Origin of the sequence: Salinivibrio sp. PR919 (assembly GCF_001995355.1) — a bacterium.
GTDB classification, from domain to species: domain Bacteria; phylum Pseudomonadota; class Gammaproteobacteria; order Enterobacterales; family Vibrionaceae; genus Salinivibrio; species Salinivibrio proteolyticus.
Window position 1 is genome coordinate 1 of sequence record NZ_MUFL01000017.1, and the last position, 51,790, is coordinate 51,790.

Genomic DNA, 51,790 nt, shown 5'->3' on the forward strand with positions numbered 1-51,790 from the left:
ATCATATTATGTCTGAGCAAAAGTACATCGTCGCCCTTGATCAAGGCACCACTAGCTCCCGCGCTGTAGTGATGGATCATGATGCGAACATTGTCGGTGTCTCTCAGCGCGAGTTTACCCAAATTTACCCGCAAGCAGGTTGGGTTGAGCACGACCCAATGGAGATCTACGCGACGCAAAGTTCAACGCTGATTGAAGTTTTAGGTAAGACCGGGATCCGCAGTGATGAAATCGCCGGTATCGGTATTACTAACCAGCGTGAGACCACGGTGGTATGGAATAAGGAAACGGGCAAGCCTATCTACAACGCCATCGTTTGGCAGTGTCGTCGTACCGCTGAGATCTGCGAAGAGTTGCGTGGTCGTGGGCTTGAGTCCTATATCCGTGATAATACGGGGTTGGTGCTTGACCCTTACTTCTCTGGTACCAAGGTGAAGTGGATCTTGGACAACGTTGAAGGAGCCCGTGAAGACGCTGAAGCCGGTAAGTTGCTGTTTGGTACCGTTGATACCTGGCTGGTCTGGAAGATGACGCAAGGCCGTGTTCATGTTACCGACTATACCAACGCCTCTCGAACCATGTTGTTTAACATCAACGACATGTGTTGGGACCAAAAAATGTTGGATGAGCTGGGTATTCCCGCATCAATGATGCCAGAAGTACGCCGCTCTTCCGAAGTGTACGGTCAAACCAACATCGGGGGTAAAGGCGGTACGCGGATCCCGATTGCAGGCATTGCAGGTGACCAACAAGCGGCCTTGTTTGGTCAGATGTGCGTTGAGGCTGGCCAAGCGAAAAACACCTACGGGACGGGCTGTTTCTTGCTGATGAATACTGGTCAAGAAAAAGTCACTTCCAATCACGGCTTGCTGACGACGGTTGCATGTGGTCCACAAGGCGAACCTGCTTATGCGTTAGAAGGGGCGGTGTTTATGGGCGGTGCCTCGATTCAGTGGCTCCGTGATGAGCTAAAAGTGTTAGAAGACGCTCATGACTCTGAATACTTCGCGACCAAAGTCGATACGTCAAACGGTGTCTATGTTGTGCCTGCGTTCACCGGTCTTGGCGCGCCATACTGGGACGCATATGCCCGAGGGACTATCGTTGGCTTAACTCGTGGTGTTAACTCTAACCATATTATCCGAGCTACCTTGGAAAGTATTGCTTATCAAACACGCGATGTGTTGGATGCGATGCAAGCAGATTCGGGGATCAAGCTTGCAGCACTGCGCGTTGATGGCGGTGCGGTGGCGAATGACTTTCTGATGCAATTCCAAGCCGATGTCTTGGATACCGAAGTGCATCGCCCTGAAGTGACTGAAGTCACCGCACTGGGTGCCGCTTATCTTGCCGGTATGGCTGTAGGCTTCTGGGACGGCTTGGACGAGCTAAAAGACAAAGCGAAACTGAATCGAAGCTTTGAGCCTCATCAAGACGAAGAAAAACGTAACCGTCGCTATCGTGGCTGGAAACGCGCGGTGAAATGTGCGCAAGCTTGGGCGTCGCTGCACAACGAAGACGAAGATTAATCCTCGTCACCTCTCCTCAAGGGCGCGCATTCGCGCCCTTTTTTTATCATTTCATTCGCTATTCTCATGCATGCCTTAACGTCTACAAAAACAGACTGATATAGACAACCTTCCCGTCAAAATGCGTTCGACGCTACGTAATAGGCCGGTATTTAGTTTACATATCATTCAGGCTGTTAACTATTATTCTACATTAGTCACAGACGATAGGTTTTTTTCGAACATTTTTAGTGACCGAAAACGAAAGTTGATATACAGTTAAACCCATAAATAAATGTTCGTTCGCTCAAAAAGGAACAAGGTCGACTAACAATGACTACGCCAACTACTCATAACGAAACTTTACTCGATATTCTGGTCGTCGGAGGAGGCATCAATGGTGCGGGTATCGCAGCCGATGCAGCAGGCCGTGGTCTGAACGTCGGCCTGTACGACGCAAAAGATTTTGCGTCAGCGACGTCTTCTGCAAGCTCTAAGCTAATCCACGGTGGTTTGCGCTATCTAGAGCACTACGAGTTTCGCCTTGTGTCTGAAGCCTTGGCCGAACGTGAAGTCTTGATCAACAAAGCGCCGCACATTGCTTTCCCAATGCGCTTTCGTTTGCCGCACCGCTCCTATTTACGTCCCGCGTGGATGATTCGTTGTGGTCTGTTTCTCTATGACCATCTTGGTAAACGCTCTACGTTGCCCAGCAGCCATAAAGTGAATCTGGCCAAAACTGGGTATATGAAAGACGAAATGAAGATTGGTTTCGAATACTCGGATGCATGGGTGGATGATGCGCGCCTGACATTGCTAAATGCACAATACACCCGCGAGAAAGGCGGCGAAGTCCGTAACTATTGCCAAGTGGTCGCGGCAGAGCGTGAGAATACGATTTGGCGTGTCACCTTAGAAGATACCCACACGGGAGAGCGATTCGAGCGTAAAGCGAAAGCCTTGGTGAATGCGACAGGCCCGTGGGTTAAGCAGTTTTATGATGATAGCCTGCACGAGAAATCACCGCGTGGTATTCGTATGATCAAAGGATCACACATTGTGGTGCCACGCATTCATCAAGACCCACAGGCGTACATCTTGCAGAACAACGATGGTCGCATTGTGTTTGTGATCCCTTATCTGGATAAATTCTCGCTGATTGGTACCACGGATGTGGAGCACAAAGCCGATCCGCGTGCGGCGAAAATTGATGATGCCGAAGTGGATTACTTGGTCGATGTGGTTAACCAGCACTTTACCAAACAGTTATCTCGAGACGATGTCGTTTGGAGCTATAGCGGTGTGCGTCCATTGTGTGATGATGAGTCTGATTCACCGCAGGCGATCACGCGAGATTACACCATTGAATTGGAGCAACAGGGCAATCAAGCGCCGCTCGTGTCGATTTTCGGTGGTAAACTCACCACTTATCGGAAGTTGGCAGAGTCAGCCATGCGCAAACTGGCGCCTTTCTTTGACAAGATGGGTCAGCCTTGGACCGCAAATGGTGCGCTACCGGGCGGCGACTTTAGCTGCACACGCGAACAGTTGGCAGCATCGTTTATGCAGCGTTATCCTTGGTTAGCGCAAGTGACGGCACAACGTTTTGCAGATACTTATGGCACACGTACACACCAAATGCTCGCTGGGTGTCAAAGCGAAGCGGACATGGGTCGTCGATTTGCAGACGGTGTGTATCAGGCTGAGCTCAACTATCTGATTAAGTATGAGTTTGTTCAGCATGCCGAAGATGCATTATGGCGTCGTACCAAACTTGGCTTGTATCTCTCCGAAGAACAACAAGCCGCGATTGCGGATTATATTGAGCAACAGCGAGGCAGTGTGCGTACCGTGCCGCTCAGTGCAGCGAGCTAACACGGCTGGATTGCAACAAGACTCGAACTAAGATGAAAAAGGTGCCATGGCGGCACCTTTTTTAGTTTACGCACCTGTCGGCTGGCCTATTTGTTTAATTAATGGGTGCGTGAGCGTCTTGCCGATAATGTGCTGCCGAGTGATGCGGTGATCACCATACCAATGGCGAGCCACTGACGAAGCGCAAGCTGTTCGTCGAGCACCAACAAGCCCGCCATCGCTGCCACGGCAGGCTCTAAGCTCATCATGACACTAAAGGTTTGCTTTGGCATATTACGAAGGGCAATCATCTCTAACGAATAAGGGATGGCGCTAGAGATCAACGCGACAGCAATCCCTAAAGGCAATAAATGCCATTGCAAAATGGCGCCATCGGTCGCGATATAACCGGCTGGCACCAGATACAAAGCGGCAATACTCATACCCAATGCCACCGTACCACCACCGGGTGCAAGGTTGCCTGCTTTTTGGCCAAAAAGGATGTAGCCTGCCCAGCAGCCACCCGCAGCAAGCGCGTAGGCGACGCCAATCGGATCAAGTGCATCCACACCAGAAAGATCGGGTAAGAGGGTGATGACCCCGCCCACCGCTAAGATAACCCACAGACTATCTCGCGCCCGTCGAATGGACAGCAACGCCACGAGCAACGGGCCGGTAAATTCAAGTGCTACCGCAATGCCAAGCGGGATCCGTTCGATGGCTAGATAGAGCAGTAACATCATGCCGCCAAGACAACTGCCGTAGACGATGATGGCTCGCCAATGTCGGCCTCGCGGCCATTGGCGCCAAGGCCGAAAGACGAGGCAGAGTAGCAATGCCGAAAAGCCGACACGTAATGCTGATGTGCCCACAGGACCCACTAGAGGAAATAGCTGTTTGGCAAACGAAGCGCCAAATTGAATGGCACACATTGCGCCAAATACGCTTAAAATCGCTATGAACAGTGCGGGAGCCTGCATGATTGTTCCTCCTTGCCCTCAACAAGGCTCACCTTAACATAGCGACATAAAAAAGCCGCCCCCGAGGAGCGGCGTTTATTGCTTTCATGGCAGATTAGAATTTCTGCTTGGCAGAGTCATAGGCGCTTTTCAGCGAACCGAGAGCTTGCTCTGCCCCTTGTTTTATTTCATCCCATGCTTCATCGCTCGCATCTTGCAATTCATCGATGCGCGTTTTCGCTTGTGCTTTGCGGGCGCGTAAATGCTCTATGGTTTCGCGATATTCCGCTTTTGCATGCGCGGAGGCAACATCAGCTTTTGCTTCAAGTTTATCAATTTCTTGGTTCCAGCTGTGTAAGCGTTCATGGAACTTATCAATCATCTCTTGGCGGCGCATAACACCTCCTCGGTTAAGTCAGTGGCATTTGATGACGCTTAACGTCATTGCTTATGCATTTCCGGTAATTTCAAGATTATCAACGACACGTTCCACGTCTTGTGCGTTTTCCGCCATTAATATGGCTAAATCGCGGGCCGCATCGCTTCTCACCTCGCCAGAGAGTGTGGCAACGCCATCATCAACAGACACTTCGATGTTGGTGCCGCTGATGTCTGGGTCGAGTAGCAAACTTGTCTTCAGTGACGCCGCAATTTTGGTATCGACCACGGTCTGGCCGAGATCGGCGGCTTGGCTTGCTTGTTGCGAGACAGTGAGTTCGTTTTTAACCCCGGACACGCCGTCTATTTTTTCGACCAATCCACTGGCCAAGCTTTTATCCAGTTCAGTATCCACTTGACCTGTGAGTATCACCACACCTTGCTCTACATCTGTGTCGATATCGAAATTATTGAGGTTTGTGTTTACCAACAGCATGGTTTCAGCTTTACCGTCAATCCAAGCGTCTTTGGCTTGATCTTGCCATTGATTGTTGCTGATTGCATGCGCGCTGGTGGCACCCAGTGCAAGTGCAAACCCCATTGCGACAAATAAAGGATGAAATCGACCTTGCAGAGTCGTCTTCATTGAACCCTCCTTATTTGATGAATTTGAGCAACCTCGTGGTGTTGCTGAAAGAATCTATTGCGAAGGCCATGCCAACATTTCAATTACCTGAAAAATAAATAGTTTTTGTTTTTGCTTGCTGAGATTCAAGTCAATGGATCTGTAATTTTTACAGATAAACCTGTAAAAATGACTTTCATTGTTGAGAGAGCCGTCCGCCTATGGCACGGTAACCAAACACCCATCAAGGAGGCTCGGTGATGTCTCGGATTTCTGTCGCTCTTTTGTTAAGCGAGCAAGATATAAACTGGATGAGCGACATATTGCGTCAGGCAGATGCCGACACCACACGAGTTACGGACGTTAAGCAGGGAGTTCGGGCGTGGCAAGCCGCGCCTGCGGATCTGGTGGTGTGTGATCTTGATGAATTGGGAGACGATGCGGAGCTTATCTGGCAACGGATGGAACAATCGCCTGACACCGAGTGGCTTTTACTCAGCCGCGGGGACCCGCATCCCGACTGGAATGCCAAGGCGCAACAATGTGTCGCGACGGTTTTTCGGCGGCCCGTGGATCCCGAGTTGATTCAGGCGTTCATCGATGACACGCTGATGCAGCAAGGACAATCTTGTCGAGCGACTAAACCGATATTGACGAGTCAAGCGAACCAGTTCGGATACTTGCTCGGCAGTTCATCGCCCATGCGGCATTTGTATCGAGTCTTAAAACGGCTGGGTCCAACCGGTGCTAACGTATTGATTGTTGGCGAGAGTGGGGTGGGTAAAGAGCATGTTGCGAAAACCTTACATCGATTAGGTTGTGACCCTAACGCCCCCTTTATGGCGATTAACTGCGGGGCACTAAGCCCTGAGTTGATAGAGAGCGAGTTGTTTGGTCATGTGAAAGGCGCATTTACAGGGGCACACCAAGATCACGCGGGTATTTTTCATCAAGCGGAAGGCGGCACCGTCTTTCTTGATGAAATCACCGAAATGCCACAAGCGCTACAGGTAAAGTTGCTACGTGTGTTGGAGTCCGGAGAATATCGCCCAGTGGGCTCGACACACAATCAACGCGCCAATGTTCGTCTTGTCGCGGCGACTAACCGCGACCCACAACAAGCAATCGCATCCTCACGATTGCGTGAAGATATCTACTATCGCTTAGCTCAGTTTGTGGTCAATGTGCCACCCCTTCGGGAGAGAGAGGGAGACATTGAAGCACTGACGACCCATTTTTTGGCCGAACTCAATCATCAATTCCACACCCAGAAGGGGATCGACCCTCAAGCGATAAAACGCTTAAATGCCCACCGTTGGCCCGGCAATGTTCGCGAACTCAAGCATGCGATTGAGCATGGCTATTTGCTTTGTGCTGAGACGATTTTGCCCGATGACTTACCGCAAGCGGTGATCACGCCTACCAACTCATCGACGGCGATCATGTTACCCGAATCGCTGACGTTAGACGCGCTAGAGCGTATAGCGATTACCCAAACCTTGGCACGTTGTGATGGCAATAAAACGCGCACGGCTGAAGTGCTTGGCATTAGTCCGAAAACGCTATACAACAAACTGAATCAGTATCACTCAGTCTCTTCGTCCTCAACAGCGGGAGAAAGGATCGATAGCGATCGCGGCTGAATACGAATGTCGAGCTTGCGGTCGCGATAAATTTCCCCATCGATGACATAGTCGGTGGTATGCGGAAAGCGCACGGCGACATGGGTCGCCTGTTGGTGATGTGTGAAGCGACYGACGGGTGTATCGAGTAAGCTGGTAAGGGCGAGCTCAGCGAGCGAGAGAACCGCACCAGTCTTGGTTGCCGATGGGGTCAACCAAGTGACGTCGAGCTTGCCWTCCGCGTGATTCGGTTGACCACGGCCTTGGGCAAGTAAGGTTGTCATTGGGGCGGCATTGGCAATGACCATGCTGGTGGTTTCAATGGTTTGAGACGGCTGCTTATCGATACGAATCGATAAGGTCATTTTGGCATTTTGGTTTGCCGCACCCAGTAACCCTTGCAAATAGGCCCATTGCCCACTTTGGTTTTTTTGTTCACGCGCCGCATAGCGGATCATTTGTTGCTCAAAGCCAACACCTACAACCAATAACGCGACACGGCCATTGCAACGTGCGGTGTCGATGCGATTAGGGATGCCATCGAGAATCACCTCACAAGCGGCATCAATGCTGAGGAATTTCGATTTGATCCCCCAAAGTGCATGACAAAGCGCATTGGCGGTGCCAAGGGGCAGTACCCCGAGCGGCGTGTCGGTGTTGACCAGCGCACGCGCTACCGCATTGACTGTGCCATCCCCGCCTGCGGCAATCACGACATCGGCATGGTGTGCCACGGCGCGACACGCAAGTTGATAGGTACGTCGATTGTGGCGAGTATGATGGACCACCACGCGATAGCCTTCGCCTAAATAGTCTTGAATATACCGTTTGTGCTTTTGCCACTTACCACCACCCGCTGCTGGGTTGGCGATAATCCAAGCAATGGGTCGATCAAGTCTTAATGCACCGTCTTGCTGGAAGCGTGATAGTGCCCGAAATTGGCGCCGATTAAGCTGAGCTTTGGGACGTATTGAGCGGATGCTGTTTAGTACGCTGTTGAGGTTTTTGTCCGGCTCTAGGGCCCATAAATATGCCGCAGCCACCATCACAGAGCGACCACGGCCTAACGCACAGTGCACCACCACGGTCTCGCCACGCATGCGTTGCTGATGGATCCACTGCAACGCTCGCATCAATTGGCTACGGGAAGGATACGCATGATCGAGGACAGGCACCGAGAGGTAACTGATTTCACGGGTCTCGCTAAAACTGTTTAAGCTCTCGAATTCAGCGGTCACGTCCAAAATGCCGCCAATGCCTTGAGTTTGAATGTAGTTCAGATCGTGACGCGTCAGCCGCGCGCCAACATAAAGCCCGGATGCAATTTTTTGAATAGCAGGCTCGGTATCACGATGACGTGCCCAGCGATTATAAAGGTGCGTGCAAACGAAAAATGGCGCAAATAGTCCATGGATGAGGGTTGGGAGTTGGCCAGTGTATCGCTTGCGAAAAAGGCGCGGTTGATTACGCCAGTATGCAAAACTGACGGCAATAAAGGCGATGCCACTCCAAAGCAGCAGCACATCGAGAGCAAGCCAAGGTGTCCAAACCGTCACTAAAACGAGCGCAGCGCCGATGAGCGCGTAGAGTGGGCCAACGATCACATGTTCTCCTTGCAGGCCATCCGTGTGCGTATCGGTATGATTCGCTTAGGTATCGCCAATGACGACTATAGCTTAGCAGGAGAGGAGATAGAAACGAAAACGGCACGCTACCATTGCGTGCCGTGTAAAGTCTCGTATCAGTTATGGACTGATTAAACGTCTTTCTTCTGTGCTTGTTTCTTTTGCTTTCTCATCGCACGCCGCGCTTCGATGATATGTTTTGCTTCGCCGCCCACATGTTGCTCTCCACGCTCGCGAGCCAGTTGCACTTGGCGTTCGCGCTCACGAAAACGCGCTTTCTGCTCCTCGGTGTGTTTGTCATAGCATTTCGGACAGGATACGCCTTGCTCATAGTGTTCGCTTTCCATATCGGCTTTGGTGATCGGTAGGCGGCATGCATTACACATGGCGTACGATCCTTTCTCGAGCGAATGATTTACCGCCACGCGGCCATCAAACACATAGCACTCGCCATTCCAAAGACTCTTACTCTCAGGCACTTCTTCGAGGTATTTTAGGATCCCACCTTCTAAGTGATAGACCTCGTCAAAGCCTTTTTCCTTCAAAAAGGCCGTTGATTTTTCGCACCGAATGCCACCGGTACAGAACATGGCGACTTTTTTATGCTTGCTTGGATCGAGGTGCTTTTCTACATAATCGGGAAAATCACGGAAGCTTTCGGTGTGAGGGTTAACCGCGCGCTCAAAGGTCCCGATTTCAATTTCGTAGTCGTTCCGTGTATCAATGACCAGCACCTCAGGATCGCTAATCAGATCGTTCCATTCCGTCGGCTTCACGTAGGTACCGACTGTATGGCGAGGATCAATCCCCTCAACACCCATGGTGACGATTTCTTTTTTCAGCTTTACCTTGGTGCGATTGAAAGGTTGGCTGTCTTCAAAAGACTCTTTGTAGTCAATGTCCGCAAGGCGAGCATCGTTTTTAAACCAAGCAAACAGGGCATCAATGCCTTCGCGGCGGGCGGCGACGGTGCCGTTAATCCCTTCTTTAGCGAGCAGTAGCGTGCCGCGCACTTGGTTTTTTTCCATCACCTCTTGCAGCGGGGTACGAAGATCTTGGTAGTCATCAAGGGTGACGAACTTATAAAGCGCACAAATAACGTAGGCGGACATGTTGTTTCCTCTTGCTGGCTGGAGCGTAAATCCAGTGCATGGATTGTGGGTTCAAAAGACGCGCGAAGTATAGCGAATGGCACTGGGGCTAAACACCGGCGAAAAGTAAGGTTAAACGTTTTGTGCCCGTGTTGCTTTGGTTAGGTGCGGGTCGGTTTATTTATTTGTGTTCAAATCAAAGTGCTACGGTAATTATTCACCTCAGTGCATTGCTAATGAGATATAAGTCACGTATTGGCCGGGTTTTTGTCGCGAAATTACGGATTTCGCCGTAGTTTGGATGGGTTTTTAGTCACGCCAGTAAGAATTTATTGCTTTATGGTCTAATTATTTTGCTGGTTGGCGTGCATCGACTAGGCCGGAGTCTAGAGAGCAAAGTAATTAGCCAAGCATCAAGAAAGGATGCGAGACATGATTGAAGAATGGATTAATGCCTTTGTAGGCTTTATTTGGGGAAAACCGATGCTGATCTTACTGGTCGGTGGCGGATTGTTTTTCACCCTATACGGAAAGCTCACACCTTTTCGTTATATGGCGCATAGCGTCAAGCTATTAACCGGTAAAGTGGATGATGGCAGCGGTCATGGTGATTTATCTCATCGCAAAGCCTTAGCGGCAGCACTGTCCGGTACGCTAGGTCTTGGCAATATCGCGGGTGTCGCGTTGGCGCTGAGTGCGGGGGGACCGGGGGCGGTTTTTTGGATGTGGCTTACCGCGTTACTGGGGGTATCGACTAAGTTCTACACCTGCACACTGGGAGTCATGTACCGCCACAAAGACGCCAAGGGAAATGTACACGGTGGCCCCATGTATACGGTTCAGCATGGGTTGGGCCCGAAGTTTAAATGGTTGGCGGTGATGTTTGCCATTGCAGGTTTGATGGGATTTGTGCCGTCATTTCAGATCAACCAACTCGGCGCTGTGGTGCAAACTCAACTGTTTCCGGGGGTCGCTTGGTTAGAGAGCAGTGCCTTCTCGTGGGGAATGGGCATTGTTCTCGCCGTGTTCGTCGGCATGGTGATTTGGGGTGGCCTTAAGCGTGTCGCTGACGTCGCTGGGGCTTTGGTGCCTTTGATGGCGGGAAGCTATATGGTCATGGCGATAGCCGCGTTGGCGCTCAATGCGGAACGTGTACCCGGTGTGTTCCAGTCTATATTTACCAGTGCGTTTTCACCGGATGCGATGTTTGGTGGAGTACTAAGTGTGATCATCATCGGTGTGAGTCGTGGTGCCTTTTCTAATGAGGCAGGGATTGGCACTGAAGTCATGGCACACAGTGCGGCGAAAACCAATGAGCCTGTGCGTGAAGGTTTGGTGGCGAGCTTGGGTCCTATCATCGATACCTTAATTGTTTGTAGCTGTACCGCCTTAGTCATTCTCGTCACTGGTGTGCTCGATCAAGCTGAGGGCATGCAAGGCGTGAGTTTGACCATGGCGGCTTTCAAAGCGGCGTTTGGTGCACCAGGCGCGTGGTTGCTAGCGGCACAAGTGCTGATCCTCTCTTTTACCACCGTCTTTACCTTCTGGTATTACGGCTATAAGTGCTTTGTGTATTTGTTCGGTGAAAAAGCCGGCCAGTACTACAAGTATCTGTATCTCTCACTGGTCGTGCTGGGGGCAGTGGTGTCGCTAGATGTGGTGTTCTTGTTCTTGATCGGAGCGTACGGATTGATGGCGGTGCCGACCATGGTCTCTGGCCTACTGTTGGCGCCGAAGGTAAACCAAGCCGCAAAGGCCTATTTCAATGGCCGACGTTATCAGTCGCATAGCGGATCACAAGCCACTAACCTTTGAATTAATTGAATAATCAAAAGGCTGCCTTGACGGCAGCCTTTTTTTGTTGCGGTGAGAGCCACGGGCGTGGTAGGCGAGTACTCGCGTTATCAATCGTCGAGTGGGGCACCAAAGATATACTTATCTGCCAGTCCGACCATGCGACCAATTTCTGGCTTGGTAATGGTGTCATTGGCACCAAGCTGTAAGGCTTTAGCGCGGTTGTCTTCACTCATGATGGAGGAGAACATCACGATAGGCATGGTTTTGTAGGTGTCTTGTTCACGCAAGCGCTTGACCAAGTGCATACCATCCATGCGTGGCATTTCGACATCTGAGATAATGGCATCCACAAATTCAGTGATCGCCACACCTTCTTCTTTCGCAATTTTCTCAAACTCCATCAGCTTCTCAAAGGCTTCGCCACCGTCTTTCGCAGACAAAATATTGTAGCCCGCTGAACGTAGCGTATTTTCGATCAGGCTGCGGATAAAGGCAGAATCATCAACCACCAATACGGTTTTTGCTTCTCGCTTTTTCGCACTGGTTTCGGAAATATTGACGCTGCGGTCTTGGGTCACGTCATATTTTTCCATGCTCAACTCGGGGTTGATGTCGGCGATGATTTTTTCAAAGTCAAGAATCATGATGAGGTTGTTGTTTTTGCGAACCACCGCAACCACACAGTCTTGTTCTCCAGCTTCTAGGAATTGACTGGGTGACTCCACCGCTTCCCACGAGATACGGTGAATGCGACTAATACTGTCGATCAAAAACCCATTCGTCATGTTGTTAAAGTCGGTGACAATCACAAACTTGTTGTCTTTTTCTGGGCGGGTTGGCACCCCTAGCCAGCCTGCGAGATCAATCAAGGGAGTGAGTTTTTCACGAGAAGAAAACACGCCAATCATGTGAGGCTGTGCATTGGGATAATCGGTTGTTTCAGGCACTTGAATAACTTCACGGACTTTGGCGACGTTAATCCCGTAGTAACAGGTTTTTGTACTGCCGTCCGGAAGTTGTTTCATAAGGTGAAACTCGATGATCTCGAGCTCGTTAGTGCCACTTTCCGTCAGTATTGCGTTTTTTGATGGCTCGTCGTTCATGCCTACCACATTTCCTATCGATAACAGCGAAGATTGCTGACAAACACAGCGATAAATCCAGTATAAGCCTGTGATCAATAAAGCGACAATATTTGCCAAATAATCGAACGGCGTTCTGTGGTCTATCACGCTAAATTCGGCTTGGAAATCAGCGCTAAGTTACAGCTTAGTAACAAAAAAAGCCTGCACTGAGGCAGGCTTTAGTGGTTGGGTCCATGTAATTGGAATTAAGGTAACGCGACTTCAAGATGATAGTTACCGATCATTTTTCCTTGGTCATTCAAGAAGCGCGTGTAGGAGAAGGGTTCAAGATCAATGGTCGTTGGTAGACCACGTACCACTTCGTTCATCACCTTTCCGGTGATGGCAGAGGTCAACATACCGGTACGGAAATGCCCACATGCATTGAGGTAACCGTCAATACCCGGCACTGCACCAAGAATTGGCAGTTCATCAGGTGAGCCCGGACGCAAGCCTGCCCAGCAGCGCTTGATATTCATCTTTTTCAGCTCGGGGATAGACTTCATGGCGCCTTGTGCCAGCTGCTTGATGTACTTGATGTCTGTGGTGGTATCAARACCACGCTCTTCGGTGGTTGAGCCAATCAAGACTTCGCCGTTATCTTTTTGAGCGATGTAACAATCACTGGTGGTTAAACAACCATTTAAAAGCTTCGGTAGCTTCTCGGAGACGATCACTTGGCCTTTGACTGGGAAGACAGGCATTGGCATGCCCGTCGCCCACAAGCTAAGTTTTTCCGCCCATGCGCCACCCGCGTTAATCATGGTGCCACAACCTAGCTTGCCGTTTTCTGTTTCAACCGCGACAACGCGGTTACCTTGTCTCACCACACCCGTAACTTTGGTATTGAGATATAGCTCGACACCGTTTTGCCGTGCTGCTTCCAAATAGGCCTCGTTGAGGCGATAGGGGTTGATTTGGTGATCCCCCTCAAACTCCATCGCACCAATGGCAGCGCGCGACACGTTAGGCTCTTGTGCGTGAAGGTCTTCTTGAGACACCCAGCGGACATGCTCTTGGCGATCAGGTATGGCTGCCGCAATGTGCTCGGCATAGAGTTTGTCGTATTTATCAAACATGACAAACTTCAGACCGGTACGCTCAAACTTAAAGTCCACACCGTGATGCGTCATCAGGTCATCATACAATGCCGGATAGAGCTGGTTAGACAGCATCGCCATATCGAAGAAGGGTTTGGGCATAATGTGCGGTTTGATCTCTGGTGATCCACCTTCGCCGCTTTCTTGCATCTGCTTAGAAAGGGTTTTAAACAGGATAACGCCGCAACCAAGGCCGGTTGACTCGCCCATCGCCCATAGGCCACCGGCTGACGCACGTGAGGCGTTTCCGGGGTATTTATAATCGACAACCGCGATGGATAAGTCGCGCTCGCGGCTTAAATGGTAAGCCACCGATGCGCCGATCACGCCGCCGCCACAAATTACGATGTCGTACTGTTTCATGCGTCATCCTCCAACGCAGCAAAAGGAATAGGGTCGAGTGGGAATCGAGGGCGAATCAAAGGCTGAGGCGACGTCGTGCTCTCATTGAGTCGGTCGTAGCAGTAGTGCGCACAGGTTTTTCCTTGGCAGTCACCCATGGTAACGCGGGTACGCATTTTCAACGTAATCACATCCTTGACGCCTTGATTGATGGCGTTATCAATGTCCGCCTTTTTCACTTGCTCGCAGCGACAGATCACTGTGTCTTTTTCCGGCAAACTGAGCAGGCCTGGGCGACGGTAGCCTGCCGTATCAAAGCCTTTACGGAAACGGTAGCTCTTTTCGAGCTGATGACGTAGAGCCTTAAACTCATTGTCAAGATTAGGCATTGAAATATTGCGTGCCTTCAGTGCGGAGTACGCCGCAATCTTTCCTTCCAACATGGCGGCTTCTGCGCCGGCAAATTTCACGGTATCACCGGCGCAGTAAACATTGTCGACACTGGCTCGTTGCCACTCGTCCACCACGGGGATCGCCCCGCTCATGTGATCGTACTGCATATCTAGTCCCATTAGTTGCGCAAGCTGAGAGCGTGCCGCAAAGCCGTAACCCACACCAAGCAAATCAGCATTTATGGTTTCAGCACGGCTAACATCTGGGTGCCAGTCTTTACTGTAGGGGGCTACCGTGACGTGCTCGACTTGGGGGTCACCCGAGGCTTTGACTACGCCCCAACCGTAATGCATCGGGATATGGTGGCGTTTGAGATACATCATCATCGAGAGGCCATCTAGCGCGAGCTGTGGACGGTTGAGGAGGGCGAGTGTTTCACGTGCCAAGTCTTTGAATGGCGCCGCTTCATAGATACCCGCGATATCACAACCGGCTTTGTGAAGCTGACAAGCAACCAAGACGAGCAAAGGCCCTGTGCCGGTGATCACGCAGCGGTGACCGGGACGCACCAAGCCGCTTTTTATTTGAAGTTGGATACCCCCGAGAAGCATCACCCCAGGCATATCCCAGCCGGGAAAGGGAATGCTGCGCTCTTGGCAACCGGTGGCGAGGATCAACTGCTCATAGTCAATCGTTGATAGCGTGTCTTCATGAGCAGTGAGGAGGTGTTGATCCGCCATTGGCCCCAGTACCCGTGTCAAACTACGTAGGTCAATCAAATCCTGATGCTGGCGATATTGTTCGCGCAGGGATTGTGAAGTGGCCTTCCATTTGTCATCCAAGTGAGGCAGCGCGTCAGCATCTCGCCACGGACCACGGTAGACGACGCCACCGGGTTTGGGCGCTTCATCAACAATAATACTGGCAACCTTGTGCTTGGCCAGTGTGACCGCGGCAGACAAGCCGGCAGGTCCAGCACCAACAATAACAACAGGTTTAGACATGGGTTTCTCCTTGCTCGACGGTACTGCGTTCAAGATCCTTGCTCTCAACTACAATGTTGGCTTCAGTGCGGACATCCATATCCGGCTGAACGGCGACTTGGCACGCACGTTGTTTATGGCGGCCGTTGATTTCCAGCGTGCAGCAATGACACACGCCCATGCCGCAATAGGCACTCGCTAATCGGCCATAATCATTTTTAGATAGCGCACGGATATTGCTCGCAAGCAAGGTRCTTAGCACGCTTTCTCCAGCGATGGCAGGAACCGTCTCGCCATTGACACGGATCGAGAAGGTTTTGCCAACTGCATCGGTAATGTCTTGGGATCGTTTCATCGTTTTAATTGGCTCATTGGTATGTTGTCGGGACAGTGATGACTCCCACTCAGGCTGTTTAAGTGAGTGGACCTTATTGTCTTATTTATTAGGCGAGGCGTATGTTWTAGCCGAGTCGTGAAATGCGTGTTACTTTTTGTTGCGTTTTCGTTATCCCTCACAAAAAATAAGGAAAAATAAGATCTATTGTGATCATTATCATGATATCGATCTGTTTTATTGAGTGATGTGAAAGTGAACACTCGTTATGGAGGAGCACGTGCTATTGCGTGAAAGGGTTGGCTGTGTCATCAATGAGTGATGAGGGCAGTAATGTTGATAATCAGGAGACACGAATGACGGAGTCAGGATCTCAATGGTTGGAAGATGTGAGAACGATGCGCGAGACGTTCGACGCGCAGAAAGCGCAGGCCTCTCAAGTACCATTTTTAGATTACCCTCATCGGCGAGATGCGCTACTGCGCTTGCGTCAGGCCATCAAGCAAAAATCGTCTGCGTTACAACAAGCCTTGAGTGATGATTATGGCTATCGAGCGCCCGTTGATACGGAAATAGCCGACATTCTGCCTCTGCTACACCAGATTGATTACACCCGTCGTCGTTTAAAACGATGGATGAAGCCGCAAAAGCGGCGTACCGGGATAACTCTGCTGGGAACGCAATTAGTGGTGCATCAACAACCCAAAGGCGTAGTTGGGATTATCGTGCCTTGGAATTTTCCGATCATGCTGGCCGTGAGTCCGCTGATTTGCGCGGTGGCGGCCGGCAATCGCGTAATGCTTAAGCTTTCGGAGTTCACGCCTAACACCAATCGAGTATTACGCGCGTTAATCGCTGAGGTGTTTAGCCCAACTGAAGTGGCTGTGATTGAAGGGGAAGTTGAAGTATCACGCCGTTTTACCGAGTTAGAGTTCGACCACCTCTTTTTTACCGGCTCAACCCAGGTTGGAAGACAAGTCATGCTGTCTGCAGCCGATAATTTGACACCAGTGACCCTCGAATTGGGAGGCAAGTCACCGGTGATTATTGATGATCAGATTGACATGGATATCGCTGTGTCGCGGCTCATTTATGGTAAGTGTTTAAACGCCGGGCAGATATGTGTTGCTCCCGATTATGTGCTTTGCCCTGAGCATCGCCAAGAGGCCTTTATCCACGCCTATCAACGGGCATTTCGAGCTCTATACCCTGACTTTGAAACCAATCCGGATTACRGCCAGATCATTAATCAAACTCAAGCGACACGGCTACAAGAAACGCTCCAAGATGCCCTTGATAAGGGAGCGCGTCGTTGGTGTGCACTCGACCAGCAAACCATGCCGACCGCAGAAAAAAGACGTTGGCCGACCCAGTTGTTGACCCAAGTCACCGATGATATGCGGGTGATGCAAGAAGAGATTTTTGGTCCGCTTCTGCCTGTGGTTACCTATCAAGATTTCTCTGAGGCGTTGAGTTATATTCAGGCGCGCCCGCGACCGCTCGCTTTGTATTTGATGAGCAATGATGCGAAGAAACGCACGCAAGTCACCACACAGCTTCACGCCGGCGGGATGGGGATTAATGAAACCTTGTTTCATGTTGCTGCCGAAGATGCGCCTTTTGGCGGCATTGGCGATTCCGGCATGGGGCATTACCACGGTATTGAAGGCTTTTACACCTTTAGCCACAGTAAAACCGTCCTCACCCGCGATAAATGGGACACCAGCTTTTTAGTCAAACCGCCGTACAACCGCTGGTACAAACGCTTAATGCGCTGGTGGCTGATGCGGTAATAGCCTATTGGTTTCAAATTTATGCTTGGAGATATTGCGCATACATTATTTGTTAACTACTAATTAAGTTATTACTTACTTAATGTTGGTTAGCTTATGGTACGTTCGAATTCTATTTCAGAACGCCGTCATTTTCTTAAATTACTGGCGGGAGCCGGCGCCCTCACCATGCTTCCTGTCAGCGTACCTTCTCGCGCACAAAGCCAAGCCAAGATTATCATTGTGGGAAATGGCGCGGCAGGTATCGCACTCGCTAATCGATTAGCGCAGCGTCTCCCGGCAAGAAACATCAGTCTAGTAGGCGCAAGAAAACAGCACTTGTATCAACCTGGACAAACGTTGGTCGCTTCCGGCCTTTGGAAAGCGTCACAGCTTATCTCCACGACGGAGGAGTGGCTCTCAACAGGTATTCGCTGGCATCAACAGAATGCTGTATCCCTGATGCCACATGAGAAGCAAGTTGAACTCGAGGATGGTGTCAAGCTCAGCTTCGACATACTAGTTGTCGCTATGGGTACGCAGTTGAACTATCACCTCATAGAGGGGATGGAGGAGTCTCTCGTGGGTCAGCGTGGTATTGGGAGCGTTTATCCCGGCCCGGCAGGTGCACAAGCCACTGATATGGCTTTTAAGCAGTTTATGGATAAGGGAGAGGGCAAAGCCATTTTCACATTGGCGGATACACCTATTAAGTGTGCAGGTGCTCCACTCAAAATGACGTTTACCTCGCTTGCTCGTCTTGAACAAAGCGGTCACCGTCAGGCGTTTGATGTGAGCTTTACCACACCGTTTAAAGAGCGTTTGTTCTCTATTCCTGTTTATAACGACTTTGTGATGAAACGCTTTAGCGAGCAGGGTGTCGAGATTGCTGACGAGAAGAAGTTAATTGGAATTGATGCTGAGCATAAACAAGCACGTTTCTCGCTTTTAGGCACGGGCCAGACGATAGAAGAAGAATATGATTACATTCACGTTGTCCCACCAATGAGTGCTCCTGATGTGGTTAAGCATAGCGACCTTATTTGGGACCAAGGTCCTCATCAAGGCGAGTGGATGGCGGCGGATCAATATACGTTGCAGCACCCAAGGTTTCCTTACGTCTTTGGGGTTGGTGATGTGACCGGTATTCCGCTATCGAAAACGGCCGCGAGTGTGAAAAAGCAAGTACCGGTTGTTGAAGCCAATATTATTAGTTATCTAAACGATAAGCCCTTGGAGGCTGAATTTAATGGTTACACATCCTGCCCACTTATCACGGGGTTTGGTAAAGCAATATTAGCCGAATTTGGTTATGGCGGGACATTGCTGCCTTCGTTTCCTTTTATTAGTCCAACAGAAGAAACCTGGATGGCTTGGGTAATGAAAGAGCAAATGTTGCTACCGGCCTATCAAGCAATGCTTGATGGTAAAATATAACGGAGGTGCACGTCATGACGCTTGATGCCGTAATTACTGTATTCTTATACTCTCTTTCTCCTTACTGGATGTGGTTGCTATTACTGGTGGCTATGCCTGTCCTGGCGGCGATCGTTTTCCGTCGGTTTTCGTTAGATAGCGCTAAGCGTTCCCTCTTTTTTTGTGGTGTCATTGGTGTTGTTGTTGCTCTCAGTGCGCCACCTCTAACCGGTTCATCACTTTCCATGCTTAATGGTGTTGCAGACTGGACATTGCTGCTGTTAATTGCTTTGTGCGCGACAGGATACTGTCTCTTATTGGCTGCAATCGTTGTTGTACCAAGGTGTAAGCCGTTATTTGAGAAATGAGCGATGTCTCGAAGGATATGGCTTGGAGTATCGTTTGTCCGCGCAGCGGCCTAAACTTTTCTGAGAAATTGATCTATATCTTTGGTTGTTACATAACTGTTAAAAGTGGTGCGAAGCAACCAAAGGAGCGACACAATGGCGTTTTCAGTACAACCCGATTCCATGTTGCCAGACATTGGCGATCATGAGCGCGCGATGGTTGAGCAGGAAGTAAAGCTCGCCGTGGCCGATGTTAACGGACAATCGTTAGGCTATTTAGCGATGGTGCCGGATGCGCAGCGTTTCCTGACGCTGACTCAAGACACCAATGAGGCCTTAAGCTTTATCAAGACGCCCTGCAGTGTTAATGCAGGCTACTATCAATGGTCGTTTTTTTATGATGACATTGAGTATGGGCTGGATTGTTTAATTGATCCGGACAGAAACAAATGTCGACTTTACGCCAATGATCACGCCGCCGCTGCACCATCATGGAAGTTGTGCTACGACAAGGAGCTGGGTCCTCTTATGATGGCAGCTCCTATCTCTGCGATTGGTCCCGGTACACGTGTTGCAGTGACGTCTGAAGACGCAAGTGTCCCCAATGTTCTTGTGGGCGCGCTCGAAGGCGGCGTATTAATTCATGAAGAACCAAACTAACCCTCTCTAAATCAAGTTGTTACCTTTTTCTTCGCCAGCGCTTAGCCGCTGGCTTTTTTGTTGGGTAATGCTCACTCTCTGTATACGAGAATGAATCAGATTTCATCTCATTTGTGCATCATGTCAAAAATAATAGATCTAATTTGTCTGACATGTGAGACATAAAGATCTGCATCGAGCGTGCGAATTTTCACTGTAAACAAAAAGTTAAATAAATTGTAAATAATAATATAGTCAATAATGCTGATTGATTACTCAAATAAAGCAAATCCCACTGCAGAAAAAATGCTTTTTGATGCATAGCTTTATAAGCGTGCTTGTTGTTTTTTGTAGGCAATTATGACTTTCTACGTTTAACCATTGTAAGGAATACAATATGTTAAAGCATGTTCTTAGCTGCTGTATCGCATCTGCACTCGTGACTGCTTCACCCTCTGTGCTCGCAAAACAAGAGGACGGTAAACAAGCGATTGCTCAGCAGCAAACGCTAGCTCCATTAGTGGTTGCATCAGACAAGCAGGGTATTGAGGACCAATACATTGTGGTGTTTAAGCAACCAATGACACTCAGTGATGATCCACAAGCGTTAAAAACCTTCACACAGCAAACGGTTTCCAGCATGGTCAACCAACATGCGGTTAAGGTTGAGAAAGTGTTTGATCGCTCGCTGAGTGGTTTCGTGGCCAAATTAACACCAGAGCAATTGCGTGCGCTACGCATGGATTCACAAGTTGATTTTATCGAACAAGATAAAACGATTTCCTTGGACCCGGTAATCACCCCAAACGCGAACCAGAGCAATCCAGTTTGGGGGTTGGATCGCATTGATCAACGTAACTTGCCTTTGGATAATAATTACAGTACCAACTTTGATGGTACAGGTGTGACGGCGTATGTCATTGATACTGGCGTGACAACGTCACATGTTGAGTTCGGCGGTCGTGCTCGCTCTGGCTATGATTTTGTTGATAACGACAATGACGCCTCAGACTGTAACGGTCATGGTACCCATGTGGCCGGTACTATCGGGGGAAGCCAATATGGTGTCGCCAAAAATGTCGACATCGTTGGGGTGAGAGTCCTTAGTTGTAGCGGCTCAGGTTCAACGTCCGGCGTGATTGGCGGGGTTGACTGGGTGGCARCCAATGCCAGTGGACCGTCAGTGGCAAATATGAGCTTGGGTGGCGGTGTATCAACCGCACTGGATAGAGCGGTTGCCAGTGCCGTGCAATCGGGTGTGAGCTTTATGTTGGCAGCAGGGAATTCCAATGCCGATGCATGTAACAGCTCACCGGCCCGTGAGCCAAGCGGTGTCACCGTGGGCTCTACCACCAGCAGCGATAGCCGCTCAAGCTTCTCAAACTGGGGCAGCTGTGTCGATGTGTTCGCACCGGGCTCTCAAATCAAGTCAGCGTGGTATGACGGTGGCTACCGCACCATCAGCGGGACTTCGATGGCGACCCCTCATGTTGCGGGCGTGGCGGCTTTATATTTGCAAGAAAACAGCAACCTATCTCCTGCACAAGTAGCAAGCTTGATTAGCAACCGTGCCAGTGTGGGTAAGATTAGTGACACGCGCGGAACGGTTAACAAATTGCTCTATAGCCAAGCTGACAGTAGCTGTGAGCCAGATTGTGGTCCAACGCCGGATCCTAAAGATAAGCTTAAAAATGGTCAGCCGGTCACGGGCATCTCTGGTGGGCAAGGTGCGCAACGCTTTTTCTACGTGGATGTAGAAGCCGGTCAGCGCCTTAGCGTGAATATCAGCGGAGGGTCGGGTGATGCAGACTTATATGTTCGCTATGGCGCCAAACCTACGCTATCGAGCTGGGACTGTCGTCCATACAACTATGGTAACAGTGAAGTGTGCACCGTGCAGAGCACCCAGAAGGGTCGTTATCATGTCATGCTAAATGGTTATACCGCCTTTAGCGGCGTGAGCGTTACGGCACGATATTAGTCGTCGATGCGCGCGGTTGGCGCGACCATGATGACTTATACCGAATAGACAGCGCGGCGATTGCCGCGCTTTTTTGTGTACGCCTATTGGCTGTATTGGGTTAGACAATCACACAGTAACGAGATAAAGCCTTCACGGTTGATCTTCATCGCCACATCAGCGTTAGCGGCATGACCGGTCACTCGATAGCGATCAACCACAGTCATTCCGGTGGTGAGTTTGCCTTGTGTTTCTATATCCACCCATACGGATTCACAATCGAACAACTCAGGCTTGATAAGCCAAGCAATCGTACAAGGATCGTGGAGGGGCGAGCCGTCGAGTTGCCACTTGGGATCGCGGTGATAACGCATAAAGAATTCCAGCCACCCCGCGACGGTCTGTGCCACGGGGTTATCAATGGCGCGGATAGTGGCAACGTCGGCATCTTTGACCAAGGCTTGATGGGTCACATCCAAGCCAAACATGGTGATAGGGATCCCTGAATGAAACACACGGTGAGCGGCTTCAGGGTCAACATAAATATTAAACTCTGCAGCGGGGGTCCAATTCCCCAATGTGGCCCCTCCACCCATGAGAACGATACGCTTGATGCGATTGGCTAGGTGCGGATAAGTCGCAAGCAGCAGTGCGACATTGGTTAGTGGACCGGTGGCGACGACCGTTATCGGTTGATGGCTAGCTTCTAACACGCGTGCCATCACACTGATGGCATTATCGGGTTGAGCGTCCATCGCGGGTGCAGGGAGTTCAGGGCCATCAAGCCCTGACTCACCGTGGACATTATTCGCCACCACAAGGTCACGCAGCAGAGGCTTATGGGCTCCCCCTGCGACAGGAATGTCGTGGCGATTTAATAAGGTGAGGATCCGTCTAGCGTTGTAAAGCGTCTTATCCAGCGTCTGATTGCCGGCACAGGTGGTAATGGCCTTAATAGTGAGCTGATCGAGTGCACAAGCCATCACCAGCGCGATGGCATCATCGTGTCCCGGATCGCAATCAATGATAATAGGTTCACCCATTGCACACTCCTTTTTATTGTGTGTTCGGTTGCGGCGTTTTGCGGTCTGGCGTTGGCAGTGATTGTGCTGATTGGGGCCAGCCGCTCATTTCATGATTTGATCACGCTACGTGTGATTTCGACTGGTGACTGTGAGCTAGCTCGTTCTATTGAGATTGGCTGGGTGAGGTATGTAACAGATGAAAAAGATATCATCAAAAATGTGATTCTTGGAGTAACAATATGTCAACATGCCATGAACGAAAATGTGGTAGTTACATCATTTTGCAAACAATCCAATCAATCTAAACATTGGTAATAATTTGGTCTTTTAATCCACAATTAAGCCATTAATTCAGAATAATATGTTGGTTATTAAAAATATTGCCAGTTTATGTGACAAGTTTTTAACAAAACAATTAGTACATATATCTATTACATCTATGTGATATATCCGGTCGAACTCGCTACTATGCAACCGCACAAAATATTATAAATAAGAGAGTTTGACGTGAACCAAACTATAGAAGTCTCCGAAAAGAGTGTATCCACTCGTTGGACCCAACATGACACCCACTGGGCGCTCAGCCTATTTGGCACCGCTGTCGGTGCTGGGATCCTGTTCCTTCCCATTAACCTTGGTATGGGTGGGATCTGGCCGTTAATCATCATGGCGGTGCTTGCTTTCCCCATGACCTTTATGGCACACCGTGGGCTTGCACGTTTTGTGCTCTCCTCTCGCCATAAAGACGCAGATTTTACCGATGTGGTCGCCGAGCATTTTGGTGCCAATGCGGGCCGGATGATCTCGGTGTTGTATTTCCTTTCTATCTTCCCCATTTTATTGATATACGGCGTCGGATTAACCAATACGGTAGACAGCTTTTTAGTCAATCAACTGGGATGGGTATCTCCTAATCGTATCTTATTATCCGGTGTGTTAGTGGCGGGCATGATTGCGATCATGCTAGGTGGAGAGCGCCTCATGCTGCGCGCTTTCGCCGCTATGGTGTACCCCTTGGTGGCTATTTTGGCATTTTTGTCGTTCTATCTTGTGCCATCGTGGCAAACGCCTAACTTGACCCTACCGCCGATGAGTGAACTAGGCATGAACCTGTGGCTTGCGGTGCCTGTGGTGATCTTCTCGTTTAGTCATGCTGCGGCGATTTCAAGTTTTGCTAACATTCAGCGTCGCCACTATGGCAATGATGCACAAGGCAAGTCAGAGCAAATTCTTAAGCGCGCGGGCGTGATGTTAGTTGCTTTTGTGCTCTTATTTGTCTTCTCGTGCGTGCTGACACTCACGCCAGCACAAATGGCGGAAGCGAAAGCGCAAAATGTGTCTGTGCTTTCTTACCTTGCTAACGTCACCCATAATCCCTTTATCGGTACGCTGGGCCCGCTTGTCGCATTCATTGCGATCACATCGTCGTTTTTAGGGCATTTCCTTGGCGCGCGTGAAAGCTTGAATGGTTTGGTAACCAAACATAGCAAGTTGACCTACAAGCAAGCGGATAAGCTGGGTGTTGTGGTGATGTTCTTTGCCATCTGGTGGTGTGCGGTGATTAACCCCAGCATACTTGACATGATGGGGGCATTATCAGGCCCTGTGATTGCGATGATCCTCTTTATTATGCCCACTGTCGCGGCTTATAAAGTCAAAGCATTGGCGCAGTATCGCGGTAAAGTCGGCACTTACTTTATCTTTGTGACCGGTATGCTGGCGATTTCTGCGTTGCTCTATAACCTGATGGGTTAAGTCAGTACGCTGTCGCCCGACGAAAAGCGCCTTCGGGCGCTTTTTTATTAGCTTTACTTATGTATTTCTAGTGAATTTCTTATCCGAAGCGATTTACGCGCATCCTTTAGTAGTGACAGATAAACCTAATTAAATCAGCCGTTAGTGTYACATTCATCATGATTTAGCTTGGCTTAATTTGTTAGGTTTTGAATCAGCCCATATTATGTAAATCCCATCTATCTTCTTGCACAATAGGTTGATAATTATCAACTTTCATTTCTGTGTCTGCCTCGATGATAAGCCCAATGTTGATTGAGCATGAGGGCGGTTTATGACACATCCAACCGAAACAGACAGACAAGTGACATGGGGATGTTACTTGGCATTGGTCTTTGCGATTGTTTTTTTCTCGGGGTTGTTGCAATCCAATCAATGGTACGGCGTGTTTGATTTTACCACCTTGAACGGATCCTTCGGGCAGGTGGCTTATCAAGCGACAGCGGCGGCCGATGGGTCGGTGGAGGTAGCAACGACGTCACTTCGCGGTAAAGGCGGGAGTGGTGCACGAGACGGTTTTATTTTTGCGCTGACCCTTATTCCCACGGTGATGTTCGCACTCGGTATGATCAGTGTGCTTGAACACTATGGGGCACTTGATGCGGCGCGCAGACTCTTAACTCCGCTATTGAAACCAGTATTGGGCATTCCCGGCAACTCAGGATTGGCATTAATTGCCTCTATGCAGAGCACAGATGCGGGGGCGGCGATGACACGTCAACTCAAAGATGAGGGGTACTTGACCAAACGGGAAACGGATGTGTTCACCATGTTTCAGTTCACGGCTGGGGCAACCATCGTCAATTTTTTCTCATCGGGTGCCGTGTTGTTTACTCTGACGCTGTCAGATGGCTCGTTGGCCGTGACCTCGTCGATTGGCCTCGCGATTGGTGTGATCTTCTTGTTTAAGTTCATCGGCGCCAATGTATTTCGTGTCTACCTCAATATCACCGAGGGTAAAGGGCCACAGCGAGATAAGTCTCAATCCTATCAAGAGGAGCACGCGTCATGACTCATTCTTCCAGCAGTAAACCCATGATCACCGACATCTTTGTCGAAGGGGCAAAAAAAGGTTGGCACATTGCGACGACGTCGACGGTTCCTAATGTGGTCATGGCGTTTGTGATTATCAAGGCGCTGCAAATTACCGGGTTATTAGGCTTGATGGGCGAGGTGTTTTCGCCTGTGATGGCAGTGTTTGGCTTACCCGGCGAAGCGGCTGCCGTGCTAATGGGGGCATGGATGTCAATGGGAGGCGCGGTTGGTGTGGTGATCACCTTGTTTGACCAAGGCATTCTCACCGGCACCCACATTGCGATTTTGGTCCCCGCTATCTATTTAATGGGCTCACAAGTGCAATACATCGGCCGAGTGATGGGCCCGATTGGTACCGAAGGCCGTTATATCCCCATCATGGTTGGCATTTCGATTCTCAATGCTTTTGGTGCGATGTGGGTAATGAATCTTTTACTTTAGGAGGCATGATGATGTTTTCTTTGCAACGCTACTTGGATGAGTTAGCGCCTCTGGTGAACGTCGACTGTGGCACGTTCCAGCGCGACGGCATTGAGGTGATTGCAGCCTTGATGGCAGAAAAGTATGAACAAATGACAGGCTGGCACATTAAGCGTGTCGATTGTGGTGAGGCAGGGGTTGGATTAGAGATCCGAAACCAGCCCACCGACCCGCATATTGATGTAATGATGATTGGCCATATGGATACTGTGTTTCCAAAAGGCACAGCAGCTGAGCGCCCGATGCATGTGGAAGAGGGCTTTGCCTACGGCCCGGGTGTATCCGATATGAAATCGGGCTTGTTGAATATCGTGTATGCATTGCGCGCATTGCCGCACGCTGAACGTGAGGCACTCAGCATTTGCATTTGTATGAATCCCGATGAGGAAGTGGGCTCGATACATTCTAGTGACTGGCTGGCGTCCGTTGCACGCGATGCACGTTATGTGCTGGTGGCAGAGGCAGCGCGGGCTGACGGTGGTTTAGTGAAAGCGCGTAAAGGCATGGCACGGTATAAAATAGCCATATCAGGCCGTGCGGCGCACGCGGGGAATGAACCAGAGAAAGGACGTAGCGCGATCACAGAGTTGGCTCACTGGCTAGTGACGCTCGATAGTATGAAAGATGTTGAGGCCGGCACCAGTATTAATGCTGGCGTGATTGAAGGCGGAACGGGAGCGAATATTGTGGCCGCGCATGCATCGGCATTGGTTGATATTCGGTTCTGGGATAACACCGCCTATGATGCGCTCGATCAAGCCATCCAAGCCCGCGCCTCTCATCCTTACACGCCTGATATCACCATTGAATTGGTTCGCGAAGCTTATAAACCGGCCATGGTTCCGACGCCTGAAACAGAGCACTTGATGGATCTTGTCGAAGCGGCTGCATTTGATGAAGGTGTTCCAATTCATTGGAAAGCGGTAGGTGGCGGATCTGATGCGAATAATACCGCTGCCATTGGGATCCCCAGTTTGGATGGTTTTGGGCCAGTTGGAGCGAATTTCCACAGTGACGACGAATACCTTCAACTGGATTCGGTGGAGCCCAGAATACGTTTGCTCACACGTGTATTGTCTCGGCTTGCTGAGCAGAAAAATCGCTAGTGACCCCGTCGGCGGCGACAAACAGGTGGCCGCCTTTTGTTCATTGCATGTGGCGTTTGCCACCGTAAGCAGCCAACCGCTTTGACTGCTAATCAGAGCCAGTACCGTGGTTAAATGACATTGAGTACGGCGCAGTGCTTGCCTTGCTTTTTGGCTTGATACATAGCTTTGTCTGCTTCGACGATTTCGCTATCGCTGAGCCCATCAGGATAATAGGCCACACCTAGGCTGATCGTCACAGGCATGGGATGATTAAAGCGCGCGAGGCTTTGTCGCGCAATTTCATCGCACAATAACCGCGCTTGCGAGAGTGCACGTTCAGCACTGGAAAAGGGATGAAGGACCCCAAATTCCTCACCGCCAATACGTGCAAGTACCGCATCATTGGGTAGCAGGCTCTTGGCCGTCTCCGCGACAAAGCAGATCACTTCGTCACCATGCGCGTGACCAAATCCGTCGTTAAATGCTTTGAAATCATCAATGTCAAAGACCATCAGTGCCATGTTTTTCGGCTCCCCTTGTTTTTCTTTTAAACACTGATAAAAAAAACGCCGGTTATGTAGCTGTGTCAATGAGTCAGTGATGGCTTGTTCTTGGAGTTGGGTATTGGCGGTTTGCAACGCGCGCGTCTTTTGACGAACATTTCGCTTAAGCAGCAAAATATAACTGACCACGATCAAGACGCCAAGGGTAATCAGTGTGGGAAACAGGTAAGCGGGATAAACAGTCTCGACATCATAGTAGACCCAACGGTTTAGGAGCTGGCGTTTGGTATCATCATCTAGCCAGTTAAACTTATTGCTCACTTGATTGAGCAAAGCTGTGTTGCCTTTTGCAAATCCTGCATACAGGGTYTCGGTATAAAGATGGCGAACCGGAATAAAGAGATTCTGATTGGTGGTGGTGTAAAGATGATAATTCGCGACTTGTAAGTCGGCAACGAAAGCGTGTAGTTCACCGGATAATGCCGCATCAAGCATCGCTTGGTTGTTGGGGAAAAGGCGTAGTGAAACCAAAGGAAACGTGGTTTCCATAAACTCTTGCTCGTACCCTCCTTTGACCACGCCTATCACATTGTCGGTCTCACCAGCCAGCACATAGTCAGCGGATATACCCATCATGGATTGACTGAAAAAAACTTGCGTGTCGATGGCAAAAAGCGGCGTACCGAAGTCCATAAACGTGAGACGTTCTGGTGACTGTAATAAGCCAGCGTGTACATCGGCCTGTCCAGAGCGAACCAAGTCAATGGAGGTTTGCCAATCGGTCAGTAAAAACTCGATATCATAGCCATTGCGGGTACCGAACTCTTGCCAAAAATCAATTAGAATACCTTTGGGTTCTTGGTTGCGGTCAAGATATGAAAAGGGTCGCCAGGAGTGAGAGTTCGCAACTTTTAGAGTCGGTTTAACGGTGGATTGGTCGTCCGCACGCGTAGCGTGAACAGACACACTGACTGAGAGAGTTATACAGCATATGAGTGTGAAAACTACCCGCTGGGCCCACCGCAAACAAGCACCCGGTTTCCACATAAATCCTACCCCTATCCCTTGCCAATCCGATTCACCACCACGTAGGGTGAACACACTCTAAACAGTATATGAATAAATTAGGCGCTTAGTGGAGAGGATCCGTGTTTATTGGTCGGTACTATTCACAGAAGGAAAAGAGACGGGATGAAATTGAAGCGCGATGGCCCACGCAAACGCGGCGGGCCATCGTTTTAGTTAAGCCGCTACGGCTTGGACGAGACGCGCAATCTCGTCCCACTTTTTGGCATCAATGAGCGTGGCGGGCACCATCCAAGTGCCACCGCATGCCAGCACTTTGGGTAAGGCGAGATAATCGCTCACGTTCTCTTCACTCACGCCACCGGTCGGCATAAAACTGACGGGATACACCGCAGAGAGCGCTTTTAACATCGCAATACCGCCTGACGCTTCCGCGGGGAAAAACTTCACGGTATCCAGCCCCAGCGACATGGCTTGCTCGACTAAACTGGGATTGTTGATCCCCGGGATAATGGCAATATCACGTTGTTGGCAGTGTTTTACTGTGATGGGGTTGAGCCCGGGGCTAACAATAAAATCCGCTCCTGCATCTATTGCGGCGTCGACTTGCGCTGGTGTGAGTACGGTTCCGGCACCAATCAGCATCTCGGGATACGCATCGCGCATTTGACGGATAGCGTTTGCGGCTGCATCAGTACGAAAAGTAATTTCGGCGCAGGGTAGGCCATTATCGACCAAGGTTTTGGCGAGCGGTACGGCATCTTCCGCATGATTAATCGCAATTACCGGCACGATGCGTATCGCCTTAAGGCGTTGATTCAGTTCAGTCATGAAGATCCCTTACAGTAAAACGCTTAACAGCGCTACGATAACAAACGCGATGGTTCCGAGCAGGGTTTCCATCACAGTCCAAGTTTTAAGTGTGGTTTTTTCATCCATTTCGAGCAGTCGCGATACCAACCAAAAGCCAGAGTCGTTGAAATGCGATAAAACGGTRGCYCCACCTGCAATTGCGATGACAATAAAACACAAATCCAATTGGGATAAGCCCACAGTATGCGACACGGTGGGCGCGATAAGTGCGGCCGTGGTGGTGAGTGCGACGGTGGCGGAGCCTTGTGCAACGCGCAAGCAGGTGGCAATCACGAATGCAGCCAGAATGATTGGCATACCTGTGTCTGATAGCATGGTGGCAAGTGCCTGACCGATACCGCTCGCGCGCAAGACACCCCCAAACATGCCGCCGGCGCCGGTCACCAAAATGACGGCACAAATTGGCGCTAACGAATCAGAGCACAGCTTTTCCATTTTACTTTTACCCAGCTTTTGGCCGAACACCAGTAAACAGGTCAATAGAGTGATGAGCAGTGCAACGGGTGTTTTACCCAGCATACGCAAAAAGCCGACCCAAGCACTCTCCCCGTTGACCATACCCGCCACGCTCAGCGCGTTCAGGCCTGTATCAAGGAAAATGAGTAGCACTGGGAGCAATAAAATCATTAATACAGTTGAAAAGGCGGGGTAATCCTTTTTGCTTTTAAACATGACTTCGGTGTTTAAAAACGCTTTTGCGAGTGGGATATTGAATTTCTTACCCGCATACAAGCCAAATAAATAACCCCCTAAATACCAAGTGGGGAGCGAAACCAGCAGCCCGACGATGAGAAGCAGGCCCATGTCGGCGCCGAGTAAATCTGAGGCAGCAACTGGACCGGGATGTGGCGGAACGAAGGTATGCATAACCGCAAACGCCCCCGCGACGGGAAGAGCATACTTTATGGGGGAGCCACCTAAGCGTTTCGCGACACTAAACATGATGGGCATCATCACAATTAGCCCAGCGTCAAAAAAGATAGGGAAACCGAACAGTAACGAGGCGATCCCGAGTGCAAAGGGAGCACGCGCTTCGCCAAACCGAGCGATCAGTGTATCGGCGAGCACATTCGCACCACCGGTGACTTCGAGGATCTTCCCGATCATCGCGCCAAGCCCGACCAGCAAAGCGACCGATGCTAAGGTGCCGCCAAAGCCGCTCATCATGGTTGGTACCACCTTATCGACAGGGATCCCTGTGGCCAATGCGGTACCTAAACTGACTAGTGTGAGTGATGCAAATGCATGCACCTTCAGCTTCATTATTAGGAGTAATAACAGTGCGATAGCGCCCAATGCTATCAAGAGTAGGGTAGTGGGTTCAGGGCTTTGTGCGAGTAGTTCCATGGCTCACCTCTTCCGACCAGGATGTTTGTGTCAAACTTCACAAATCTCATAGTTACCGGTAACATGTTACCGGTAACCACACTAAGATAAAGAAAATTATTGAATGCGTTATCAAAAATGAGATCTGGTTAAAATCTCGCTAAGGAGTCGGTATGGCAATTGGCAGTGTGATTGTGATGGGCGTCAGTGGCTCGGGAAAAAGCACCCTAGGCGTGAAATTGGCAGCGCGCTTGAAGGCCAAATTCATCGATGGTGATGATCTGCATCCACGGGCAAATATCGAGAAAATGGCAAGTGGGCAGCCGCTTAACGATGATGACCGCACGCCATGGCTATGCCGGATCCGTGACGCTGCTTTCAGTCTCGAACACAAACAAGAATATGGCGTGATTGTATGCTCTGCCTTGAAACGTCGTTATCGCGATCTCATTCGTGAGGGCAACCAGAACGTCACCTTTTTGTTTCTCGACGGCGATTATGCACTGATCCTCGCAAGACTCAGAGCACGCAAAGGGCATTTTATGAAAACCCATATGCTGGATAGCCAGTTTGCGACGTTGGAGGCGCCGGGTGACGATGAGCCTGATGTTGTCCGCGTTGCCATTGATGCAGACATTGATACTGTGGTGACACGTGCCGTGCATGCCTTAGCAGCCAAGGAGGCTCGGAAATGACACACCCGACTTTAATGGCTGTGACAAAGGCGTTACGCCAGCGCAGCCAATCGACGCGCTCCGCGTTTTTGCGTCAGACTCAACAGCAAGCTGATACAGGGAAGGCGCGAACCACTCTGTCTTGCGGCAACATGGCTCACGCCGTGGCGGCATCGTGTCAACAAGATAAACAACACATGCTGGATATGACCACCGCCAATGTGGCGATTATCAGCGCCTACAACGATATGCTTAGCGCGCACGCGCCCTATGCTGGCTACCCTGAACAAATCAAAGCGGCGCTTCAACCGTTGGGCCATACGGCGCAAGTCGCAGGCTGTGTGCCCGCGATGTGTGATGGTGTCACACAGGGCCAGCCGGGAATGGAAATGTCCTTGTTTTCACGTGATGTGATTGCTCAGGCAACCGCGATATCGCTGAGTCATAACGTATATGATGCAACATTGCTGCTTGGCGTCTGCGATAAAATTGCCCCCGGGCAATTGATGGGGGCGCTCGCTTATGCCCATTTGCCGACCTTATTTGTACCCTCCGGCCCAATGGCCTCGGGGACAAGTAACGAAGAAAAAGTGGCGGTGCGCCAAGCCTATGCGGCAGGCAATCTTGGCAAAGAGGCTTTATTGGCCATGGAATGCCAAGCTTATCATAGTTCGGGAACCTGCACCTTCTATGGCACGGCCAACACCAATCAACTGGTGCTTGAAGCCATGGGATTGATCCTTCCCGGTGCGGCGTTTGTTGCCCCCAACTCAGCATTACGCCAAGCGCTGACCCGCTATGCGGCAACAGCGTTAGCTTCCCAATGTGCGGGAAGTACGAATTACCGACCACTCGCCGATGTGGTGACCGAAAAAAGCGTGGTAAACGGTGTGGTCGCGTTGTTGGCCTCGGGCGGCAGCACCAACCATACGATTCATTTGGTGGCGATGGCGCGTGCCGCTGGCATCATCCTAACCTGGGAAGATATGGATGCACTTTCTCATGTTGTGCCCTTACTGGCTCGGGTCTACCCCAATGGACCCGCTGACATTAATGCCTTTGAGGCGGCAGGGGGCGTGCCTACGCTGATGGCGCATCTGCATACCCTTGGCTTACTACATGCCGATACCTTACCTGCCGTCGGCCAGTTTAGCGACCAATTGACCACGCCTCGATTAGTTCAGGGGCAGCTTGTTTGGGAAGCCGCCCCTCCATCAACCGACACTGCGGTCATCGCTCAGCCCGGCTCACACTTCAGTCCAACCAGTGGTTTGCGCATGCTGTCTGGCAATATGGGTAATGCAGTGATCAAAGTCTCTGCCGTAGATCCTGCGCACCGTGTGGTTTGTGCGCCCGCGCGGGTGTTTGATTGTCAGCACCAAGTCGAGCAGGCTTATCAGCGTGGTGAGCTCAACCAAGATGTGATTGTGGTGGTACGTTTTAATGGCCCCGCCGCGAATGGCATGCCAGAGCTGCATAAGCTTATGCCTATTCTTGGCAATGTGCAAAAAATGGGTTATCAGGTCGCATTGGTGACAGATGGTCGGTTGTCGGGCGCATCGGGCAAGGTCCCTGCCGCTTTACACGTCTGTCCTGAAGCCATGCATGGCGGTGCATTGGCGAGTGTGCAAGACGGCGATATGATCACATTGGACGCGAAGGCTGGCGAGTTGACTTGCCATGCTGATTTATCTCAGCGTCCCGTAGCAGAGCCGCCTCAAGCGACCCATACGTGGGGACGTGATTGGTTTGCTGCGGCGCGTCAGCAGGTATCACGCGCCGACGAAGGGGCGAGCTATTTATTTTCGTGATCGCCCAGTTAACGGTGATGGTTATAGGCTGCCGCCGCTTGTGATGGTGTGTGGAACAGCTTGTATTTTTTCGGCGATAGTTTCGCCGCTTAACGCTTGAATCAACAGTGTCGCAGCGCGCTCACCAATCAAATCACGCGGCGTCGCGACGCTCGTCAGTGTAGGACTGACTACAGTGCCAATATCGAGCGCATTGTAACCAACAATACTGAGGGTTTGCGGAACAGCAATGCCTTTGGCACAACACGCGAGTAACGCACCGACGGCGAGGTCATCATTAGTACAAAACAGCCCGTCACAGTTGGGATACTGAGCCAAGGTTTGGTTGAGTAGCGTTTCGCCTAAGCTAAATGAAGAATGCTCTTCGGTGGCAACACAGCGAGGGGTGAGTCCTGCTTGTATCATCGCGCGTTCGTACCCTTGTTGCCGCAGCTGAGTACGGGTATCTAACCGAGCCGCCAAGTACACGATCTGCGTTTTCCCTTTATTGATCATGGCTTGAACCGCATCATAAGCGGCTTGCCCATGATCAAGCCCAACGGCCATATCAATTGGCTTTTCTGGAAGCTCCATTGTCTCTACCACAGGAACAGCGGCTGTCTTTAGCATTTGTAACGTGCGTGGGGTGTGGTTAGTTTCAGTGAGGATCAAACCATCCACTTGAYAAGACAGCAAAGAGGCAATTTTCTCTTCCTCTGCCTGTTCGCTATAACCGGCGTGCGTAATCAAAATGTCGTAGCCATGCGCTTTGGTGACGCGTTCAATTCCCTGTACCAAATGAGCAAAGACTTGGTTAGACAGCGAGGGGAGCACAATACCAATGGCTTTACTTGATGATTTAGACAGCATCGCAGGGACGCGATTTTGAATGTACCCCAATTCTTCAATCACCGTCGCAATTTTGTCGCGTGTCGTGGGCGCGACTGACTCAGGATTGCGCATATAGCGTGAGACTGTCATTTTGGTCATCCCAACGCGATCGGCAATATCTTGTAAGGTAGCGCGATTTCTTTTGTCTTTCATCTCAATGCACTAGCTGAAAATGTTACTTGTAACATTAGAGCAATCCCATGTCGGATAAGCAAGCAAAAAGGTATGAGGTGTTATCGTTCAGAGAGGGTAAAGCGGTTCGGAGAAAGAATCCCCAGGCCCGTGTATTTCAAGCGCCTTGGAAAACCTGATGCTTACCAATACCGAGCTGGCTAGCAGACTTGGCGTCGAGTCCTCGACTTTTCATACCTTTTGGGAAACGATAGAAATAGGTATTAATGGGCCAAAACCAGTCCATATTGCGCGCAGTGACAGGAAACTGACGATTTAGATTATTAAATATGCGTGTACACATATTCATTGATACCTTTATTATTAACATGTTATATGAACAAGGCTATCATAGGTTATGTCAAAAAATTGGGCCAAAGAGAATGGATAGTGGAAATGAGTGAGCTCAATAGTAGTTTTGAGTTGCGCCTCAAAGTGCTGAAAGGATTGAGCCTTGGGGTGGGTGGTTTAGCGGTTTTGGTGGCGATTGGTAATATCCTTGTTAGTCAAAGCTATATCTATGCGTCATTTGTGATGCTGTACGCGCTTTACTCTTGGCACGTATATCGACAAACCTCTAAAACGACCATTTTTAATGGCCACAAATACATCATGTCGGCCAGCTTGACACTATTGGTGATTGCGGGAACGGTTTTGAAGCCAACGGACACTGGCGTGTTCTTTTGGACGTTGATTTTCCCCATTATTTATTACCTACTGTCAGGATACAAAGCGGGGTTTTTGGCCACTGTTTCTTTATTTCTCATCCAAATAGTTAATATCGCCTTTCAGTTTTATGCCGAGCAGTATTTCGATATGTTGACGATGATGCTTAACTTTTCGTTTTGTTACGTCACTATTGCCGTTGTCTCACATGCCTATGAAATCAATCGCGTATTGGCAGAAAACAAGCTGAGTAAACTGGCTACATGTGACCCGCTAACCGGAGCCAATAACCGCCTTGCTTTGAAGCATCGTTATCAAGCATTACAAGATCAGCAGGCCGAGTTTCATCTTCTGGTACTGGATATTGACCATTTTAAAGCGGTTAATGATGAATATGGCCATGATGGCGGCGATGTCGTGTTGCAATCGGTGGTGAACACTATGGTTGAGGTCGCGGGGAGTGACAATGTATTCCGGCAAGGGGGAGAGGAGTTTTGTCTTCTTTTAGAAGGTGTTTCTCATCATGATGCGCTGACGATGGCAGAGCGAATCCGCGAGAGTATTGCGAAAACCCCCATTGTTTATCAGCAGCGCGCCATTCCAGTCACGGTCAGTATCGGGATGACGCAAAGCGAGGCATCAAAATGTGCCCAAGAAATTAACCGGCAAGCGGATGCGAACTTGTATGCGGCTAAATCGGGAGGTCGGAATAAAGTGGTGGCGTGAAACGGTTAAGGAGCCACCTTTCCTCGTAGTGACTTAGTTTGGCTCTTACGTTTTTTAGCATCCACGCGGCGTCGTTGTGAGGCCTTGGTAGGCTTGGTGGGTTTACGTTTTTTTTGCTCTACCATCGCGCTTTTGATTAACGCCTGTAAGCGCTCTAGCGCGTCTTCTCGGTTTAGCTCTTGAGTGCGATAGTTTTGCGCTTTTATGACTATGACGCCCTCTTTGGAGATGCGCGAATCAGACAGAGCCATTAATCGGGCTTTATACGCATCAGGCAGTGACGAGGCTTGGATGTCAAAGCGCAGATGAATAGCGCTCGATACTTTGTTGACGTTTTGCCCGCCTTTCCCTGCGGCGCGGATGGCCGTGAGCTCAATCTCATTGTCGGGAATTGCCACTTTATTCGATAGAGTGAGCATTCAACCTCTCATATATGAAGAAAGGGCGCAGTGTACACAGAGTAAGGCCTGCCGCGCAAATAGACCGGCAGGCCAGAGCGCCTGAACCCGCGCGTTAGGGGAGATCAAACACCAGTGCTTGGCTGGTTTCGTTGCCCTTATTGCTAAAGGTTACGTGATGGATATCTTCAATCTTTGCGCCATCGCCGGGAGCCAGAGATGTCGTTTCAACGTCGAGCGTGCCCGCGACTTGATGTACATAGGCATGGCGCCCTGCCTCCAAAGGCAAGGTAACCGATTCACTGGGCGGTAGAATCAGCTGTAGCAAACGTGCATCTTGTTTGATGCGTAAGGTGCCATCTTCCCCTGTGGGGGTCGCGATAACGGTAAAGCCAGCCTGCTTGCCAAAGTCTTTTTGCTGATAACCCGGCTCTCCGCCTTGCTCATTGGGCTCAATCCAAATTTGCAGAAAGCGCAAGGCTTGGGTTGACGATGCATTATACTCGCTATGATAAATACCGCGCCCAGCCGACATCAGCTGGAACTCACCAGCGGGTAGGGTTTGTCGGTTGCCTTGGCTGTCTTTGTGCTCTATTTCCCCTTCCAGCACCAGACTGATGATTTCCATATCACGGTGTCCGTGAGTATCAAAGCCTGCGGCAGGCGAGACGATATCATCATTGATCACACGCAGTGCAGAGAAGCCCATATGATGAGGATCGTAATAGCTACCAAATGAAAAAGTATGGCGGCTTTGTAGCCAGCCAAAGTTGGCCTGACCGCGCTCGCTGGCATGACGTACTGTAATCATAATGCTTCTCCTCACTGATTCGATGTTGAACAGCGGTGACACTGAACAATAGGTGCAGTGTAGAAACAAAAACGCCGTGCGAACACGGCGTAAGATTGAGCATCTTGTTCTAAAAAGCTGAATAACCCTAGCTTAATAAAGCACTACAAGGCCTTGTGTGGCCCAAAGCACTCATAGTGGAACTGTTCGTCAGGAACGCCAAGTTCGCGAAGTTGTGTTTGAATAGGCGCGGCTGACGCGCGAGAGTGTGGACAGAATGATTGAATGCGTGCAACGAAACCGCTTTACAGATTACGGACTTCGCACCTTGATTTTTCTGGCGTCGTTGCCAGAGGGTGAGCTTACCAACATTACCGAGGTGATACGCTTGTTTGATGTGTCGTGCAATCATATGGTGAAAGCCAAACAAGCTTTTTTAGAGGAGTTAGATGCATGCACCATCGATGCGCTTATCAACGACAATCGCGAGTTAATGATCCTGCTCACTCGCCCCTAAATGTGCAAGGACAGCACTAAGTAGAGCTTATGGCTAATTCCGCTTTAACGCGCGCCGCCTCGACGCCATCTTCCTCAAGTCGCAACAGTAAAAATCTGACGGTTCTGTGGGAACTCATCGCGTTTATTCGCCCTTATCGCTGGCAAGTGAGCGCGGCATTGCTGGCCTTGGTGTTTACCGCGTCATTGACGCTCTCGGTCGGACACGGCGTTCGCCTTTTGATCGACCAAGGCTTTGCACAGCAATCACTGGTTGAGCTGGGGAACGCGGTCCAGTTTATTTTGCTGATCACGGTATTGATCGCGATCGGCACCTTTTTCCGGTTCTATCTGGTGTCATCGGTGGGTGAACGGGTCAGTGCCGATATTCGCCAAGCGGTGTTTGATCATGTGATTGGCCTACATCCGAGCTATTTTGAAACCCACGGCAGTGGCGAAATCATGTCGCGGATCACCACAGATACCAGCTTGCTGCAAAACATCATCGGCTCCTCCTTCTCCATGGCGATGCGCAGTGCACTGATGTGTGTGGGCGCCATCATCATGCTGTTTGCCACCAATATTAAACTGACCTTGATTGTGCTGGCCTCCGTGCCCTTTATTCTGGTGCCGATTTTGATTTATGGCCGTCGTGTGCGAGCGTTGTCGCGGCAAAGCCAAGATTCGATGGCGGATGTAGGCAGCTACGCCGGTGAAGCCATCACCAATATTAAAACCGTGCAAAGCTTCGCGGTAGAAGATCACGCCAAAGCCGCATTTGGTCAAGAGGTGGAGCGCGCCTATCAGATCGGACGCGAGCGCGTCAAACAACGAGCCATTCTTATTTCCGGCGTGATCGTGATTGTGTTCAGCGCCATTACTGGCATGTTGTGGGTTGGCGGTCGCGATGTGATTCAAGGTACTATGTCAGCAGGGGATCTGGGTGCGTTTGTGTTTTTCGCCATCATGGTTGCCTCTTCGATGGCTACCTTGTCGGAAGTGATGGGGGAGTTGCAGCGCGCGGCAGGCGCGACGGAGCGCTTGGTGGAACTGTTGCACGTGCAAAGCCATATTTGCACTCCCGCCACCTCGCCGAGTGTCGATGCCCAATCATTAAGCAACGATATTCGCTTTGAAGCGGTGCATTTTCATTATCCCACGCGTCCTCATCAAGCAGCGATTGATGCGTTGAACCTTGTGATTCGGCCCGGTGAAGTCGTCGCCTTAGTCGGACCGTCGGGAGCGGGGAAAACTACCGTATTTGAATTACTGCAACGCTTTTATGATCCGCAGTCAGGTGCGATTAGGCTGGGCGGGCAAGATATTCGTCGCTTATCCCCGCAAGCGTTGCGCCAACAAATGGCACTGGTGCCAYAACAACCCGCTCTGTTTAGCGATGATGTAATAGGCAATATTCGCTACGGCAGGCCAGGCGCCAGTGAGCACGCCGTCAAAGAGGCGGCGATTCAAGCGCACGCTGATGCCTTTATTCAGCAATTACCGGATGGTTATCACAGCTTTTTAGGTGAGCGAGGCGTGCGGCTTTCGGGCGGCCAACGACAGCGAATTGCGATTGCCCGCGCGATTCTCAAGGATCCACGAATTTTATTGCTCGATGAAGCCACCAGTGCCCTTGATAGCGAAAGTGAGCATGCGGTGCAGCAAGGCTTGGCGGCTTTAATGCGTGACCGCACTACCTTGATTATCGCTCACCGCTTATCGACCATTCAGCATGCTGACCGCATTGTCGTGATGGATCAAGGCAAGCTTGTTGATGTAGGCAGCCATACCTACCTGCTGGCACGCTGCCCTCTGTACCAACGCTTGGTAAAACGGCAGTTTAGCCATGTCTCAAATGGCTAAGCGTTGTTTTCCAATTCTTTGATTTGTTGGTCAATCTTTTCTGCTTCTTCGGTGAGCAGTGAATAACCACGGATGTCGCCGTTTCGCTGCGCCTGAAAGGCTTGTTGTTGCTTAGCTTCGTACTGCTTTTTAAGCTTTTTAACCGGATTCGGCTTTAAAAATGAGAGCATGTCGCGTCCTTATTTGAGGGTTACGGCTATGACTACGATCTAACCTCATCTTTGGATGACAGCGACTTTACACTGGATACTTATTGTATCCACTTACTATTGTTGAGTGAGCCTGGCTAGATTAATAGATATATTGCCCGTTTATTTAGATGAAATGATGTTGTTCATATTGCTCGCCAACTCTCACTATGATCGACAAACGATGACACAGCCATACAAAGTATGGACAGAGTATTTAAACGCCTTCCTATATATTTAAGCGCTTCTCAAATAACCAGACAGTAAAAATAACATGAAACTAGGAAAAACCGGCATTTATCGAATGATAGATGCGGCAGGTTATTCAGTGATGGGGTTAAAGTCGGCGTGGAAGTCTGAAGCGGAATTTCGGCAAGAAAGTGTGATTGCTTTTGTTCTTATGATCACAGCCTACTTTATTCCAGTCACCTCGACCGAGCGCATTCTAATGGTAGCGAGTTTAGGGCTTGTCCTTATTGCTGAGTTAGTAAACTCAGCCATTGAGGCCGCGATCGATCGTATTGGTGATGAGTGGCATGTAGTCAGTAAGAAGGCAAAGGATATTGGTTCATCTGCCGTGTTTGTTTCAATTTTTCTCGCCCTGTTTGTGTGGGTGTCATGTGCGGTAAATATAAAATGAGAAAAAGTTATAATAATAAAAGCGGCATAAGCATCACGATGTTTACTGCATTGGTTGCAATCTATTTTTCTGTTGTGATGAATGTTACCTTTTATAAAGAGTTGAAAAGTATTTTTTCATCAATTGAAGAGGTGAAGGCGGGCTTTGTTATTTCTATCCCTCTGTTCTTATTCTTTGCTTTAAACATTATTTTTTCGTTATTCTCTTGGCCGAGAATAACTAAGCCCTTTTTTGTTATTTTAGTGATCCTCTCAAGCATGGTGTGTTACGCTGAGTACAATTATGGTGTCATGTTTGATAAAGATATGATAACTAATATTGTCGAAACAGATGCCGGAGAGGCAAGCGCATATTTAAGTTTTTATGCACTTGTTTGGGTGCTGGCCATTGGTGTGACTCCCGCTATTTTTATAATGCGCTGCACCATTCAGCCAGCCGGAAAAATGTGGCTGCCTTTATTACGAGATAAGCTAATATCCATCATCGTATCGTTAATTTCTCTTGCGATTATATTTGTTTTTTACTATCAAGACTATGCATCCGTAGGTAGAAATAATAGCTACCTTAGAAAATTGATTATACCGACACAATATGTCTATAGTCTCTCTGGTTATGTGAAAGATCAATACTTTTCGTCGCCGATACCTTACGTAAAGCTGGGCGAAGATGCGAAGCAATCAGACTTAGCAATTCATCAGTCATTGGATAAGCCTAGTGTATTTATCTTCGTTGTTGGTGAAACCGCACGTAGTCAAAACTATCAGGTCAACGGTTATGGTAGAAAAACCAACCCTTATACCGCTGAGCAGGGTATTATTTCATTTCAGGATGTCGATTCATGTGGCACGGCAACGGCAATTTCCGTTCCTTGTATGTTTTCAAATTTATCACATCATACATTTGATCGTGATATCGCTGAACATCAAGATAATGTTCTTGATGTATTAAAACGCGCTGGGGTTGATGTGCTTTGGAAAGATAATGATGGTGGCGATAAAGGTGTGGCTAAAAATGTAAAATATATAGAGATCGATAGGCGCGGAAATAATAAGTTCTGTAATGGTAGTACATGCTACGACATGGCTCTTGTTGAAAGTATTGGTAAAGATATCGACGAGATGAAAGGTAATCGTATGATATTTTTACATCTTATTGGTAGTCATGGTCCAACGTACTTTCAGCGTTACCCTAAAGACATGGCGTATTTCCAGCCTGACTGTGCGCGCTCAGATATCGAAAACTGTGAAAGAGAAACTATCATCAACAGCTACGACAACACCATCCGCTATACGGACTATGTGTTGAGCAAAGTGATTGAAACATTAAAAGAGAAAAGCGATCAGTATAACACCGCGATGATGTATGTCTCTGATCATGGTGAATCATTGGGGGAGAATGGGGTTTACTTGCATGGTCTTCCTTATCGTTTCGCCCCTGATTACCAGAAGAAAGTGCCGTTGATGGTATGGCTCTCTGATGGATTTAAGCAAGCCAAGTCTATCAACGCCTCTTGTTTGCGTGAAAAGGCGATGGAGGCTGGCCATTACTCTCACGATAATATCTTTCATTCGTTACTTGGCGTGATGGACATAGAAACACGTGTCTATCAGCCCGATAATGACATATTTTCTTCATGCCGGATGCCATAGCCGATGGATAAATCACTCCTAAAAATACGGCGAGCCTTGATAAGGCTCGCTTGTATGCATGATTTGGCGTGATGAGAATGGATCTATCTAAAACGCGTAGGTTACGCCCAGCGCGCCGCCAAGTTGCAGTTCTGGACCATCGTGGAAATTGACTTCTGGATGCACCTGACCGTAAGCACTGATTTGTTTGGTGATGGCCCAATCGAGTCCAACCGGTAAACGAACACCATAATCATCATCCCACTCGGCCCATCCACCGGCTCCCACATACCAATCAACCGGGATATCGGGATTATCAAACGTGCCGTGTTGAAAAAGGTAATCAAATGCGGTGCCGTCATTGCCAAGGGTAAAACGGTATTGATCGTCGACTTCTAGGACTGCACTCAGTTGTTGGTCGACGGCAAGACCCGCCGAGATATTGGTTTTTTCTTTCGCCACCGCCTGAGTAGTGAGACCCAGTGTAAGTAGGAGAGTGAGAGCGATAGGTTTCATAGTGTGCCTTAATGCTGCTTGTTCAGATGGCACAGAATGTAGCGATGTCGGGAGAACAATCTGTCAAGCGTTTGTCAGTCGCTTTTAAAACCTTGTGCGGGAATGTCAGCGATTAATCATTAAAAAAGTCATCAATGATGGCTTGATACTCTCCGGTGGCTTTCATGTCTGCTAACGCGTGATCAAATTGGTCGCGTAGAGCTGATAGCCCTTGCACTTTAGAGAAGGCAATGTAACTGGGGGTGTCTTCAATAGGATGGGGGTTGATCTCGACAACATCCTTCATATTAAGCTGATTAATCAGCGCGCGTGCACCAAAATGGTTGCTGAGCCACAGGCGTGCTCGGCCACTTTCCAACATCCGAAGGCACTGTGGCGCGCGAGTTAGGCGGAAAACCTGATCGAAATGATTTTGTGCCAAGGCAGCATCCATTCGGCTGCCGTAACTGACTTGATTGATSACGCAGACGGAGTATGCGCTAAAATTAAACGATTGAATGGTATCTTCAGAGACACTGACATCGTGGCGATGAACTAAGCGGATCCCTTGCTGGAATAAAACCTGCTGAGAGTAATCGAGAAAGGCTTCGCGCTCTGACGTTTTGAATATGGTGAATATACCATCCGCTAAGCCGGTTCGGACTTGATAGAGTGCTCGCGCCCATGGCAGTACTTCAATTTCTACCTCATAACCGAGCTTGGCAAAAGTTTGGCGGACAACTCGTACCGCCACACCATCAAGGGAGCCGTCTGAAGTCTGAATATAGGGCGGGTATTCTAGCGTGACTAAACGCACAGTTGGCGTAGCCGCATGGACCAAGCCGGTCATTCCCAACAGCAGTATCACCAACAGCACGCGTACAACAGGGCGTCGACATAAACTCAGCAAGGCTCGCTCACTCGTTAAACAGGATGTATAGCACTAATTCTAGTCAGCGATACGTAACAAGGTGAAGAATTTGCTAATCATATGGGTGCGCAGGATGTTGAGTATAATAAAATAAGCTCGCCATATCAATGTTCTAGATGCAGATTAAAAACAGCTCTACAGATAGATTTAGGCATTGACTATGGGCCTGACCGGCGTTGTTTCCTAAATCATTGAACTTATCATCCGAGCCGCGATCAGATCATCAAAGCCTCAAACAGGTCTTGAATGATGAGAAAATCCAAGTACAAAATCAGCAACTGGAAGCAATACAATCGGCCATTGTACAATGAATGGTTTTGGTTTAAATTTGAACAGGTTGTAAAATAATTAGGGGAGGGGCTCAACCCCTCCTCTTAATTTTTATTTGGTTACTTCATAATGACTTTCTGTGCTTTTAACGATTGATCTTCTACCATCTTGATCGTTAGAAGTTCGCTTCCATCAAGATTGTAATCGTCAAAGCTGACATACCGTATTGACTGGTTTGCCCAGTCTTTATAGTAAAGTTTGAGATTAGTAAGGTCTTTGACAATCGTGTGATCTGTATGAGCTGAAACCGTATTTTCAAAATCAGTTTCAACGGCATTATCTACTGCTGTGTTGGGAACCTCTCCGCTTGCTTCTTCTTCATTTTTTTTCTGAGGTAAACGCTTTAATGCCATTCCCGGAATAATATCAAAGTTATTGAATATTCGAATAAGGCGAAGAACACCATCTTCTGCAGTCACGACATTTGATTTAGTGCTTGCACTAGCTAAGTAATTTGCTTTTATAAAACGTGAATTAGGCGATGTATCACCGGGTAAACCGAAAGCGCCGCATGTGCCATGAGATAATACAGAGCTACCATCAAGGTTTCGAAGAACAGAGTCTTCTGTATCAAATTGTTGAATGTTTGAATATGCCCCTAGATTTTTTAGATGCCATTCATATTGAGGACTATTAGTCATAATACCATTTGACGCTTTTATTTCTATACGACCCTTTTGATCAGGCTCGAAGACTGCTGCGTCACCTTCTCTATCGATAAATAAGAAGTGTCCAGGATATTCGGTGCCAGTTAGAACTACAAATTTCCCCTGGTGGTATTCCACATATTCTCTAGCCTCGGCAACGTTTTTACATTGAGATAAGATCAAATAAGGTGCAGCGAGTATATCAATCATTTTTTCTGTGGCTGAATCTACAATATCATATGTTGCCATTTTAGGATAATATAGCACTCCCGCAGATAATCCTTCTTCATTCATTCCATCGCATAAAAAACTAAGACAAGACGCTTCTTTACCGAACAAGTCTCCTACATTACAGCCAATAACTGCATATTTTGATTTGTAATTATTAGTACACTTTCCAATGGCAACGTTTGGAACTTCGTAGTTTCTCGGGAAAAAACTGATATTGTTTCTGTAATATTGACCGAACTCGTTTGTTCGTCCAGTTATAATATCGTCATTTAATGTTTTAATTGATATTTGTGTGCACATTTTGATAACCTCTTCTTATGATTTACGCTTTGACAGTGAATAGTCAGGGATGTTTTTTGTTAAAGTGAAAGTGCTAATCAAACATATTATTGAAAGAACTAACCAAGATAATTGAGCAGATGACTTTCTTGCTTCTTTATTAATGTTAACTAATTCAGGGTAGTCTTTCTCTTGCGTGATATTTTCTGATATAAGCGTATAAAAATCTTTATCACTAGAGAAAGGAATATATGATATGCCTTCTATTTGCTCTTTGGTCTTACTGCTGATTATTTCACTATTTTCTGTGTCAGACTTCACTGTGCTTGTTAGTGAAAACATTAAAACACTACCAAGAACTGCAATACCAATAGTTTGCCCTATATTCCGAGAGGTTGCTTGTACACCTCCAGATTGAATAGCGTCTCTTTGGTTGACCGCAGCGGTCACAATCAGTGATGCTTGGGAAGCGATAATGCCACAGCCAAGACCTGTAAATAAGGAAGACCCATAAAAGATGACATTGACTGAATCGGTTTCAGTGCCTAGAGCGCCAGATAATGCAGCAAAAAAACATAAATAAATCCCTATTATACATAGTTTTCTAGAAGATATATTAGCGAATTTAGTGGGGGTGATAAGTGAAGTGAATAACATAGCAATAGAAAATACCGAGAGTAACATTGCGGTATCAGTAGCACTGTACCCAGCAACCAACTGGCAATAGGTAATTCCAATTAAAATATAAGCCCCTAAGACAAAAAAGACTATGCCACACATGTAAAGTCCATCTTTGAGCTGAGGAGATGATATGAATGACTTTGGCACTAAGCAGGAACCGTTTTTTATTTCAAACTTCTCCTCCCATTTGATTAAAATAAATAAAACAGCAATACCGAAGGCCACTAGAGGTAACGTAGGGCTAATACCCAAAATATGTATGTTTGGTAATAACGGTGAGAGCACGCCCCACTCGGGAATTTTTAATAATCCAAAAATAAAAGAGATTAGCCCTGTTGAAGCGAGTATACTTCCTATAAAATCAAAACTTATTTTTTCTTTCTGATTTTCAACCTTGTCAAGAAAGAAACCTAACAAAAATACTATCCCAAACCAAACAGCAAGAAACTCAAACGCAACACGATAATTAAACCTGTCGATTAGAAGCCCAAATATTAGCGGAGCACCAGTGTTAGCAAGCCCTAAAGCAGCCGCTACCGCGCCAAATGCAATAGCTCTRTCCTTTTTATCTGTGTATATCCCAGCGATTAGTCCTAATACAGCAGGAATTAGAAAGCTGGCTCCAAAGCCAGACAAGACTCTTGCTATAAAAATAAATACTTGGATGCTATCAGTGTAGGATGCAATGATTTCAGAAGTGCAAAGAAGCAGAGCGCCCACTTGAAACAGGCGCTTCCATCCCCAGATTAAACCTAGCATTCCTCCTGCGACCATGCATGCCCCTGCAATCATGGGATAMATAGCATTAGCAAAGGCGATGTCCGAGACTGAAGCACCTAACTCACTGATTAAGGACTCGGTCGCAACAGAGAGGCCAGAGTTGTCACCCATGGTTCCAATTTGTGCTATCAGTAATACAGCCAAGCTAAACCATTTAGCTATTCCCTTTCTATCATTACTAATGTGCTCTGGTCTTGATGTATTTTTCATTAGTTAATAACCCTCGGCAGTCTCATCTCTGTGCCTACTACTTCCCAATTGGGATAAGCCTTACGCACTTTTCCGATGAATGCACCTCTGTTATGTTGGGATTATCCAAACATCGGACTGGCGGTAGAAATGACAATGTTTACGTTTGAGCAAGTAGAAGCTTTCGTTGCGGTAGTGGAATGTGGCTCCTTTAGCGCAGCAGCACGCAGGATAAAGAAAGATAAATCATCTGTTCATCAGCTCGTGAGCTACCTGGAAATAGAGTTAGGCGTCGATCTCTTTAATCGTGATAGAAAGCTTCCGGTACTCAAAGACGAGGCAAAAGAAATTTATAATTACAGTAAATTATTGCTTGAACAACAAAAAGAGATTCAGAGTTTGGCTGATGGTATTTTTCATGGTATAGAAGGATCTCTGACGATTTCCTATGATACTACGATTCCTCGCCAGGTGATTGTTGAGGTCAGACATCAACTTCTTGTAGAGTTTCCATCGTCTAAAATTAATTTATTATGTCAGAATAAAACTAAGGCCATTCATGACTTGAGTGACCAAGTTATTGATATGAGTATACAAATTCTATCTAATCGGGCGAAACCAAAAGATGGGCTCGATGCACTCACGCTAGGTCAGATTGCATGTTCACTATATGTAAATAAGCCTAAGATAGGTGAAAGTTATTCCTATACAAGGTCTTACCTTCAAGTAAAGCCACAGTTTATTTTAGAGAGTTTCTTAGCATCAGAATTAGAGGATTTGACAATTTTAAGTCCTTTTTACTGTAGTTTTACAGAAGTGAATATGATGGTTGAATGTTTAAACAGAACACCCGATGCTTGGACTATCTTACCCGATCACTTAGCGTCACCGTTTGTTGACGACAAGATCATTAAGATAACAGGTAGCGGATTTTCTGCGCAAGAAGTACTTTGGCCTTGTGTATTGTTAACAAGCCAGAAAGGCGCTAAAGGCCCTGTTTTTCAACGCGCATATGAGCTAATTATTGAAAAAATGAGACTGTTTGACTTATCCTAAGCTTTGTAATAATCATCAAATAGGCTTGGAAATTTGAGCCTCGAGATTGTTGAGTTTAGTTTGAATAAACGCGGGTTAAACTGAAAAGTGTACACTTTCATACATTTCACTTTATTGCTTGGGAGTGACTAGTAATAACTACCTCTCAACTGGCGTACATTACTTTTCTGAACATAACCTGAACATAGTCCTAAAAAATATAACGTAATGTTTTTTCTTATCATTTCACCCTGCTTCTTCATTTAGAAACACTAACCCTGCTGCAATCTTTTTTTGTTCAGTTTTCATTCAGGAGGGGTGTTCTATCCTTTAAATGATAAAATTATCATATTAAAACAATTATTATAAAATGATAACCTAACACATAATACGGGAGCTAATCATGATGAGTAAGAAATTTAAAATATTATTTTTTGGTGCGTTAACATCAGCGGCTTTTATTGCCAATGCTGAAGAGAATACAGACTATCAATACTTTGTTGGGTTTGATGCCGGAACTAATATCAGTGGGAAGCAAGAAATAACGCTAGATGGTAGTAAGCATAAATTTGATATCGACAATAGCCCTATCGTAGGACTAAGAGGTGGCGTTACATACAATAATACTCATCAATTTAGTCTTGGGATTGATTATAGAAGTATAGATAGAGAAAAATTTGATTACTCGGATACCGAAGTCGCAACTATCTACACTCGATATGATTATTTGCTCCCTTTAACAAACAATATTTCATGGAATATTGGAGGAAAGGTAGGCTATGAAGAATWCTTTGGTGACTGGCAGTTTGATGATTTCAACCATGAAATGAGTGATATGGTATTAGGAGCTCAAACAGGGCTGAATTATAAATTTGATCAGTGGAGTGTAGGTGCGGAGTTAAATTACCTTCACCATACAGGCGAATATGAATATGAAGATAGTGGCGTACAGCAAAATGTCAAGTTTGGCGATGAATTAATGCTGATGGCCAACGTAAAATATCACTTATAATGTGACGAAAAGGCCACGCCTTTAGACGTGGCCTTTGTACTTGATAACTCGCTAAACAACTAATGCCTCAGACAGGATAAGTCATTCATCCATATAGCTTTCAATGCTAGGGCAAGAGCAAATCAGGTTACGGTCGCCGTAGACGTTATCGACACGGTTGACCGATGGCCAGTATTTGCTTGCCTTGTTATGGGCGGATGGGAAGCAAGCCAGCTCACGGGAATAGGCGTGAGACCACTCGTCTGCCATCAGATCCGCTTGGGTGTGAGGCGCGTTGACCAATGGGTTGTCTTCCAGCGTCCACTCACCGTCTTGCACCTTGGCAATTTCCTCGCGAATGGCAATCATGGCATCACAGAAGCGATCCAACTCTTCTTGGCTTTCACTTTCGGTCGGTTCAACCATCAGAGTACCCGCGACCGGGAAGGACATGGTCGGCGCGTGGAAGCCATAATCCATCAAGCGTTTGGCGATGTCTTCTTCGCTGATGCCGGATGCCTCTTTTAGAGGGCGAATGTCGATAATACATTCGTGCGCAATGCGTCCGTTTTTGCCGCGATAAAGCACGGGGTAGTAGGGACGCAAACGCTCCATCACATAGTTGGCACTGAGAATCGCTAACTCGGTCGCGCGCGTTAGGCCTTGTTCACCCATCATAGCAATGTACGCCCATGAAATAGGCAAAATCGAGGCACTGCCCATTGGTGCGGCCGACACGGCAAATTCGTCACCTTGCTCCACATGACCAGGGAGGAAAGGCGCAAGGTGCGATTTCACCCCAATTGGCCCCATGCCCGGCCCGCCGCCACCGTGGGGAATACAGAAGGTTTTGTGCAGGTTGAGGTGAGAAACGTCTGAGCCAATATAGCCGGGTGTGGTCAGCCCCACTTGCGCATTCATGTTGGCGCCATCCAAGTAAACTTGGCCTCCAGCGTCATGTACTAGCTCACACACTTGCTGCACGGTTTCTTCGTATACACCATGTGTCGATGGATAGGTGATCATAATGCACGAGAGCGCATCGCGGTGTTTGTCGATTTTAGCTTTCAGATCGTCAATGTCGATGTTGCCGTCGTCATCGCAGCCAACTACGACCACTTTCATCGAAACCATTGCCGCGGAAGCAGGGTTGGTACCGTGGGCAGAGCTTGGGATCAAGCACACGTTGCGATGACTGTCGCCACGGCTTTCATGGTAGCGCTGAATCGCGATTAAGCCCGCATACTCCCCTTGCGCACCTGAGTTCGGCTGCATGGAGATCTCATCGTAGCCGGTGATTTCACACAGCATGTCACGCAGTGATTTACCCAGTGTTTGATAACCTTTGGCTTGCTCCAATGGCACAAACGGATGCAGGGCACCAAATTCTGGCCAGGTGACGGGGATCATCTCGGCCGCGGCATTCAGCTTCATGGTACAGCTGCCCAATGGGATCATACCGTGGGTAAGGGAGAAGTCTTTGTTTTCCAACGCCTTCATATACCGCATCAGCTTGGTTTCACTGTGATAGCGGTTAAAGACGGGGTGCGTCAGGTATGCACTGGTGCGGCGGCATGCGGCAGGGATCGCGGCAAATTCATCGGCTTCAATATCGCTCGCCACGCTTTCTGCATTGCCTTGACCGGTAAGCGCGGTAAGTAATTGATTGACTTCTGCTAGCGTGCTCGCTTCATCAAAGCTCACGCCGAGCTGGCCATCCAATTTACGCAGATTAAAACCGGCATCTTGCGCTTGTTGGTACAAGGCATCGGTTTGCTCGCCTGTGTTGAGCGTGACGGTATCAAAGAAGCTGTCGTGAGTAAGGCTCAATCCCGCCGCTTGTGCCGATTTGGCGAACAGTGCGGTCAGATGATGCACACGGCGGGCAATTTTCTTCAAGCCTTCTGGGCCGTGATACACCGCATAAAAAGCAGCCATGTTGGCGAGCAACGCTTGGGCGGTACAAATATTGGAGGTCGCTTTTTCACGGCGAATATGTTGTTCGCGCGTTTGCATCGCCATGCGCAGGGCTTGGTTGCCTTTGCTATCGACCGATACGCCAATCACGCGGCCGGGCATGGTGCGTTTTAGCTTGTCACGCGTGGCCATAAAGGCGGCGTGTGGGCCACCATAACCCATGGGCACGCCAAAGCGTTGTGCCGACCCAATCACCACATCCGCGCCCATTTCACCCGGCGCTTTAAGCAAGGTGAGTGAAAGTAGATCGGTGGCGACTGCGACTAGCGTCTTCTTGCTTTGTGCGTCTGCAATCAGCGTGCTGAGATCGCGTACTTCACCGGTGGTGCCAGGATACTGGAGCAGGGCGCCAAATACGTCGTACTGATTCAGCGTGTCGGTGTCATCAACAATGATGTCATAGCCGAGGAAGTTAGCGCGCGTTTTAATCACGTCCAGCGTTTGTGGGTGCACATCACTGGCAACAAAAAACGCGTTGCCTTTGTGCTTGCCGCCACGCTTACACAGAGTCATGGCTTCCGCCGCGGCAGTGGCTTCGTCGAGCAGCGATGCGTTGGCCAAATCCATCCCCGTTAAGTCCATCACCATTTGCTGGAAGTTCAGCAACGATTCGAGTCGGCCTTGCGAGATCTCGGGCTGATAGGGGGTATAAGCCGTGTACCAGCCCGGGTTTTCTAACACATTGCGTAAAATAGGCGGTGGAGTATGCGTGTGGTAGTAGCCTTGGCCGATCAGGCTGCGCTTAATGGTGTTTTGCGCGGCAATGTTGCTAAGTTCGGCCAGCATCTGGGTTTCGCTTTTGGGCGCACTCAGGTTTAACGGCTTTGGCAAGCGAATGTCAGCAGGGACAGTTTCTTCAATTAAGTGCTCAAGGCTGGTGGCATTGATCGCCGCCAGCATCGCATTTTGCTGATTGATATCGGGGCCATTGTGGCGCGCGATAAAATCATTATCGGCCACTAGGCTATCGAGTAAACGAGTTTGCGTCATGGTATTCGTCCTGAATTAGTCTTCAATCGTTGCCGCGTACGCGTCTGCATCCATCAAGTGATCCAAATTGGTATCGTCAGCCAGCTTAATTTTGGCAATCCAGCCACCTTCAAAGGGTGCTTCGTTGACCAGCTCTGGACTATCTTCCAAATCTTCATTGATAGCGACGACTTCACCATCCACGGGGGCATAGATATCAGACGCGGCTTTCACTGATTCCACCAAAGAGAAGCTCTCACTTTGTTCAGTACTGTCGCCAACCTCGGGTAGATCGACAAACACGACATCACCAAGC

Annotated in this window: 48 protein-coding genes; 24 read left to right on the forward strand and 24 right to left on the reverse strand. The window is 48.7% G+C overall.

Features of this window, described 5'->3' with window-relative positions:
• Nucleotides 1–8: 8 nt before the first annotated feature.
• Both glpK and glpD read left to right on the forward strand, forming a co-directional pair.
• Entirely contained in the window at nt 9–1,529 is a 1,521-nt protein-coding gene (gene glpK / locus BZG83_RS04930) for a glycerol kinase GlpK (protein ID WP_069587491.1), read from the forward strand.
• A 312-nt stretch (nt 1,530–1,841) separates the two neighbouring features.
• Nucleotides 1,842–3,383: a glycerol-3-phosphate dehydrogenase gene (gene glpD / locus BZG83_RS04935; RefSeq protein ID WP_077479584.1), complete on the forward strand. Its 1,542-nt coding sequence runs from the start codon at nt 1,842–1,844 to the stop codon at nt 3,381–3,383.
• Between the two features lie 98 nt (nt 3,384–3,481).
• Here glpD and BZG83_RS04940 read toward each other — a convergent pair whose 3' ends face one another.
• The 3 genes from BZG83_RS04940 to BZG83_RS04950 all read right to left on the reverse strand — a co-directional run bounded on the left by BZG83_RS04940 (nt 3,482) and on the right by BZG83_RS04950 (nt 5,345).
• Nucleotides 3,482–4,342 (reverse strand): EamA family transporter, encoded by an 861-nt coding sequence (locus BZG83_RS04940; RefSeq protein ID WP_069587493.1) that lies wholly within the window; start codon nt 4,340–4,342, stop codon nt 3,482–3,484.
• A 94-nt stretch (nt 4,343–4,436) separates the two neighbouring features.
• Entirely contained in the window at nt 4,437–4,718 is a 282-nt protein-coding gene (locus BZG83_RS04945) for a hypothetical protein (protein ID WP_069587494.1), read from the reverse strand.
• Between the two features lie 51 nt (nt 4,719–4,769).
• On the reverse strand, nt 4,770–5,345 hold the full coding sequence (locus BZG83_RS04950) for a BON domain-containing protein (RefSeq protein ID WP_108743602.1): 576 nt from the start codon (nt 5,343–5,345) through the stop codon (nt 4,770–4,772).
• A 239-nt stretch (nt 5,346–5,584) separates the two neighbouring features.
• On the opposite strand from BZG83_RS04950, the gene BZG83_RS04955 reads away from it, so the two are divergent.
• A complete protein-coding gene (locus BZG83_RS04955; protein WP_108743601.1) occupies nt 5,585–6,967 on the forward strand; it encodes a sigma-54 interaction domain-containing protein in 1,383 nt (460 codons plus the stop codon).
• On the opposite strand, the gene BZG83_RS04960 is transcribed toward BZG83_RS04955, so the two are convergent.
• Nucleotides 6,910–8,550 (reverse strand): diacylglycerol kinase family protein, encoded by a 1,641-nt coding sequence (locus tag BZG83_RS04960; RefSeq protein ID WP_158074933.1) that lies wholly within the window; start codon nt 8,548–8,550, stop codon nt 6,910–6,912. The two genes, BZG83_RS04955 and BZG83_RS04960, sit on opposite strands and share 58 nt — an antisense overlap.
• Here BZG83_RS04960 and BZG83_RS16705 point away from each other — a divergent pair, their 5' ends adjacent.
• On the forward strand, nt 8,551–8,706 hold the full coding sequence (locus BZG83_RS16705) for a hypothetical protein (RefSeq protein ID WP_158011471.1): 156 nt from the start codon (nt 8,551–8,553) through the stop codon (nt 8,704–8,706). It abuts the gene before it with no gap.
• Here BZG83_RS16705 and trhO read toward each other — a convergent pair.
• Nucleotides 8,703–9,683, reverse strand: coding sequence for an oxygen-dependent tRNA uridine(34) hydroxylase TrhO (gene trhO, locus BZG83_RS04965; RefSeq protein ID WP_077479586.1), 981 nt, complete (start codon nt 9,681–9,683; stop codon nt 8,703–8,705). The genes BZG83_RS16705 and trhO overlap by 4 nt on opposite strands.
• A 411-nt stretch (nt 9,684–10,094) precedes the next feature.
• Between trhO and BZG83_RS04970 the strand changes: the two genes are divergently transcribed.
• Nucleotides 10,095–11,477: an alanine/glycine:cation symporter family protein gene (locus BZG83_RS04970; RefSeq protein WP_198536715.1), complete on the forward strand. Its 1,383-nt coding sequence runs from the start codon at nt 10,095–10,097 to the stop codon at nt 11,475–11,477.
• A gap of 89 nt (nt 11,478–11,566) precedes the next feature.
• Here BZG83_RS04970 and BZG83_RS04975 read toward each other — a convergent pair whose 3' ends face one another.
• From BZG83_RS04975 to BZG83_RS04990, 4 genes are all read right to left on the reverse strand, one after another.
• The gene (locus BZG83_RS04975) at nt 11,567–12,562 is read right to left on the reverse strand and encodes a chemotaxis protein CheV (RefSeq protein WP_077479587.1); all 996 of its coding nucleotides are present in this window, start codon (nt 12,560–12,562) and stop codon (nt 11,567–11,569) included.
• A 227-nt stretch (nt 12,563–12,789) separates the two neighbouring features.
• Nucleotides 12,790–14,046 (reverse strand): NAD(P)/FAD-dependent oxidoreductase, encoded by a 1,257-nt coding sequence (locus BZG83_RS04980; protein WP_077479588.1) that lies wholly within the window; start codon nt 14,044–14,046, stop codon nt 12,790–12,792.
• Nucleotides 14,043–15,422, reverse strand: coding sequence for an FAD/NAD(P)-dependent oxidoreductase (locus tag BZG83_RS04985; RefSeq protein WP_077479589.1), 1,380 nt, complete (start codon nt 15,420–15,422; stop codon nt 14,043–14,045). The genes BZG83_RS04980 and BZG83_RS04985 overlap by 4 nt, the downstream gene beginning before the upstream one ends.
• Nucleotides 15,415–15,756 (reverse strand): (2Fe-2S)-binding protein, encoded by a 342-nt coding sequence (locus BZG83_RS04990; protein ID WP_077479590.1) that lies wholly within the window; start codon nt 15,754–15,756, stop codon nt 15,415–15,417. The genes BZG83_RS04985 and BZG83_RS04990 overlap by 8 nt, the downstream gene beginning before the upstream one ends.
• Before the next feature lie 335 nt (nt 15,757–16,091).
• On the opposite strand from BZG83_RS04990, the gene BZG83_RS04995 reads away from it, so the two are divergent.
• The 5 genes from BZG83_RS04995 to BZG83_RS05010 all read left to right on the forward strand — a co-directional run bounded on the left by BZG83_RS04995 (nt 16,092) and on the right by BZG83_RS05010 (nt 21,890).
• A complete protein-coding gene (locus tag BZG83_RS04995; protein WP_077479591.1) occupies nt 16,092–17,528 on the forward strand; it encodes a coniferyl aldehyde dehydrogenase in 1,437 nt (478 codons plus the stop codon).
• A gap of 96 nt (nt 17,529–17,624) precedes the next feature.
• Entirely contained in the window at nt 17,625–18,944 is a 1,320-nt protein-coding gene (locus tag BZG83_RS05000) for an NAD(P)/FAD-dependent oxidoreductase (RefSeq protein ID WP_077479592.1), read from the forward strand.
• A gap of 14 nt (nt 18,945–18,958) precedes the next feature.
• On the forward strand, nt 18,959–19,291 hold the full coding sequence (locus BZG83_RS16645) for a hypothetical protein (RefSeq protein WP_131825050.1): 333 nt from the start codon (nt 18,959–18,961) through the stop codon (nt 19,289–19,291).
• A 135-nt stretch (nt 19,292–19,426) separates the two neighbouring features.
• On the forward strand, nt 19,427–19,930 hold the full coding sequence (locus BZG83_RS05005; RefSeq protein WP_077479593.1) for a hypothetical protein: 504 nt from the start codon (nt 19,427–19,429) through the stop codon (nt 19,928–19,930).
• A gap of 376 nt (nt 19,931–20,306) precedes the next feature.
• Nucleotides 20,307–21,890 (forward strand): S8 family peptidase, encoded by a 1,584-nt coding sequence (locus BZG83_RS05010; protein ID WP_077479594.1) that lies wholly within the window; start codon nt 20,307–20,309, stop codon nt 21,888–21,890.
• Between the two features lie 83 nt (nt 21,891–21,973).
• On the opposite strand, the gene rihA is transcribed toward BZG83_RS05010, so the two are convergent.
• A complete protein-coding gene (gene rihA, locus BZG83_RS05015; protein ID WP_077479595.1) occupies nt 21,974–22,912 on the reverse strand; it encodes a pyrimidine-specific ribonucleoside hydrolase RihA in 939 nt (312 codons plus the stop codon).
• Between the two features lie 57 nt (nt 22,913–22,969).
• On the opposite strand from rihA, the gene BZG83_RS05020 reads away from it, so the two are divergent.
• The 5 genes from BZG83_RS05020 (at nt 22,970) to BZG83_RS05040 (ending at nt 27,309) form a co-directional block, all read left to right on the forward strand.
• A complete protein-coding gene (locus BZG83_RS05020) occupies nt 22,970–23,209 on the forward strand; it encodes a hypothetical protein (RefSeq protein ID WP_131825051.1) in 240 nt (79 codons plus the stop codon).
• 192 nt (nt 23,210–23,401) lie between these two features.
• On the forward strand, nt 23,402–24,649 hold the full coding sequence (locus BZG83_RS05025) for an HAAAP family serine/threonine permease (RefSeq protein WP_077479597.1): 1,248 nt from the start codon (nt 23,402–23,404) through the stop codon (nt 24,647–24,649).
• Between the two features lie 313 nt (nt 24,650–24,962).
• Nucleotides 24,963–25,700 carry a nucleoside recognition domain-containing protein gene (locus BZG83_RS05030; RefSeq protein ID WP_077479598.1) on the forward strand — a complete coding sequence of 246 codons (738 nt, stop codon included), beginning with the start codon at nt 24,963–24,965 and terminating at the stop codon, nt 25,698–25,700.
• Nucleotides 25,697–26,164: a YjiG family protein gene (locus BZG83_RS05035; protein ID WP_077454942.1), complete on the forward strand. Its 468-nt coding sequence runs from the start codon at nt 25,697–25,699 to the stop codon at nt 26,162–26,164. Before BZG83_RS05030 ends, BZG83_RS05035 begins: the two co-directional genes overlap by 4 nt.
• Nucleotides 26,165–26,172: 8 nt before the next feature.
• Complete coding sequence (locus BZG83_RS05040) at nt 26,173–27,309, forward strand: M20 family metallopeptidase (RefSeq protein ID WP_077479599.1); 1,137 nt, start codon at nt 26,173–26,175, stop codon at nt 27,307–27,309.
• 110 nt (nt 27,310–27,419) lie between these two features.
• Here BZG83_RS05040 and BZG83_RS05045 read toward each other — a convergent pair whose 3' ends face one another.
• The 3 genes from BZG83_RS05045 to BZG83_RS05055 form a co-directional block, all read right to left on the reverse strand.
• Entirely contained in the window at nt 27,420–28,760 is a 1,341-nt protein-coding gene (locus BZG83_RS05045) for a transporter substrate-binding domain-containing diguanylate cyclase (protein ID WP_158074934.1), read from the reverse strand.
• Nucleotides 28,761–29,036: 276 nt separating this feature from the next.
• On the reverse strand, nt 29,037–29,651 hold the full coding sequence (locus BZG83_RS05050; protein ID WP_077479601.1) for a bifunctional 4-hydroxy-2-oxoglutarate aldolase/2-dehydro-3-deoxy-phosphogluconate aldolase: 615 nt from the start codon (nt 29,649–29,651) through the stop codon (nt 29,037–29,039).
• A gap of 9 nt (nt 29,652–29,660) precedes the next feature.
• On the reverse strand, nt 29,661–31,040 hold the full coding sequence (locus BZG83_RS05055) for a GntP family permease (RefSeq protein ID WP_077479602.1): 1,380 nt from the start codon (nt 31,038–31,040) through the stop codon (nt 29,661–29,663).
• Between the two features lie 152 nt (nt 31,041–31,192).
• Here BZG83_RS05055 and BZG83_RS05060 point away from each other — a divergent pair, with 152 nt between their 5' ends.
• Entirely contained in the window at nt 31,193–31,714 is a 522-nt protein-coding gene (locus BZG83_RS05060; protein ID WP_077479603.1) for a gluconokinase, read from the forward strand.
• Nucleotides 31,711–33,504, forward strand: a complete 1,794-nt coding sequence (gene edd / locus BZG83_RS05065; RefSeq protein WP_077479604.1) for a phosphogluconate dehydratase — start codon at nt 31,711–31,713, stop codon at nt 33,502–33,504. Before BZG83_RS05060 ends, edd begins: the two co-directional genes overlap by 4 nt.
• Nucleotides 33,505–33,525: 21 nt before the next feature.
• Here the strand turns inward: edd and BZG83_RS05070 are convergent, their stop codons facing one another.
• Entirely contained in the window at nt 33,526–34,533 is a 1,008-nt protein-coding gene (locus BZG83_RS05070) for a substrate-binding domain-containing protein (RefSeq protein ID WP_198929723.1), read from the reverse strand.
• A 130-nt stretch (nt 34,534–34,663) separates the two neighbouring features.
• Nucleotides 34,664–34,849: a hypothetical protein gene (locus BZG83_RS16515; RefSeq protein WP_241825813.1), complete on the reverse strand. Its 186-nt coding sequence runs from the start codon at nt 34,847–34,849 to the stop codon at nt 34,664–34,666.
• A gap of 92 nt (nt 34,850–34,941) precedes the next feature.
• On the opposite strand from BZG83_RS16515, the gene BZG83_RS05075 reads away from it, so the two are divergent.
• Entirely contained in the window at nt 34,942–35,937 is a 996-nt protein-coding gene (locus tag BZG83_RS05075) for a GGDEF domain-containing protein (RefSeq protein ID WP_241825811.1), read from the forward strand.
• Between the two features lie 5 nt (nt 35,938–35,942).
• Here the strand turns inward: BZG83_RS05075 and arfB are convergent, their stop codons facing one another.
• Together arfB and BZG83_RS05085 are read right to left on the reverse strand one after the other, a co-directional pair.
• A complete protein-coding gene (arfB, locus tag BZG83_RS05080) occupies nt 35,943–36,356 on the reverse strand; it encodes an alternative ribosome rescue aminoacyl-tRNA hydrolase ArfB (protein WP_077479607.1) in 414 nt (137 codons plus the stop codon).
• A 94-nt stretch (nt 36,357–36,450) separates the two neighbouring features.
• Nucleotides 36,451–37,146, reverse strand: coding sequence for a pirin family protein (locus tag BZG83_RS05085; protein ID WP_077479608.1), 696 nt, complete (start codon nt 37,144–37,146; stop codon nt 36,451–36,453).
• 268 nt (nt 37,147–37,414) lie between these two features.
• Here BZG83_RS05085 and BZG83_RS05090 point away from each other — a divergent pair, with 268 nt between their 5' ends.
• Together BZG83_RS05090 and BZG83_RS05095 are read left to right on the forward strand one after the other, a co-directional pair.
• Nucleotides 37,415–37,642 carry a hypothetical protein gene (locus BZG83_RS05090; RefSeq protein WP_077479623.1) on the forward strand — a complete coding sequence of 76 codons (228 nt, stop codon included), beginning with the start codon at nt 37,415–37,417 and terminating at the stop codon, nt 37,640–37,642.
• A 29-nt stretch (nt 37,643–37,671) separates the two neighbouring features.
• Nucleotides 37,672–39,483 (forward strand): ABC transporter transmembrane domain-containing protein, encoded by a 1,812-nt coding sequence (locus BZG83_RS05095; RefSeq protein WP_077479609.1) that lies wholly within the window; start codon nt 37,672–37,674, stop codon nt 39,481–39,483.
• Here BZG83_RS05095 and BZG83_RS16520 read toward each other — a convergent pair.
• A complete protein-coding gene (locus BZG83_RS16520; protein WP_106406577.1) occupies nt 39,480–39,653 on the reverse strand; it encodes a DUF6435 family protein in 174 nt (57 codons plus the stop codon). The genes BZG83_RS05095 and BZG83_RS16520 overlap by 4 nt on opposite strands.
• Nucleotides 39,654–39,945: 292 nt before the next feature.
• On the opposite strand from BZG83_RS16520, the gene BZG83_RS05100 reads away from it, so the two are divergent.
• Both BZG83_RS05100 and BZG83_RS05105 read left to right on the forward strand, forming a co-directional pair.
• On the forward strand, nt 39,946–40,311 hold the full coding sequence (locus BZG83_RS05100; RefSeq protein WP_077479610.1) for a diacylglycerol kinase: 366 nt from the start codon (nt 39,946–39,948) through the stop codon (nt 40,309–40,311).
• Nucleotides 40,308–41,960, forward strand: a complete 1,653-nt coding sequence (locus tag BZG83_RS05105) for a phosphoethanolamine transferase (protein ID WP_077479611.1) — start codon at nt 40,308–40,310, stop codon at nt 41,958–41,960. Before BZG83_RS05100 ends, BZG83_RS05105 begins: the two co-directional genes overlap by 4 nt.
• An 87-nt stretch (nt 41,961–42,047) precedes the next feature.
• Here BZG83_RS05105 and BZG83_RS05110 read toward each other — a convergent pair whose 3' ends face one another.
• From BZG83_RS05110 to BZG83_RS05125, 4 genes are all read right to left on the reverse strand, one after another.
• Nucleotides 42,048–42,455 carry a hypothetical protein gene (locus BZG83_RS05110; RefSeq protein ID WP_077479612.1) on the reverse strand — a complete coding sequence of 136 codons (408 nt, stop codon included), beginning with the start codon at nt 42,453–42,455 and terminating at the stop codon, nt 42,048–42,050.
• Nucleotides 42,456–42,567: 112 nt separating this feature from the next.
• Nucleotides 42,568–43,344, reverse strand: a complete 777-nt coding sequence (locus BZG83_RS05115) for a substrate-binding periplasmic protein (protein WP_077479613.1) — start codon at nt 43,342–43,344, stop codon at nt 42,568–42,570.
• Nucleotides 43,345–43,754: 410 nt separating this feature from the next.
• A complete protein-coding gene (locus BZG83_RS05120; protein WP_077479614.1) occupies nt 43,755–44,873 on the reverse strand; it encodes a linear amide C-N hydrolase in 1,119 nt (372 codons plus the stop codon).
• A 15-nt stretch (nt 44,874–44,888) separates the two neighbouring features.
• The gene (locus BZG83_RS05125; protein ID WP_077479615.1) at nt 44,889–46,523 is read right to left on the reverse strand and encodes an MFS transporter; all 1,635 of its coding nucleotides are present in this window, start codon (nt 46,521–46,523) and stop codon (nt 44,889–44,891) included.
• A 75-nt stretch (nt 46,524–46,598) separates the two neighbouring features.
• Between BZG83_RS05125 and BZG83_RS05130 the strand changes: the two genes are divergently transcribed.
• Together BZG83_RS05130 and BZG83_RS05135 are read left to right on the forward strand one after the other, a co-directional pair.
• Nucleotides 46,599–47,558: a LysR family transcriptional regulator gene (locus BZG83_RS05130; RefSeq protein WP_077479616.1), complete on the forward strand. Its 960-nt coding sequence runs from the start codon at nt 46,599–46,601 to the stop codon at nt 47,556–47,558.
• Between the two features lie 382 nt (nt 47,559–47,940).
• A complete protein-coding gene (locus BZG83_RS05135) occupies nt 47,941–48,549 on the forward strand; it encodes an outer membrane beta-barrel protein (RefSeq protein WP_077479617.1) in 609 nt (202 codons plus the stop codon).
• Between the two features lie 81 nt (nt 48,550–48,630).
• Here BZG83_RS05135 and gcvP read toward each other — a convergent pair whose 3' ends face one another.
• Together gcvP and gcvH are read right to left on the reverse strand one after the other, a co-directional pair.
• Nucleotides 48,631–51,495, reverse strand: a complete 2,865-nt coding sequence (gene gcvP, locus BZG83_RS05140) for an aminomethyl-transferring glycine dehydrogenase (RefSeq protein WP_077479618.1) — start codon at nt 51,493–51,495, stop codon at nt 48,631–48,633.
• 15 nt (nt 51,496–51,510) lie between these two features.
• Nucleotides 51,511–51,790, reverse strand: a 280-nt coding sequence (gcvH, locus tag BZG83_RS05145; RefSeq protein WP_077479619.1) for a glycine cleavage system protein GcvH, incomplete at its 5' end; no start/stop codon positions are given.

Coding starts and splice junctions, on each gene's coding strand:
- glpK (WP_069587491.1), top strand. CDS start 9: ATGTCTGAGCAAAAGTACATCGTCGCCCTTGATCAAGGCACCACTAGC.
- glpD (WP_077479584.1), top strand. CDS start 1,842: ATGACTACGCCAACTACTCATAACGAAACTTTACTCGATATTCTGGTC.
- BZG83_RS04940 (WP_069587493.1), bottom strand. CDS start 4,342: ATGCAGGCTCCCGCACTGTTCATAGCGATTTTAAGCGTATTTGGCGCA.
- BZG83_RS04945 (WP_069587494.1), bottom strand. CDS start 4,718: ATGCGCCGCCAAGAGATGATTGATAAGTTCCATGAACGCTTACACAGC.
- BZG83_RS04950 (WP_108743602.1), bottom strand. CDS start 5,345: ATGAAGACGACTCTGCAAGGTCGATTTCATCCTTTATTTGTCGCAATG.
- BZG83_RS04955 (WP_108743601.1), top strand. CDS start 5,585: ATGTCTCGGATTTCTGTCGCTCTTTTGTTAAGCGAGCAAGATATAAAC.
- BZG83_RS16705 (WP_158011471.1), top strand. CDS start 8,551: ATGTTCTCCTTGCAGGCCATCCGTGTGCGTATCGGTATGATTCGCTTA.
- trhO (WP_077479586.1), bottom strand. CDS start 9,683: ATGTCCGCCTACGTTATTTGTGCGCTTTATAAGTTCGTCACCCTTGAT.
- BZG83_RS04970 (WP_198536715.1), top strand. CDS start 10,095: ATGATTGAAGAATGGATTAATGCCTTTGTAGGCTTTATTTGGGGAAAA.
- BZG83_RS04975 (WP_077479587.1), bottom strand. CDS start 12,562: ATGAACGACGAGCCATCAAAAAACGCAATACTGACGGAAAGTGGCACT.
- BZG83_RS04985 (WP_077479589.1), bottom strand. CDS start 15,422: ATGTCTAAACCTGTTGTTATTGTTGGTGCTGGACCTGCCGGCTTGTCT.
- BZG83_RS05000 (WP_077479592.1), top strand. CDS start 17,625: ATGGTACGTTCGAATTCTATTTCAGAACGCCGTCATTTTCTTAAATTA.
- BZG83_RS16645 (WP_131825050.1), top strand. CDS start 18,959: ATGACGCTTGATGCCGTAATTACTGTATTCTTATACTCTCTTTCTCCT.
- BZG83_RS05005 (WP_077479593.1), top strand. CDS start 19,427: ATGGCGTTTTCAGTACAACCCGATTCCATGTTGCCAGACATTGGCGAT.
- rihA (WP_077479595.1), bottom strand. CDS start 22,912: ATGGGTGAACCTATTATCATTGATTGCGATCCGGGACACGATGATGCC.
- BZG83_RS05030 (WP_077479598.1), top strand. CDS start 24,963: ATGACACATCCAACCGAAACAGACAGACAAGTGACATGGGGATGTTAC.
- BZG83_RS05035 (WP_077454942.1), top strand. CDS start 25,697: ATGACTCATTCTTCCAGCAGTAAACCCATGATCACCGACATCTTTGTC.
- BZG83_RS05040 (WP_077479599.1), top strand. CDS start 26,173: ATGATGTTTTCTTTGCAACGCTACTTGGATGAGTTAGCGCCTCTGGTG.
- BZG83_RS05050 (WP_077479601.1), bottom strand. CDS start 29,651: ATGACTGAACTGAATCAACGCCTTAAGGCGATACGCATCGTGCCGGTA.
- BZG83_RS05060 (WP_077479603.1), top strand. CDS start 31,193: ATGGCAATTGGCAGTGTGATTGTGATGGGCGTCAGTGGCTCGGGAAAA.
- edd (WP_077479604.1), top strand. CDS start 31,711: ATGACACACCCGACTTTAATGGCTGTGACAAAGGCGTTACGCCAGCGC.
- BZG83_RS16515 (WP_241825813.1), bottom strand. CDS start 34,849: ATGTGTACACGCATATTTAATAATCTAAATCGTCAGTTTCCTGTCACT.
- BZG83_RS05075 (WP_241825811.1), top strand. CDS start 34,942: ATGAGTGAGCTCAATAGTAGTTTTGAGTTGCGCCTCAAAGTGCTGAAA.
- arfB (WP_077479607.1), bottom strand. CDS start 36,356: ATGCTCACTCTATCGAATAAAGTGGCAATTCCCGACAATGAGATTGAG.
- BZG83_RS05085 (WP_077479608.1), bottom strand. CDS start 37,146: ATGATTACAGTACGTCATGCCAGCGAGCGCGGTCAGGCCAACTTTGGC.
- BZG83_RS16520 (WP_106406577.1), bottom strand. CDS start 39,653: ATGCTCTCATTTTTAAAGCCGAATCCGGTTAAAAAGCTTAAAAAGCAG.
- BZG83_RS05100 (WP_077479610.1), top strand. CDS start 39,946: ATGAAACTAGGAAAAACCGGCATTTATCGAATGATAGATGCGGCAGGT.
- BZG83_RS05105 (WP_077479611.1), top strand. CDS start 40,308: ATGAGAAAAAGTTATAATAATAAAAGCGGCATAAGCATCACGATGTTT.
- BZG83_RS05110 (WP_077479612.1), bottom strand. CDS start 42,455: ATGAAACCTATCGCTCTCACTCTCCTACTTACACTGGGTCTCACTACT.
- BZG83_RS05120 (WP_077479614.1), bottom strand. CDS start 44,873: ATGTGCACACAAATATCAATTAAAACATTAAATGACGATATTATAACT.
- BZG83_RS05130 (WP_077479616.1), top strand. CDS start 46,599: ATGAATGCACCTCTGTTATGTTGGGATTATCCAAACATCGGACTGGCG.
- gcvP (WP_077479618.1), bottom strand. CDS start 51,495: ATGACGCAAACTCGTTTACTCGATAGCCTAGTGGCCGATAATGATTTT.